The following is a 57,671-nucleotide window of genomic DNA, read 5'->3' as shown; positions in this document are numbered from 1 at the left end:
CAAATCGGCCATAAGTTTTTCACGTTTTACAACCTTATCGCCTTCTAAAACTAGCCTTTCTAAATATTGAAAGGCCAACGAACCCACCAATAAACTTCCCTTCCAATCTTTATAAGTATCAGAGGTGACAAATGCCATGCCACTAGGTGCAATTGAGGGAACCCAATAATGAATAGGTTGCTCCATACCTTCCATCGTAGTTTCGTCGGTAATTGGTGTGCCACTGTAATTGATTCCATAGGTAGTTAAGGGCCATCCATAATTGGCACCTTTTTTTATGATGTTAATTTCGTCTCCACCTCTTGGGCCATGTTCATTGTCCCAAATTTCACCAGTTATAGGATGTTTTATCAGGCCTTGGGGATTGCGGTGGCCATAACTAAAAATAGCTGTTTTGGCACCATCAACATCAACAAACGGATTGTCTTCAGGAATTCGCCCATCATCATATAAACGATAAATTTTTCCGCCGTCTCTAGTTATGTCTTGAGGGTTTATATCCCTATTACCTCGTTCTCCAATTGAGAAGTAAAGATAACCGTCATTGTCAAAGGCAATTCTTGAACCAAAATGTTGACCTTTCGTGGTATTGGGAACAGCCTTATAGAGTTGTTCTATATTTGTTAGGGAGTTATTGTCAAGCTTTGCTCTCATAAGTGCTGTATGTCCTCCTTTTTCTTCACCTTCAGAAGATGCATAGGTTAAATAAATCCATCCATTTTCATTATAATTAGGATGCAGTGCGATATCTAAAAGTCCGCCTTGGCCACGTTGATAAACTTCAGGAATATTACCGATTATCGATTTTTTTCCATTCAAAAAATGTATCAGCTCTCCCCCTTTTTCAGTTATTAAAATACTTTTATCTGGAAGGAAGGTAAACCCCCATGGAATCTGTAGCTCATCGACGAACAGCTCAGCCTTAAAAACAGGACTATTTGGTGTAGTGGCTTTATTTTCAGCATCTTGTGCGCAAGAATAGTTGAGTATTACAACGAATAAAAGACTCAGAACGATACTATTTTTCATATTTGGACGTTAAAAATATATTGAGAGAACTAATGATTATTTAAAGATAAAAAATAAGTATAAAAAATTACAACTAAAGAGCGATATAGATCCCAAATCGAATTGTTCTTTTAAAACATTCTTAACCTATGCTCCCAAAACAACAGCGGTATACGCTGTATGTATTACTTCTGATACTATTATCAGTAGCTTGTACTACGGCAATAGCCAATTCTAAGGTAAGTACCTTATTTGAGGAAGTATCTTTAGTACTTGAAAAGGCTGTTTCAATTACCACTAAAAAACGACCCACTTTAGATAAAAATATTAATGTAGCTCCCAAATTAAATGTGACTGCACCAGCAATGTTTGCGACCATCATTCAAGGAGCGGATAATATTGTTAACTGTGATGATAACGGCTTCACGATAGCTCGTTTTAATCTATGTGGAGATTTTGATGACCGCATCATCAGCTTGTCCGGTGGTTCTTATGCGAATGTATCTTGGCAAATCTTGGGGGGTTCTTGTAGCCCAGATATAAATACAGAGTGTCCTAATACAGGCTCTTGTTATACCCAAGTTTCTGGTGGACAAACTTTTTTGTTGGATGCAAGTACGGTTCCTTCAACCTCTGGTGCAGAGTATCGCGTAATTGCAGACGGACAAACATATTATTTCAAGGTTAAAAAAAGTACAATTACCCAAACCTATGTAAAACAAGATTATATCTGTGGAGTGGATGGTAGAATTCAGATTACCAATTTATCTAGTTCTTATGAGTACAGTATGAATAGCGGAAGTGGTTTTGGAGCTTGGCAAGGCGCTATTTTTTCCAATTTAGCAGCGGGTACTTACAATATAAAGGCTAGACTAAAGAATACGGTTAATACGTGTGAGTATCCATATGAACCCATTACTATTGAACAAAAGGATATTCAAATATCTGCAACTTTTCAAGATGCATTGTGTAGTGGTGATACAGGTAGTATTACGGTAACAGCATCAAATGTACCTGGTCCTTATAAGTATACCTTATTGAATTCAAGTGGAGTGGCTCAGGAGTTTACAGCGTTTGTTTCAGATAATCCATACACATTTTTTGCAGTTGGTTTTGGCACCTACACGGTTCAAGTTGAAACACAACAGTGTACAGGTGATCCATTAAATGGAATTAATCCTCCAAGACAAAATTTAGACACCAGTGGTAACCCTTTGACCATCGGAGCAGGAGCTTCAGCATTAGATGCTTCCACAGAGGTTAACAATAGTTTTGGCTGTTCTGATATATCTAGTGTAGATATTACTCTAAATACAACTGGGGGTTCTGCACCTTATACGTATAGGGTCAATGGAGGTCCGGTTCAACCTTCATTTGGGAATGCCTCAACAGATTCTGGTACTACTACGTATACTGTAACTTCTGATGGTACCTATGATTTTGTGATAACCGATAGTAATGGTTGTAGTATTAATGCTTCTTCTGATGTCGAAACATTATTACCACCAGATGTTACAGTAGCTGGTATTGATGGTAGTTGTAGTAACGGGGGTGCAAAATTAGATTTTACAATTAATAACGGTAGGGGTTATAATATTTCGTACAGAGAAAGCTCTTCTGAATCATGGGTTAGCACACCTCAAATTACGGTGTCAGCAGGGACATATACTAATATAGAAGTACGGTACCAGCAAGGTGGCTTTGAATGTACTTTGGCCTTACCATCGGTTTCAGTAAGCATGGTAGGTTCTTTGACCGGTTCTGCGAATAAAATTTCTGATGTCACCTGTACCATTGGTGGTACGAATGGAGGTCAAATTGATTTCGTCGGTCCATTTTCAGGCGGTTCAGGTAGCGGTTATGTTTTTAGTATTGATGGAGTAAACTTTACCGCTACTACGTCATACATCAATTTATCTGAAGGAATTTATACACCTATTATTCGGGATGCAGGTGGTTGCCGTTTAGAATTGACTCCTATTGAAATTTTTGATGTTGACCCACCAACGAATCTAGATTTTACGCAAAGTAATATAAGTTGTGCAGCAGGAACATCTGATGTCCAATTGACTCCAACCAGTAACGCAGCTATAAATAGATATGAAATTATAAGTCCAAGTTATATTGATAATGGCAATTCTAATACCTTCATTGGTTTGCTTACTTCTCAAGCTTATATTTTTCAAATAACCGATATAAATGGTTGCACATATACGGAAGGATTTAGACCAGTGGTCTTTAGTTCTATTAGGGCGAGGGTAAAGTCTGGCGGAGACTTAAGAGTTTGTAATGGAGCTGCTGATGGAACCGGAACATTTATAATTGATGGTTTTGAAAATAATTATACCTATAGTATTAATGGAAGTTCTACTTCGGCACCACAGAGCGACACCGAGGTAGATTTACCATTATCTGGTGCAGGTACGTATACAATCACAATAACAGATGCAGATACTGGATGTACTGATACAGCGTCGTTCGTTATTGAAGAAGCTCCGGTTTTGGATTTGAGTAGTAGTACGATTACTCCAATGAGTTGTTCGAATGGAAATTTGGGTGCGGTTAGAGCAACAGCAACAGGTGGTTGGGGAGCTTTTAGATATACATTAATACCGCCAACAGGCTCTCAAGTAGGTCCAAAATCTGGAAGAAACTTTAGTAATCTTTCTGCTGCCGGAACCTACACATTGACGGTGGAGGATTCTGAAGGCTGTACAGATACTTTTACATTCGATTTAAATCTTATTGCTCCACCTTCAATTTCTTTGGATGGGCCTACATCTGATTTTTGTTACATTGCTGGAGTTGGTGCAACGGCTACAGTCTCTTCTAGTGCTGGTACGGCAGCATTAGTAACCCATCAGTATAGAATTAATGGGGGAACATTACAGGTTAGTTCTTCATTTTCGGGTCTTGCCCCAGGAAATTATACGATTGAAGTTGTTGATGGAAATGATTGTTCCGATAGCCTTCCTGTTACTATTGAGCCTCAATTAAGAGTTAATACCAGTATAGAGACCGAAATACCTTGTGGGGGAGCGCCAGGTCAAATTAGGGTAAGTGTTAATGGGGGATATACTGCGGGAGCGGGACCAAAACAATATGAGGTTAGTGCAGATGATGGAGTTACGTTTGGTGCACCAATAGCACTTTCTTCGAACAGTTTTTTATTTGATACTGTAATCCCAGGGGATTACGTTTTCAGAATTACCGATAATAACACGACCAGTAGTGGTTGTGTTGCGAATTCTGTGGTTATCAAATTGAATCCACCTCAAAACATTGCTGCGGCTTCTTATGTGGCCAGGCCGGTAAGTTGTAGTTCAACTAATAATGGTGCTGTTACAATAATACCTGATGCAACCAGTGGCGTACCCCCATATCAAGTGAATTTTAACGGAGCAGGTTGGGATACACAAACAGTGTTTTCCAATTTAGCGGTAGGCACTTATTCATATATAGTAAGAGATGCAAGAGGTTGTGAAACAGTTGTCGATACTTTTGATATTATTTTGGATACCACGTCACCTCCAGACGCAACAATTACCGAAGTGCCAGCAGTATGTGGTAGTAGCGGTCCGGTTAGTGGAGGGATAAGTGTTGATGTAGTTTTAGATGGTACTCCTAATTTTGATTTTATAATAGAAAATAACACTGGGGTAGAGGTTACTCGTAGAGAGGGTGTAGACCCTTCTTTGTTTCCTTTACAAATTTTACATTCAGGCTTAGTAACAGGTGATTATACTATAACTACAATTGATTCAAATGGTTGTACTGATATTGATACAGTTACAATTACTTCTAATGAAGTAGTTATTACTCCAATTCCACCTCCAACACCTATAGATTGTGATGTTAATGCGTTTACCTATGCAGTTAGTGTTAGTGGTGGTTCTGGTTCATATCAAATCCGATTAATTGATCAGCCCAGTTTTTACAACCTGAACGATACACCAAGCGCAAATGACCATACTTTTAGTAATACTATAGATGGCATTCAATATGGTATAGCCTATACAGTTGTCGTTTTAGATGTAGTAACAAATTGTACTTATGAGCAAGAAATTCCTCCTATAGATGGTTTTTCTTCATTAGAAGTTACAGCTAATTCAACTCCTGGAGCATGTGATTTAAATAGGAACGGAGAAATAGCTTATGATATAATTGGGTATACAATTGGCGACAATTTAAGAATTGTACTAATCAATAATGAAGATGGTTCAAGCATTATTCTAGAGAATTCTGTAACGACAACTTCCTTACCTTATGCTGGTACGTATTCTGAGTTACCGGGAGAGTATCAAATATTGGTAACCAATTTAACTGACACCTGTACGGATGCTGCATCTGTTATCATTAGTCAAAATTTACCGAGTATAGATATTCTATTAGAGGTGCCTGCAAATTGTAATGCATTGGGACAGATAACTGTTCAAGGACGTGGTGGTTCCGGAGGACCTTATGAATTTGCTTATATGGATAATGGGGTGATACCAACATATCCATCTGATTATACCGATGAAACAACTTTTGTTGCACCTGAAGGTGATTATGACGTATATGTTAGAGATATCTCAGGATGTATTTCATTCAATATTGCCACGGTAATATTATTACAACCAGATTTACCAGTACCTACTTTTACGGTTGTAAATCAATGTGATCCTACGTCTACTGCTTTTGATATTACGGTTAGAGTACCGGGTTCGGTTAACACTCCGAGATTTACTTTGGGTGGAGATGAACAGTTGCCAACATTAGTAGGTGGAAATTGGGAGTATACTTATACTGTCAGCAGTCCAGGTGATTATGTGGTTGATGTAATTGATGCAAATGGTTGCACAAGTCAGGGTACTGCTACTGTATATGACTTTTTATCAGCAACAGGAGATTTTGTGACCGATAGCACCTGTAATGATGCAGATGGTGAAATTCGAATTTTCACTAACGGTGGTAGTGGTGATTTTAGTTATGTCCTTACAGGAACGGATTACAACTCTAATGCTGTAGGACCAAATACTCAGATAAATAATCCTTTATTTACAGGATTAGCTCCGGGGAATTATGAAGTTCTAATTACGGATCTTATTGTAAACGATGGCTTTGGATTTTGTGACGATACCGTTTCAAATATTATATTAAATCAAGCTGCACAACCGGTAATTATATCCGAAGAACCATTTGATATTAGCTGTAGAGATGAAAATGATGGTCACATAGATGTTGTTGTGGGTCCTGCAAATGCTTTGGTGCCATTTACATCACAAGACACACCAATAACCTTTATTTTAAATAACCTAACAACGTCTGCAGAACACGATAGAAATACAACAGGGTCATTCTCAGGGCTGCCTGCAGGTGACTATCAAGTTCAAGTGGTAACGGCTCGTAATTGTGAAGTTTTGTCTGCAGTGCATACTATAGATAATCCAGCAGCTTTTGCTATAACCGCTAGCGCACCAGATTTTACTTGTGAGCCAGGCGCAAATAGATACAGTTCAACAATTATTACTGTTGGTATTATTGACGCTGGTACAATTGGATCAGGATATCAGTATAGCATTACCGGTTTCTCCAATTATCAAACAGGTAATACATTTGAGATAGTAGATACAGGTTCTGCACAAGATATTACGGTTTATGCAATAGATGGTAATGGGTGTCAGACAACATTTGATGTGCCAACGATTAATCCACCTACGGATATAGTGCCAACAATTATCGAAATAGATGCATTAAATTGTAGAGATGACGAACGTGTCCGTATAGAAGTAATAGGCACAACTGATTTTACGGTGAATACGGTATCTGTAACTATAGTTGCCCCAGTAACAAATGCTTCTGGTACTAACTATGTAGATGTATATATTTCAGACGTTGGTGATTATTTATTTGAAATTACAGATAATACAGTTGGTTGTACGTACCCTATGCCTGTACATACGGTAAATGAATCTGAATCACCTACTGTAGTAATAAGTGAAGCAAAGCCAGTAAGTTGTGCCGTGCCAGGGAATGATGGTGCATTGTTTATCACTGTCGGTAATTACAGCGGAACCTTTGATTATATAGTTTATGAAGCTACTGATGTTACAAGAGCGACACCATTGGCAACAGGAAGCTTTGATACGAATAACTATCCAGATATTAGTGGAGATGCGGCGCGTATCGAAAATTTGATTGGGGGTAATTTGATTGTAGACGTAGTATCAACCGGAATACCATTTTGCCCATCAACAAGTAATGTTGCAAATATTAGAACGCCAAATGGTCCGTTACTAGTAAGTGCTATTTCAATTGGTAATGTTGGTTGTACAAATGATACAGGAGAAATTGAGGCCACAGGTACTGGTGGTTGGGATATTTTGCCATATGAATATAGATTGCTATTGAGTATAGATGGAGGTGCTACTTATTCAACAGAGGTAGTTCCATTTTCGAATGTGAATTCGTTTATAGATTTAACCTTCGGATTCTATCAGGTAGAAATAAGGGATTCTGAATTATGTACCAACACTTTTGAGATAGAATTAGAGGAAGTGCCGCAAATTGTTGCTGGTATCAGAGAGCCACAAGGATTGGATTGTCCTAACGGAAACAATGCGGTGTTAGAAGCATATGATACAACTTCGGGAGATGTGTTAACTGCAATTGCAGGAGCAAGCGGTGGTTTTCTTGGAGCCGGTTATAACTATACGTTACTTTATTTGAATAGTAATGATATTACCGATATCGTATCACAAAGTGGATTACAAAACACACCTACGTTTATTGGCGATAGTGGAGGATATATTAGTGCAGGATGGTATGCTATCGAAGTATCATCAAGCTTTGGTTGTTCGTATGTGACAGAAGCTTATTATGTTGACCCACCACCACCAATTCAGCCCTTATTAGTACAAACAAGGGTGCCAGGTTGTGGTGGCGATGGTGAGATGAGGTTAACGGTCGAGAATCCTGATTCTTTATTTAACTATGAGTACTTGCGAGTTGAAAATGATATAATCATTGGAACGTATCAACCTATGACCGGAAATTCAGTTTTAATTTCTGGTGTTGAGGGTATTACCTATCAGTTTGATGTTAGAAAGGTTAACGCTGCGGGAGCATGTCCGCCAGTACGGTCTAATGGTATAACAATGACCAATGCAACAGGCATTACCTTACTACCTAATTTGCCAGATGATATTTCTTGTGCTTCAGAATTGGACGGTAGAATAGAATCTTTTGTAAATGGAGGGGTAGGGCAAGACCTCTTTTATCTTTATGAGGGTGACCCGTTAGATGCCTTCAATCCTGCACCTACCGCTACAGTAGTTCGAGGCCCTCAAGAGAATGGCACATTTGAAGGTCTTCCTGAAGGAACAAGTTATTACATCGCTGTAACTAGCGGAGCTACTTGTATGGATATTGCGGGTCCTTTTGAAATTATAAGACCAGAACCGATAATTTTTGACGCTGTACCAACCAATGTAACGTGTAATGGAGAAGCAGACGGTTCTATTACGGTTTCTGTGAGTAATGGTGGTGGTGGTTTAATTCAGTTTGCCATAGCGCCTAATTTTAATGAATTCTTTAGTGATTCAGATAATCCTGGCACCTATACCTTTGATGAACTTGAAGCAGGTACTTATGAAATATTGATACAAGATGAAAATGGTTGTTTTGAAAAAGATTTCATTACCGTTGAGGAACCTGATCAGGTTCAGGTTATAAATACGAGTACTACTCCAGAGCTATGTATTGGTGCTAATAATGGTTCAGTTGTATTTGATATTATTGGGGGTACACCATTTACTGATATATCAGTGAGTCCTTCCCCTTATTTTGAATATAAAATTGAGATGATTGATCCTGTAGATGAAACAGGTACCTCCATATTTGCACCTTACGTTGGTACTATTATTGAGGATTTACAAGGAGGAGCATCTTATGCAATCTATATTCAAGATGCTAATTTATGCGGAACCACAGAAATATTCACTATTGATATAGGGGTAGATTTAACTGCAGAACCACAGGTTCAGTATGGTTGTGAGGGTATTTTTCCAACAAGTACAACAATTATTAATATGTTGGACAATGGGCTATTTCCTCAACTTATGTTTGCGCTTGACCCTTTAGACCCAACAGATGCAATAAGTGCAAACGCAACAGATGAGTATGTATGGGGTGACTTACCCGCTGGCGAGCATATTGTATATATTTACCATGAAAATGGCTGTACAAATAATGTAGAGTTCACTATAGAAAATTATGAGCCACTAAGTCTCGCTGTCGATAAAACAGGACCTAATGAAATTATGGCTTTAGCAACAGGTGGCTACGGTGAATATGAATACTTCTTTAACGGTGAATCATACGGGCAGGAAACAACATTCACTACCAATGAAAGCGGAATGGTAAACGTTAGAGTGATAGATGCAAAAGGATGCGTTCTAGAGCTAAACGTACCTTTCGAGTTTACGGGTATGTTAGAATTTCCTAACTTCTTTACACCAGATGGAGATAATTTAAATGATGTATGGTCTCCAAAAAATAGAGGTTTATTTGCTGGTGTAGTTGTGAAGATATATGATCGTTATGGTAGAGTGGTAGCTGTATTAAATGAAGTCAACGGTTGGGATGGAACGTATGAAGGTAAGGAAGTTCCAACAGGGGATTACTGGTATGTAGTAAATGCCAATAAGAATGAAATTAGATACGTAGGTCATTTTACATTATATAGATAACTAAAAGATTGCTGTAAAAAGGAGATACAAAATGTATCTCCTTTTTTGTTTTAACACCAGATTTAAGGTATCTTAAAACAGAATTATAAGCTTATAATTCTGGGCTTCATTTTATTTTGACTTTAAAAACAATCCTTTTTAGGTACATTTGATAGACAAATTTTGCTATCGTTGATGAAGTATATTTCATATTTTATTTTATTAGTTATTTTTCAGAGCTGTGCTTCTCAGGGTAAACCTATTCTTATAGATGCTCAGATGGAAACAAGTGTAAAGGAGAAGCTCGCCTATTATTTATATTATCCAGAAGACTACCAAGAGGAGCCAGAAAAAACATTTCCAATATTACTTTTTTTACATGGAGGTGGTGAATCTGGCGATAGCCTTGTTACCGTTAAAAGAAATGGTCCTCCAAAATTAATCGTTCAAGGTAAAAAATTTCCATTTTTGATACTTGCCCCACAAAATCCGAATGCAAAAAAGTGGTGGAATACTAGAGCAGTAAAACAGTTGCTCGATTCTATAGTTGATGGAAATAGAATTGACAAGAGTAGAATTTATCTAACAGGGTTGAGTAGGGGAGGCGGAGCAGCTTGGGAGTTAGCCGTGCAATACCCTGAAACATTTGCAGCAATGGCCGTAGTGTGTGGAATGACGCCTTTACCATATGCGTCATGGATTAATAAAAAAATGCCAATCTGGGTATTTCATGGCGAAAAAGATAAATCAATTCCTATTTCTGAATCTGAAACTATGGTAGCTAAATTAAAGGAAATGGGATATGATGTTATATTTACAAAATATCCTAATGTAGGACATAGTGCGTGGATTAAAGCATATGAAACTGAGGCGCTTTACGAATGGTTTATGAATCAAGAATTGAAATAGTTTTATTTTTTAGCAGGTATGAGTAGTAAGAAGAATTTAAAGTATAGCGTATTTTTAATTCTATGTTTATTGTTACTATATGGAATTTGGTATTTGAAGACTTCTATTGAAGTCTCAGCATATCTTGAGCCTGAAATAGTAGCTACCCACTATAACGGTTCCAATTTTGTGGGATCTCAGACCTGCATGGAATGTCATGCAGATATTTATACTACCCATCTAGAAACTGCTCATTATAATACATCATCTACGGCAGCTAAAGAACACATTAAAGGAAGTTTTCATGCAGGTTCCAACGAATTGAATTTAAAAGGTGTTCGGTTGAAAATGATGGCAGAAAATGATCAGTATTTTCAACTATCAAAAGCGAAGTTTGGCGACACGAGTACAACCAAATCTAAAATAGACATTGTTATTGGCTCTGGGGTTAAAGGCCAAAGCTATCTTAGTTGGAACGATAGTAAATTAGTACAGCTACAAGCATCATACTTTAAACCAACCGGCTCTTGGGTTAATAGTCCAAATTTTCCTGACTATACGCTAAATAGAAAGGTCGATGATAATTGTTTAAAATGTCATGTAACCTTTGCCAAGAATATAAACGAATCTGGAATCGGGAATACTTATGATCGTTCAAAAATGTTGCTTGGAATAGATTGTCAGCGGTGTCATGGGCCTTCTGAGGAGCATGTTAAGTATCACCGTTTAAACCCTAATGTCTTAACTGGTAAATTCGTTGATAACTTTAAAGCATATTCACGACAGCAACGTTTAGATGCATGTGCAGTATGTCATTCTGGCTTACAAAGCCAGCAAATTAAGGGTAATCCATTTTCATTTTTGGCTGGAGATACTTTAGCCTTGTTCTCTAAAACGTATAAGAACAGAACTACCACTACTAAATTAGATGTACACGGGAATCAAATGGGATTACTAAGTGAAAGTGAATGTTTTGTAAACTCCCCAAAAATGGATTGTATTACGTGCCATGATCCTCATAAAAACCAGAGAGGTAATATCAATAGTTTTAATTCAAAATGCTTGAGTTGCCACGATACAAACGACCTAAATACTGTGGTTGAAAACCATAATCATGATAATGAACAGAATTGTGTTTCTTGTCATATGCCTTTAGTGCCTTCTGAAGTCATGAAGCTAAAGCTGGAACGTGAATCAAAAGAAATACCCGTTTATATAAGAACTCATCTTATAGGTATCTATAAATAGTGTTGATTGTACTTTCATGAATATTCCCAATAAAAAAGGGTGGCTAAAATAAAATTTTAACCACCCTTCAAACAACAATACTTTAATAGTACTCTTTAAATTCTAGTAAGCCGGATCTTGTGTCAATGTTGGCTGACCTTCGATTGAAGATCTATCAATCGCCTCAATTGGAATAGGGAAGAATTCATTTTTCCCTTCTACAAAAGATCTACCTTGTAAATAAATTCTTTGCTGTGATTCACTAGCGATATATGCATTAAGTACTTCTGCAGCGATACCCCAACGCTGTAAATCAAAGAATCGATGACCTTCTAAAGCAAATTCAAGACGTGTTTCAAAACGTACTGCTTTTCTAGCTGTTACAGGATCTGTCCAAGCATCTTCATACGTGTTGATATCATAATTTGCTGCAGGTGTGCCCGCTTCAATAGTAAAGTCATTACGATCTTCACCTTGTGTAGCTCTTGGAACAAACCCATCAGGATTTGCAGCTCTTGCTCGTACAAGGTTCACCAATGTTTTGGCTCTTTCTAAATCACCCAATTCAACTTCTGCTTCAGCTAACCATAAGTAAATCATGTCTAATCTCATGATTCTGTAGTTATTGGCAGAAAGGTTACCCCAGCCACCTTGACCAAAAGCTTCTGGTTCAGCAACATGTTTCATAGAGAAGTATGGCCCAGCATAAGAAAGGTCACGTACAAAATCAGTTTGATAAATCTTAAACCCTTTATATAAAATACCTGGACGACCAACTGAATGGTCTAATCTTGGATCCAATGTACCTGTGTACGTAGACAAGGTAGTGGTTTCATCTGTTTCAGATGAAACGTTAGTATCATTGAACGTGTCTAACATAGGTAATCCATCTTCAGTCTTATACGCATTAACCAAATTCTGTGAAGCTTGGTAGAACCCACAACATCCCCAAGGGTCTGTGTAAGGGTGCGCCAAACCAATACCTCTATTAGAAGCATCACCAGATGCACTGCTTATAGCGTATTGAACTTCAAAAATAGATTCCGTATTGTTACGAGTAGCTACTTTGAAATTGTCTTCAAATTTATCCATTAACTGAAATGGCCCATTATTAACAATATCATCTAATATGACCTTAGCCTCACCCATCTTGGCAAGATTAGGACTTCCATTGGTATCAAAGCCTTGATATATTTTTGCTTTACCTAAAAAAGCCTTGGCAGCCCAACTTGTTGGTCTACCTACATCGCCTTGTGCTGCGGGTAAAACAGCTGCTGCTGCTTCTAAATCAGCCTCAATTAACGGCCAAATTTCCCTATCGTTAGGGATTTTTGTGCTCTCTAAATCATTAAGGGCATAATTCTCATCGCTTATATACGTGGGCATTCTCCACATTTTTCTAGCTTCCATATGAAAAAGACCTCTTAAGAATCGTGCCTCTGCAGTAATCTGTGCTCTTCTTTCTTCACTAATATCCTCTACATCTGTTAGCGTAGTCAAAACCAGATTGGTTGCTGCTACACCTTTGTATAGACCTCTCCATTTATCTCTGATATGAATGTTGAACGATTGAAAATCGTACCCTTCAATAAAAGATTGTTCTGGTTGATCACCTGCATCGGTACCTTTTAAGGCATCATCGGAAGCAATGTTAAATACCCAGCTATGGATGTCATTGTGCCAAGTCTGGCCTGTTAGACCACCGCCAGGCACCATGGTATAGGCCCCAATAAGAAGTCCTTCAACCCCATCTGCAGTTTTTACATCCCCTTCGCTAAAACTGCCTTGAGGTTCACGTGTTAAATATTCATCACTACACCCGGTTATAAACACCAGTGCGGTGAGACAGGCTGTGAAAATTAAATTCCTCTTTTTCATGATATATATTTTTTGCATTTAAATTAGTTTAATGTAATGTTAAGACCCATTAAGAAGGTTCTAGAAACTGGTAAGAATCCACCATCATATCCAAGGTTTGTATTGTTTCCTGTTTGAACTTCAGGATTTAAACCTGTGTATTTGGTAAACGTAGCCAAGTTTTGGCCTTGAACATATATAGATGCTCTAGAAATGCCACCAATAGAAGAAAGCAATTCTTCAGGAAAGCTATACGTTAATTGTACATTTTTAAGTCTAAAGAAACTACCGTCTTCAATAAAATACGATGATGGTCTACTACTAATTTGGTCGTTCGCATCCATAATTGGAACTGTTGCGTTCGGGTTAGCAGCTATCCAAGCACTTGGTGCAGCTGTTGGGTTAGTAGGTTGCCATGCGTCATATAAAGCACGTTTAGATCTGTTACCTTGAAAGGTGTTGAAATCTGCAAAATAACGGACATAGTTATAGATGTCATTACCTTGAGAACCATTTCCAAAGATGTTAAGTGCTAAATTCTTGTACGAGAAATCAAGATTGATACCATAGGTAAAATCTGGGTGAGGACTACCAATAACGGTACGATCATCATCATTGATGACACCGTCACCATTAATATCTGCAACTTTCAATTTACCTGGAGCATTGTAATCACCATAGGTTGGCCATGCATCTGCTTCAGCTTGCGAATTGAAAATACCTACCGTTTTGAATCCATAAAACGAAGATAGTGGAGATCCTGCCTGAGTAACCGTTAAGGCTGGTACCCTTCTTGATCCACCAAAAAATCTGGTGTCTGCACTTTCGCTCAATTTATCGACGTTGTTGGTATACTGTGATAGATTAGCATTAACGCTATATCCAAAATCACCTTTTTTATCACTGAAACCTAAATTAAGATCAATACCCTTATTCGTTACACCACCCACATTAAATCGTGGTGCGTCTGCCTGACCTGCAGTATAGGTAACAGGAACTTGAAATAACATGTCTGTAGTAACACGATCCCATACGTCTAGATTGAAATTAACTTTGTTATCAAACATGACTACATCTAAACCAAAGTTGTTCGATGTGGTTGTTTCCCACTTTGCATTAGCGTTACCAAAAGATGCGGTAGAAAAACCAATTGTAGGTGAACCGGTATTACCATCAATCGGGTAACCACCTGTACCAATATCTGAACGGAAGGTTGTAAATGCATTGTAATCACCTATCTGTTGATTACCAGTTGTTCCCCATCCGTATCTTATTTTCAGGTCATTAATCCAAGAAACATCTTTTAAGAAATTCTCATCAGACATTCTCCATCCTAAACTGAATGCAGGAAATAACGCACTACGGGCAGCTGATTGAAATCTTGAAGAGGAATCGTTACGTAGTGTAACCCCAGCAAGGTATTTTCCGTCATAGTTATAATCTATTTTACCGAATTGTGACCAAAGTGTATAATCTTGGTTTACAAAACCATAATTACCTGCTGTCGTAGCGTTACCTAAATCTAGATAACTTAAAATATTTGGAGTGTTAAATGCAAAACGCTGACGACTAGCACCAAAACGTTCTTCAAATTGTTGAATGGATTCAACCCCTACATAGGCAGAAAAATTATGAACCTCATTATATGTTTTAGCATAATTTAATGTATTGGTCCATGTCCATTGGTACTCATATTCTTCTCTTGCAGTTGAACTATTGATAAAGTTTCCTTCTACATATTCTGGTTGAGGACGGCTTAAATCTCTTTGTCTCTGTGCACGAACATCAACACCAAAGCTTGACCTAGCAGTTAAACCTTCAATTATTTCATAATCTGCATACACATTACCCAAAAGTCTCAAACGGAACGTTCTATCATCTTGATCTCTTGATAAACTCGCAAATGGGTTAAAGTTGTTTCCTAAGTTGGCACCTCTACTACCGGCAAAATTTCCAGTTATGTCATAGATAGGTAATAAAGGATGGTGTTTGTAACCTGCGGAGACTACGTTTTGCTCTTCATCATTAGCAAATCTCCCTTTTTGATTATCAAAAGACGCTGTAAAATTTTCGCCAATTGTTAGCTTGTCGTTTAATCCTTTAAACTCCGTATTGGCACGCATAGAAATTCTATCATAACTGGTGAACTTTGTAATATAGTCAGCAGAAAAATAGCCTAAAGAAAAAGCATATCTGGCTTTATCAGTAGCACCAGATGCAGTAATGTTGTGACTTTGAATAGGAGCTGAACGAGTTACCTCTTTCCACCAATCAGTATCTGCTGATCTTGTAATGGCATAAATATTGCCTTCTTCTAAAGCATAAAGGCTTGGGTCTGTACCTGTATCTCCTTGATTTGCTCCACTTGGGAAAACAAAATCAGGTATAGTTACCTCTCCATTAGCGCCAAAGGTATATTGACCGTGACCTGGTGTTTTACCAGCATAAAGGTCAGCTAAATATAAATATTGCCCTAATTCTCTCGAATTTAATGCCTCAACATCATTGTCTGCAGTCTGCGTACCATAATACGTATCATACGTAATTTTTGGGGCGCCCATTTTACCTTTTTTAGTGGTAATGATAATTACACCGTTACCAGCCCTAGATCCATAAATAGAAGCAGCAGAAGCATCTTTAAGAATCTGCATAGACTCTATGTCATTTGGATTTAAATTTGCTTGAGCTTGGGTTGGTACACCATCAATAATATAAAGAGGGTCATTGTTTCCTACGGTACCAAAACCACGAATACGTACGGTAGCTTCCCCACCTGGACGTGCATCGTTAATAATACTGACACCTGCTGCCCTACCTTGTAATTGTTGCGCAAATGTTGTTGCAGGAGTCGCCAAAAGCTCATCTACATCTACAACTGATACTGCACCTGTCAAATCTTTTTTGAGCTGTGAACCATAACCGGTAACCACTACTTCGTCCAATCTACTGGCATCTTCTTGCAGTGTTACATTAATGGAGGTTTGATTGTTAATAGCAACTTCCATCGATTTGTAACCAATGTAGCTAACAACTAAGGTAGCATCACTTGGCGCATCGATAGTGAAATTACCATCAAAATCCGTTTGGGTACCGTTAGTCGTACCTTTCACTAGAACACTAGCTCCAGGTAATGGGCCCATTTCATCTGAAACCATTCCTGTAACGGTTGTCTGAACGATAGTTAGTTTAACATCTGTTAAAGCATTTAATTTTTCATTTGCTACCATGCTTTGGGTGCAAATACAAGCTAAAATCAATAAAAACCCAGTACTAAGGAAAGATAATCTTCCTTTGGATTTTACCGATTTGTAATCTAGTTTTTGATTCATAATAAGTTGTTGTTTAGTTAAATAATTAAATTTTTCATTTTTGAGTTGAAAATGAATAAGTGTTAATATTAGTTAATATTTGTCTTACATGCTAAATATTTCGTGATTTATTTTCGTAATGTTAATTAGCAATTATCATCAACTCATTGAACTGATGTTGTTTACTGAGAAATAAGGGTCTATTCGATGTGATGTATTTGCGTTGATTGTTGTGTACATCCATTGAAATCGATTCTTTACAATTATTTTAACGAATGTTATACGTACTTTGAAATAAATAGTACCATTAAAAATGGAATAGATGAACTTCAGCAAGTTCCGCAGTCATTCCCATTTTGGCAATGACTACGAAAGATTTAAAGTTTAAACTCTACACCATAGAATGTAGTAATTATTGCTACGACGATGCTTTTAGATATTACCTATTATTTTTTTGAAATATTCTGATAGAATCCCTGTTTTGGGATACAATGTAATACGGCCTATTTTCTAAATTACTAGTGATAGTTTTTATGTTTTTAGCATCCCCAGTAACTATAAAACCACTCTCTTGTGGTGAAATAAATTTGAAATTTCCATTCGTGTCATTTTTTAATAGCCCACCGTTAAAGGCATCATATCTGCCAATAAAAATTTCATTACCAAAGTTGTTGCCAACCATTAAAATATCACTGTTTTGATCACTATTGTAATCAAGGGTAATCATCCCATTAATAGGAGCAATTTGAGCTTCCATGGGTAGAGGATTATGCTTAAAAGTACCATTTCCAAGGTTTTCTAAGACACTACTTTTGTCATAATTACCAATTAATGTAGTAGATCCTTGCAGTTCTGCTTCACTAAATAGATTAGAAATGGTTGCTTTAGAATATGATTTAAATGAGTTGTATTTTGCCCTAAATAGAGGGCTTTGACCATTTAAGTCACCCCAGAAATTTACAGGAAAAGACTTATATATTGGGTTTTCAAAACTAGCCTTATAATACGCAAACATCACGGGATCGATGGTGCCGTTATAATCAAAATCTTTAGCTATTACCGTTACGGGTCTTTCTGAAGAAGGTTGATATATATTGTTAGCACCTAAATTACCTACTATAAAATCTATATCACCATCATTATCTATATCTGTTTTAACAATGCTTTCCCACCAACCTAACAGATTTTCAACCCCTGTATTGTCTAATTTTTTAAAACTGGTTACGTTGTTTTTTAAAATAGTTATGGGCATTAATTCACCTGTGATTACCAGATCATCATTACCATCTGAATCAATATCTGCCCACACTGCATCGGTTAACATTCCTAAATTTCGTAATTCTGGAGCAACTGTGTCAGTTACATCTTTTAAAAATCCTTTGTCATTTTTTAGTAAATAGCTTTTTTCTGGTTTTGGATATTGGGAATAAGGAGTTCGACCTCCAATAAATAAGTCTTCATAACCATCATGATCATAGTCGGCTGTGACTACAACAGATCCACTTGCATTGATAGCCGGTAATCGGTCTTTCGCAATAGTGTAATTGCCATGACCATCATTCATAAGTAGCCTGTCTGTATATTGTATGCTTTCTGCTTTAAATTCATTACTTCCTGAAACTAGATACATATCTAAATCACCATCATTCTCTACATCGAAAAATGCAATGCCTTCTTCTTCATACTGTATGTTTTCTTCATCGTCGAATAGAGGTTTCTGAATAAAATTCCCTGTTTTATCCTGAAAAAATAATTGTGGTGAAAAACCGGCAGAACTACCAACGATAAAATCTTCTGTTCCATCACCATTCATGTCCGCTACAGCCATACATGGACCATTTTGGGTAAATTTATGAGGTAGAATTCGTTGTACGTTATAATCAACTATATCCTTTTCTTGATGTAGATGTGCAACTCCAATAGTTCTAGATACTTCCTTAAAAATAGGGATGTTATTCTTTGGCGCTAACGGGAAAATGAGCTCTTGAAAAGCGATATTCGACGCATTAGAATGTTCAAGGGTGATTTTTTGATTGCTTTGAATATTTGTTAGTTTTTGGTACTTACCATCGGGCCAAAGAATCTCTACTGAACTTGCTTGGGTTTTATTACCTAAACCAAAATGAATAATATCTTGAACAGTTGACATATACCCTCTGTAAGTATGATGCTCTTGAAATTGAAAAGTACTATCTGCAAATCGAATTACCACCTTGGCTCCGACGGCTACTGATTTTGTTGCAGATCCAATTAAGTCGATGTTCAAATAGTTATGATTAGTCTCTTTTTGTTTATCAATTGTGTTTCGAAAAATAAGGGCTTCATCATTTATGTTATTTACGATATAATCTAGATCACCATCATTATCTAAATCGGCAAAGGCAGCACCATTAGAAAAAGAAGGTATACCAATGCCCCAAGATGTACTAGCATCTGTAAATGTGTTATTCCGATTATTCTTAAATGCGTAATTCGGTATTTTTATTTTGGGAATTGAATCTAAAATCTGCGCCGGGCTTAAATATCGACTGACATTAAATTTGAAATCTCCGAAATCTAAATCTGTGATATCCCTTGGAAATCCATTGGTTATAAGCACATCTTTGTAGCCATCATTATCCATGTCAGCAAACAGAGGCGACCAACTCCAATCTGTTTTTGCAACTCCAGCCATTAATCCAATCTCACTATAGGGAACGCCATTACCATTCCCTTTTTGAAGCATATTTCTAGTATACTGGTACTCATAATCATATCTTTCATTAAGTATGTATTCTGTATACTTGTGCCCTGACAAGGTGGTTTTTAACCTTTGATTCGTTGCGCCTAGCATGTCTAAGGTTATAATATCTAGAAACCCATCATTATTAAAGTCGGAAATATCATTTCCCATAGAAAACTTACTTTGATGCTTTATGTTTTCTTTGATTTGATTTTTAAATGTTCCGTTCTGATTATTGATATATAGAATGTCATTGGTCAAATAATCGTTGCTGACGTATATATCAGGCCAACCATCATAATTTAAATCTGAAATTGCTAGGCCTAAGCCGTAACCTTCTATCGTAATACCTGCATCTACCGTTACATCTTTAAATGTTCCGTCGCCATTATTTCGATATAATCTATCGTTACTTAGCGCCGATCCGTCGGTAATTTTTGTTCTATAATTTGCAGGGAGGACATGTATATCAACATTATTCAAAACATATAAATCTAAAAGGCCATCTTTATCATAATCAAAAAAGGTTGCGCCCATGCTATTGCCTGGTTCTTCAATGCCGTATTCTTTAGCCCTATTTTTGAACTGAGGTATTTGGTTATCATCCAATCCTTGGTTTATAAAGAGTATATTTTCTTTCTCATCATCTTTTGTCAGCATAGCGGAGCAAACATATATATCTAAATAGCCATCGTTATTAATATCTGCTAAGGCGATTCCTGTATTCCATTTATTCAAAGCCTCAATGCCAGACTCTTTAGAAATATCTTTAAATTTAAAATCACCTAGATTTAGATATAGTTTGTTGGGTACTTGGTTACCGCTAAAAAAAAGATCGGGTTTACCATCATTGTTGAAGTCACCAACAGCAACACCACCTCCATTAAAAATGTATTCACTAGTGAGTATATTAAAACTGTCGGTTTCAATGATTTTATTGTTGAATTCGATTCCTGATTCAGAGGCTGGTACAAGTTGGAAGAGGGTATTATTCTTGTTGTCACAAGAAATAATACTGATAGTTAAAGATAGTAGTACTATAGCTGAAAAAACCCGCATACATTTTAGTTTAATAAGATAACTCGATTAAATGAGTTTAAAAATAAACTAAATAAAGTATACCTAATGCTTGTTTTTTGAACTTCTTACACGTCTTGATGTTCTGCAAGTGACTATAAAATAGTTCAACCTTAAATACGGATGTAAAAAAATTACTTAAAAACTTCTATCTTATCAAATTTTGAAATCTTCGATAGATTTTATCATCTATGTTTGCCATAGATATGTTCAAAAGAAATATAAAGTTAGCTGCTTCTAAAAAATTACTCCTGTTTATATTAAGTCAAATCAAAGAATGTACTCTTCAAAAGCCTGTTGTGCATATACTATACGTATTAATTTGGCTCCGAAGTGGTAATTTTATGGATTTGTGATGCATGTAGATTAGGTGATTAATCAAACGTAAAGAAAGTAATTTTTACTTGAGTTATATGCAAATTATCTATTCATTTAAAAAGTTAGATTCCTAGAAATACCTCCACTTTTGTTAAAGAAATTAATTTCTAAAATTTTATCAGTAACCAAAATGTTTTGGGTCGATTGAGAATTGAAACTATCACCCCAATATACTTCTTGAATTCTTTTTGAGCCATCCGTATAATTAAGAACTGCTTTAACTTCATCAGGTTTGAAATTTACAAGCTTACCAGTTCTTTTTTTGATGTACTCATGGATCTTTAATGAATCATTATTCTGAGAAGCAATTATTAATTCATTTCCGTTGTTCAAATTCACATTGACCAAAGCCTTCGCGTCACCAGGTACATAAAAGTGAGTTTCATTTAGTGATAATGCTGTCATTTTTAAATCACCTTCATTTTTTAGAACTAAACCAAGCAATGCATCTGCCATGCCTTGTTGAACTTCCATCCCAAAATCATTACCCACAACCACAACATCTAATAATTCATCAGCATTAATATCTTGTAATAGTATGCCATAGATAGGAGCATACTGTATTTCCATAGGTAGCGGATGGATTTTAAATTTACCGTTACCTAAATTTTCAACTAAAGACGTTTCCATGTAATTAAAACTAAGTTTGGTGGCATCATCAAGTAGGCCATCGCTAAACATCTCAGGTAGTGTAGCAGAACCAAATGCTCCGAAAGAATTGTATTTTTTTCTTATACCGACATATTGTTTGATAACATCTTGCCACGGATGATAGAGGTATTCTTTTTTAGTACCAATACTATCTCTAAGATAAAATGATAGCAATGGGTCAATTGAGCCATTATTGTCCAAATCTTTTGCATATAAACGAATAGGTTGGTCCTCGGTACCTTGAAAGTTTATATTTCGACCAAAATTGCCAGCTATGTAGTCGGTATCCCCATCATTATCTAAATCACCTGCAGATAAGCTATTCCACCAGCCAAGTTTGTTTTGAATACCAGAGTTATCAGTAACTTCAACTAATTTACCTTCTCTGTTTTCAAAAAAGCGAAGGGGCATCCATTCACCTGCTAAAATCAGATCTGGCCAAAAATCGTTGTTGAAATCAGTCCATAAAGCATCACTTATGAGCCCAGGAAATTCTAAGTTCGGGTTTATCTTCTTGGTTACGTCTACAAATTTTATTGTATCCCCTTCAGATTGATTTTCAAAAATATAGGACCTATCAGAAGAAGGGTAGGAAAATGGTAAAACTCTACTACCCACAAAAAGATCTAAATCTCCATCCTTGTCAAAATCAGCAGCTTTAACACAGGTCGAATTTGTGTTCAAATCAGGAATGGCATCAGAAAAATCAGAGAAATTTCCTTTGCCATCATTAATTAATAGCTTGTCTTTATATAAATTATCACCTGAGGGATATTGAGCGCTTCCCCTAGCCAAATATAAATCTAAATCCCCGTCTCCATCAGCGTCAAATAATAAAGAGCTAGAATCGTCTTCTAGCTTTTCATCACTTTTATACGAGACTATAGTTTTTGTAAATGTACTTTCTGAAGTCTGTAAAAACCAAGCCTCATTTTCACCTCTACTAGCGGCTATAAAAATATCTTCTAAATTATCACCATTAATATCTCCAACAGCAATTGAAGGGCCATATTGAGAGAATTTGTGTGGTAAAGTTCTCTGAAAATTAAAATCAATAAAATCATTATCCTTGCTCAAATAATTTAATCCTAGACTATCTGATGCCTTGCTAAATAAGGGTGTAATAGTATAATTATTTACACTAAGTTTTGAAGGTTGATACGTGTACTTGTTTAGCTTATTTATGATACTATTAGTTTCAATTTGTACATTCCCGTTTGGCCAGATTATTTTTAAACTATCCACTTTTTTTGTTTTTCCAAGACCAATATGAAATGTTTTCTCTGGTTGTGATAAATATCCCCTACCTGAAAGTAATGATTGGCGCTGTTGTTGGTTGTCATAATAGGCTATAATACTACTACCAATTGCCTCGGGGTTGTTTTCCTCTCCTACGAGCTTTATTCTCAGGAAATTTTCATCTGGAGATATTTCATTTAAATGGTTTTCCATTAATAAAACTGGATCATTAATATTATTTATTACTAAATCTAGATCTCCATCATTATCTAAATCGCCATACGCTGCTCCATTAGAAAAAGTGCCAAAATTCAATCCCCAGTCTTTTGTCACATCCACAAAACCTTTTCCTTCCGAATTTTTAAAAATAAAGTTTGGAATCTTAATTTCAGGTATGGCTTCAATTAACCTTTCTTTGCTTACCAATCTACTGGCGGTAATTCTAAAATCACCAAAATCACGATCCGTAACATCTTTCGGGAAACCATTGGTAATAAGTAAATCCTTCCATCCGTCATTATCATAATCTGCAAATAGGGGGGCCCAGCTCCAATCTGTTTCTTGCACCCCAGCATACATGCCAATTTCACCGAAAATTGGTAGTTTGCTCTCTGGATTGATACCTAAATTCTGTTGTAAAGTGTTTCGTGTGTATTGATGCTCATATAAATACTTTCTTGTGAAAATTTCCTTTTGATAACTGCTAGGACCTTGAAATAGTTTTTTTCTTTTATTGTAGTAAGGTTGCATTTCGGTCGTGAAAAGGTCCATACGGCCATTATTATTGACGTCTGTAATATCACTACCCATAGATGAAAGACTAAAATGTTTAAAAATTTCACCAGCCTTATTTGTGAAGGAGCCATTTTGATTGTTAATATAAATTAAATCATTACTTAGAAAGTCATTCGCAACATAAATATCTGGCCATCCATCTTCATTAAAATCATTGATTAAGGTACTATGGCTATACCCATGATATCGAATACCTGCCTGTTCTGAAATGTCAATAAATTTTCGTTGATTTAAACTGTCTATATAAATATTTTCATATAATATGTCTTTACTTTTCGAAGTGCCGTCATCAGTTAAGGGACTAAATTCATTTGGATTTATTCCCTCAATACGGTTCACTCCAATAAATACATCTAAATCACCGTCGTTGTCATAATCAAAAAACTGCGCATGAGAAGAATAGGTCTGGTCGTCTAAACCATATTTTGCAGCTTCTTCTTTGAAAATGGGAATATTTGTTTCGCTATTTCCTTGGTTAATATACAATAGATTTTTTCTAAGTGTACTATCTTTTCTAAAGGTATTACAGATATAGATATCCTGTAATCCATCTAAATTTATGTCAAGAACCGTTATTCCAGAAGACCATTGTAAAGTGTCTGTTTTTCCAATATTTGCTTCTTTGCTAATATCTTTGAACTTTAATTTACCTTCATTGAGAAACAACGTATTGTCCACCTGGTTACCAACAAGGAATATATCTTCTAAACCATCTCCATTTATATCGGCAATGGCAACTCCTGCTCCATTATATACAAATTCATTGTCTAAAATGTTGATGGAATCATTTTCAAACAATTGATTGTTAAAGTTAAGTCCTGATGTACTGGTGTCAACTTTTGAGAATAGTGGTTTAGATTCCGTCTTATTACATCCTGAAAGAATACTTAGTGTTAAAAAAATAGCTATTTGGAATTTTAAATTCTTCATTTTTATTTTGAAATATACTTTTACAAATATGCAAGAACCTAATGGAAGTAACAAAAAAAAAGGCTACCATAATTGGTAGCCTTTTTCTAAAAATGTAATTACTATACTATAATTAGTATCCTGGATTTTGTATTAAAATATCAGATCCAGTAATATCAATTTGTGCTTGTGGTATTGGGAAAAATTCATTTTTACCAGTCGTAAAGCTCGCACCTCCAAATTTGGTAATCAACAATGTTGATTCGTAATCTAAATAAGCATTAAGCTCTTCAGCTGCAACTCCCCATCTTACCAAATCAAAGAAACGATGTCCTTCTTCTCCAAGTTCAAGTTTTCTTTCGAAACGTACTGCATCTCTTGCAAAATCTGCATTAGGAAAAGAAGTATACTCAGATATTACATAGTTAGCAGCATTATCAGCAGAATCATATTCCTTCACCCAATGTTCAGAGTTTGCAGCTCTTCTTCTTACTTGGTTGACATAATCTAAAGCTGTAGACAAAGAACCACCTGGTGCTTCTATTTCAGCTTCTGCGGCCATTAATAAAACGTCAGCAAATCGAATGATTGTATAATTCATTGTTGCATAACCACGTGTCCATGAGCTACCATCAGTAAAGCTATTTTCTTGACTTCTGTAATAAATATATTTCTTTGGAGAATATGGTCCAGCGTAAGGTTGGCTACGAATCCATGCTTTTCCTGGGTGTTCAATCCAATCTAAATAAGGAATTCCTCTTCTACCAATTACATGATCAATTCTAGGATCTAATGGGTCTGCATCTTCTACAAAAGGCTCATCTGCTTCAAGGCCAAAATCATTTTTAACTGCATTTGCAGCGCTATTATAAGATTTGTCTAAAAGAGGTAAACCATCAGCTCCTGTTCTAAATGAATTTGCCATTTCAAAACTAGGTTGAAAGAAACCACAACAGTTACCAGGGCCATCAGGACCTGTGTTGTATGGGTAGTTTAAATCATCAAAAGCATTCGAATTTTGAACACTACCCGTATTATTTGCAGATTCTACATCAAATACAGCTTCTGCATGATTGTCATTTTCCGCATTAAAGATTTGGGCATAATCATCTAACAAAGCATATTTAATACCATTAGAAGTTACTCCATTATCTATAACATCATCAAACCAAGTTTTAGCTTCGCCAAATTTTTGTTGATACAATTTAGCTTTACCCATCAATGCCGCAGCGGCCCACTTATTTACGCGGCCTGCTCCATTTACACCAGGCAAATTATCATAGGCAAACTGTAAGTCAGCCTCAATAATAGCCCAAGCATCACCGTTGTTAGAAAGTGTTGCCAAATCTTCTGAAGCGACAGTTTCATCAAAAACTACGATATTGTTAAAGTGTTTTTTTAAATCGAAATAAAAGTGACCTCTAAGCATTCGAGCTTCACCTGAAAGTCGTGCGGCGTCTGCTGCTGATAATTCAGTTGAAATTGTTATAGCCGTCAACACTTTGTTGGCTCTGCTAATCCCTTCATATCTACCTTTCCAAAGATTGTTGAAGTCATTGTTTGGATCTATTGGGCTAGCTTCATAGCGTTGAATAGGGTTAAGGGAACTATAATCTCCCGCATCCGTTCCTTTATTGGCTTCGCCACCAACAATTGATCCGGTAGCCCAATGGTTAGGGCCTTCAAAACGGTTACCGAACACGCCATTAAGTGCAGAGTACGTACCAATTAATAAACCGTCTATACCGGCTTTGGTGCTTACTTGAGCATCTGCAAGTGAGTCCGTTGGGGCTACTTGCAAAAATTCATCACTACAAGACATCGATGCCAGAAGCAACGCGCCTATAAATAGTGATGGTTTTTTAAATTTAAATGTTTTCATAGTTTACTTTTTCTTAAAGTTACTAATTATTGTATAATTTTTTGATTATTCAGCTATTAAATACCTATTTCTAAGGTGATTGCGTAACTTGGAGTAACAGGGAAGTTACCAACATCGATTCCGAAGTTAGTATCAGGACCAGCTACTTGTGGATCAAGACCACTATAGTCGGTAAGTGTCCAAATGTTGTTAGCAGATAAGCCTACCGAAAATTTACGAAGGCCCATGCTTTCAACTAAGTTTGTGTCAAAACTATATCCAATACGCAACTGTACCAATCTTAAATAACTACCATCTTCTACATACCATGAGTTAGACGCACCACTTGTACTAAGATTAGAAGCACTTTCCCAAATTGGGCTTCCTGCATTATTACCTAATTGTGGAGTCCAAGAATTAAATGCACCCTCGCCTTTGGCAGATCCTTCAAACGTACCAAAGAAATCAGTAAACCATTTCGACTGGTTGAATATTTCGTTACCAACAGAACCATACCAGTACGTTTGGAATTCTATATTTTTATAACGTAAGACTAAGTCTAAACCACCGGTGAAATCAGGAACTGCGCTCCCTATTACCGTTCTATCATCTGGTGTAATGGCTCCATCACCATCAACATCCTCATACCTAAAACGACCTAACCCTTTACCATCTTGTTCTGGTGAGTTAGCAACTTCATCTGCACTATTAAAATATCCTATTACATTATAACCAAAGAAGGTGGAGATAGACTCGCCTACAGAGTTTCTGATAGGAGCAATTCCTCTATATGAGATGTTGTCTCCAAAAGCATCAATACCTGGTGCCAATGCTGTAATTTCGTTTTTAAGTAAAGAATTCGTACTGTGAACTTCGAATGAAAGGTCTTCAGTGAAATTACCTCTACCAACGAGTTCAATATCAATACCTTTATTGCTCATCCCACCAATGTTTACAGATGGTGCTGAAGCATAATTACCAGCTACACCAGGTAATGGTACTTGATACAAAAGGTCTCTAGTGTCCTTTTTCCACAAATCTACAATAAGCTCAAATTTGTTATTGAACATAGAAAGATCTAAACCAATGTTGGTTGTTTCAGAAGTTTCCCATTGTGCATTTGGGTTACCAATTCTACTAGCGGCAAATCCTTCATCTGCACCACTATTTTGTCCATTGATCGGATAAAAAGTATTTCCACGATCAGAAGCAAATAAAGAATACTGGTTATTTGGTGATACGTTAGAATCACTACCCATTTCACCCCATCCAACTCTAACCTTCAAATCAGAGATAACATCTTGGTTTTGCATAAATGGTTCAGCAATAACTCTCCAAGCGGCAGATGCTGCAGGGAACGTACCATATCGTTTATTTTGACCAAAACGGGAAGACCCATCACGACGAAGTACACCGGTTACATAGTATTTTTCGTTAAAATTATAATCCAATTTACCAAATGTAGAGAAGTACGTTGATCCTTTAAACTGATTACTGTTTACATTAGGACTTTGTACAACTGTTAAACTTTGGAAATCTAAATCTGTAGAAAATGGATTAATACCGTTACCGGAAATATTTCTTCCTCTCCCAGTATTCAACGCTTCTATACCACCAAAGGCGGTAATTTTATGTTGACCGAATAATTTCTCATAACTAAATGTGTTGGTGAATGTCCATGAAAAACCATAGCCACTACCTTCACTAAAAGAGTTACTTGCCTCAGGCTCTGAATCACCCAAGTATTTGTAATTATAATCTACAAAATGATAATTTCCATAACTACCTCCAAGGCTAGATCGTAACGTTAGGCCCTCAAGTGGCTTAATCAACGCATACATATTACCAAAACCACCTATGTTATAAGATTTGTCATCACCATTGTTCAGTTTTAATCGTCTAACCGGGTTTCTTGGGTTGTTGAACCCAGCTGCCTTAGTACTGGCATAGCTTCCAAATTCATCCCTAACAGGAATAATTGTAGGCATTCTAAATGCAGACAAAACTTCAGATTCATCATCGGCAACTTCTACACCACCTGCACCACCTGCAATACCAACAGCTGATCTATAAGTAACTTGAAAATTTTCACCGATAGATAACCATGGAGCAATATCCCATTCAGAGTTAAAACGCGCTGCATATCTTGAAAATTCTTGGGCAAGTACAATACCGTCTTGATTTTGCGCAGAAACACCCATGTAAAAGCGGCCATTTTCATTACCACCGTCAAAACCTAAACTAACCCTGCTCTGTGGGGCTATTCTGGTAATTTCTTTATACCAGTTCGTACCGGCTAAGTTGGGGCGTATTAAGAATACATTGTCAGGATCAGCTTCATAAGCTGCTCTTACGGCTGCTAAGTTAACATCACCGGCACTAACACCATTTTGACCATTTGCATGTAAATAGTCTGGTATTGTAGGTGTAGCGTTCGAACCATACTGAGGGTGCGTATATTGAACAGCAGTACTATTTGCAGCTGCATTGTTCTCATACCCTATATGGGTATACTTTGCCATGTCCAAAGGGTTAAGTTGATTAGGCGAACCGGCAACATTTGGATCTACGACACCACTATTGATGTTCAAGGTCATTGAAGTTTTCCTTTTAGATCTAGAACCTTGTTTAGTTGTATAAACAATAACCCCGTTTGCAGCCCTAGCTCCATAAATGGATGCAGCGGCAGCATCTTTAAGTACCGTTGCCGTCTGAACATCGTCTGGGTTTATAAAATCAACATTTCTTGTGGGTACTCCATCTACAACATATAAAGGAGCATTGTTTCCAAACGAGTTGAAACCACGTACCCTAATTTGACTGGTAGTACCTGGTTGTCCATTTGTAAGAACGGTAACACCAGCAACCCTACCTTGTAATTGTTGTTCAATATTACCAGAAGGTACCGCAGCTAAATCTTCAGCGGCCACAATTGAAACTGCAGCTGTTGTTTCACGTTTAGTTTGTACCTGGTATCCTGTAACAACTACTTCATCTAAGGCAGCAGCATCTTCGGCAAGAGTTGCATTGATAACAGATTTTCCGTTAACAGCGATTTCCTGTCTTTCAAAACCAATATAACTAAACATTAAAGTTGCACCCGACTCTACATTTAGAGTGAAATTACCATCAAAATCCGTTTGTGTGCCATTCGTAGTACCTTTTTCCACTACGTTAGCACCCGGTAGTGGTGTGCCTAAATTATCTGTTACTGTACCTGTAACTGTTGATTGTACTGTTTTAGCTTTCACTTCATCTGAAGTACTAGCCATTTCATTTGCCTGCGCCATTTGTGCACCAAGACACATGAGCATCGATAAAAATCCAGTTTTAAAAAAGGAAAACCTTTTTTTGGATTTAATCGACTTGTAATCAAGTTTTTGACTCATAATCGTTGTTGTTTGTTAGTTTAAATTAGTTTAAATGATTTTTGACTTTTCTTATTTGCCAAATGTTAAAAAAATCAAAATCAGGCATAATAATAACAATTTTATATCAAATAGGCATAATTCCTTTGTGATATTTTATGAAGTGCTAAAATCTATCTTAGGGTCTTGGATATTATATAACCTCTTAAATCACCTGTTGATACTGATATATTCGTAATTTTTGAACACTCAAACCCTCAAATTATTAGGTTAATAATTTTAACATCTTAGGTGTAAATTATATAAAAATATCGAATGCTATAACGTTATAGTTAGGTGGAAAATGTCTGAATTTTATTGTTAAATTTTAAGTTTAAATTATGTTAAGAGAATATGGGCATTCAACCTTAATTTTCGAAGATTTGAGTACAGTTTATTAGAATCAAATTCTGGTTTAAATCTGTAGTGCAAAATAAATAGGATTCACCGCCATCTAGTAGGCTAAGTTTCTTTTTAATTTGTTCTACAGAATCAGGGAAATTCCTTTTGGAAATATTTGCCTTTTTCAGGTCAAATTTTTTGATTGACTTTTTTGAATAACCAAGAGTATTTAAAATTTTAAATATTCGACCAGGGAAGGAAATTAGTGTATTAGAGGTGTAAAGGTGAGAATTTGAATGTAACTTATGAAGATTGTAATGGTTTCCTATATATTGAAAAGCACCCGATTTAAGTATTGCTGCATTTGGTTCATAGAGATAGTTTCTGGGTAAGGAATTGGTTGAAATTGCGCTATGCTCATCGTTTGGGTTAAACTGAAAAATTTGACGAGTATCATTTTTGAAGTTAACGGTTTTAATTACAAGCTCTTTGTCATAGTTTTTCTCTAAAATCCATAATAGCTCTTTTACATCATTAGATATTGCTATGATATGAATTTCTTTTACGTTTTTTAATTGCTTTAACCCACTATTTAAATCAAGTAAAGGGCCTGTTTTTAGTAATAAATTTTTTGATTTAGAGAATAGAAAATCAATTTTATTTGTGACATTAGGCTCGCAATCAGACAAATAATAAACTTTCTTATTGTCCTTATCTCTTCTTGAAGGGTCAATGTAAATCCAATCAAATGTGTTAGATGAGTTCTTTAAAAATGATATACCATCTGTACAAACGCATTCAATGTTATTAACGCCTAGTTGCTTAAAATTGTACTTGGCTATAGTTGATAGCGCTTCATTTTGCTCTACATGAATAACATGGTTCATTTTCATGCTAAAAGCAACCGAATCTACGCCTAAGCCGGCTGTAATATCAGCTATAGTGTCGCCGTGCAAAAGCGATGCTTTATAAAAGGCTGTAATCTCCGATGAAGTTTGCGATAGATTGAGTTTGTTGGGTTGATAGATGTTTTTTGTAGCAAACCAAGTTGGTAACTTCTGTTTTGATTTAGCTTTTGATTCTATTTGTTCAACTAATTCTTTTGATGTTACATTAGAGAATGGTGATTTTTTTAATAGGATTTTATGAATGTTTGATGATAAGTTATCATTTATAAATCGCTGTACTTCTTTAGATAAAATTTCAGAATTCACGTAAGCTTTATAGATTTTGGGTCAGCGATTTAACAATTTGATTATCTGATATAAACTCCTTTAAAATAACTTTCAGAGCAGTGTACCCTGGTATAGCTACAATCATTCCAACAACTCCAAATAATAAACCGGCAATAATGATAATTAAGAAAATTTCTAACGGATGTGACTTTACACTATTGGAAAAAATAATGGGTTGTGAAAAAAAATTATCTATCAATTGGCCAAATATGAGGCCTAGTAGTACGTATCCTGTTTTTGGGAGGATTATTTCGCTAAAATCAGAACCTAAATTACTAGTCATCGTTAAAGTTAGCATAATAACTCCACCTATAATTGGGCCAATGTAGGGTATAATATTGAAGAGGGCACAAAGAAATGCTATTACGACAGCATTTTCAATCCCTACAATTAACAATACAATGGTGTAAATAATAAAGAGAATAAATATTTGAAGTAACAAGCCAACGAAATATCTTGATAGGAGACTATTTATTTTTTCTATTGAATTAACTGTTCCTTGCTCTTTTGTTTTTGGAACAAAAATCAGCAGTCCATGTTCAAACAGTTTTCTGTCTTTAAGGAAGAAAAAGGAAATAAAAAGTATTGAAAATAAACCTATGCTCGCTGAACTTAATACAGTTAAAAATGAGTTTAAAATATTTGGAATAAATCCTATGTCAAAACCTTTAAGAATATTTTTTTCCAAGGCTACGTCGTCAATAACATTTTCAACTAAATTAGAGGATAAGCCTAAGTACTTGGTGATTTGATGATAGAGTGTATTTAAACTTTGTTGCAGTTCATCAATATCAAGAAGCGAAAGGTTTTTGCTTTGTTCGGATAATAGCGGAATAAACAGGGCGAAAATGCCAGCTAATACCCCTACCATTAATAGCATGGTAAAAACAACCGCTATAATATTAGGCAGTTTAATCTTTAGCCTTAAAAATCGAACTAAGGGTCTGCCTATCAATGCTACAACCGCTGCTATAGTAACATAGGCAAGTACGGATCTAATGGTAAAAAGAAAATAGAGTAAAAGTAGTATACCAATAATGACACCAATGGCTCTTAAAATACCTTTTGATATTGTTTTTGCAGTCATTCAGCTAGCTTTTAAAAACATAGGTGATAATATTAGCGCCCATTTTAAGCGCTTTTTCTCTTATTTCAGCGGAATCGTTGTGAACGGTTGGATCTTCCCAACCATCTCCTAAATCTGATTCTGAGGTAAATAATAACACAATTCTATTGTTGTGAAAAACTGCGAACGCTTGCGGGCGTAGACCATCATGTTCATGAATTTTCGGCAATCCTTTGGGGAATAAATAACTATTTGAGAATATAGGATGTTCTGCGCCTAGTTCTTCAAGGTTTATAGCTGGAAAAAGCCTATTTATTTCTCTTGTAATATAGGGCTTCATTCCGTAATTATCATCAATATGTAAGAAGCCGCCAGAAACCAGATAATTTCTTAAATTCTCCAATTCTTCCTCTGAGAATACCACATTGCCATGACCAGTCATGTGTAAAAAAGGGTATTGGAATATCGAAGAGCTACCAACTTCTACAGTTTTTGGTTTGCTATTTATAGTCGTGCCAATATTGTTATTGCAAAATTTAATCAAATTTGGTAATGCGGTGGGGTTCGCATACCAATCACCACCACCTTGATATTTTAAGATAGCAATATCTTGCCCTGTTAAGGATAGGGTAGAGAATAAAATACAGACAATAATAGCTGTAACTAAATTTTTCATATTCAAATTTACGAAATTAGGCGATGAGAAATTATAGGTAAATTTTAAAATTAGTTGAGGATTGTTTGATAATACTATCCATTATTAATTGAAGCTACTAGGGTACATGCAACAATTGCAGCTGTTTCTGTTCGCAGTCTGGTTTTACCCATAGACACAGGTAAATATCCTTTACCTAAGGCGCTTTTAATTTCAGATGGTGCAAAATCTCCTTCAGGGCCAATTAAAATAGTCAGGTCTTGGTCGGCTACAATTCTTCTTTTTAGTTCATGACGTTCACTTTCTTCGCAATGGGCTATGAATTGCAAACCTGTTACGGGTTTTTCTAAAAATTCAGTTAGGCTTATGGGTTCATTTATTTTTGGCAGAAATGTTTGAAGAGATTGCTTCATTGCAGACTCAATTACGCGTTGCATACGCTCTAATTTCACGGTTTTGCGTTCTGAACGTTCACAAATTATAGGTGTTATTTCATCGACTCCGATTTCTGTGGCTTTCTCCAAAAACCACTCATACCGATCGTTCATTTTTGTAGGTGCAACAACCAGATGAAGCGAATGTACTTTAGGATACGTTTTTTTTGATGCTATAAGTTCAACCTCACATTTTTTAATATTTTCGCCAATAACCTTCGCTTGAAATAAGAATCCTTTGCCATTGGTAATCCATAACTCATCTCCATTTTTTTTTCTAAGCACTTTTATAATGTGCTTGCTTTCTTTACTGTCAAAAGTAAAAATAGTATCATTTTCCTTTAAATTGGGATTATAGAATAATTGCATACAATCTTAAGTTGAGTCATGAGATTAAATATCTTGCTTTGGCAGTAACATCCTGTTGGGCAAAAATCTCATTTTTATATTTATAGTATCCTACTATACCAATCATTGCGGCATTATCAGTACAATATTCAAATTTCGGAACATATGTATTCCATCCATATTTAGTTTGTGCTTCAAGTAAGGCATTTCTAATTCCTGAATTAGCAGATACTCCACCACCAATAGCAATTTCCTTTATACCGGTAAGTTTAACTGCCTTTTTTAACTTTAGCATTAATATAGTAATAATGGTGTATTGTATGGAGGCACAAATATCTTCTAAGTTGTCTAATATAAAATTCGGATCTTCTTTGGTTTGTTTTTGTATAAAGTAAAGAATGCTAGTTTTTAATCCACTAAAGCTAAAATTCAAGTCTTTAACTTTAGGAATTGGGAAATTAAATCTAAGATGATTGCCATTTGCTGCATGTTTATCGATTAAAGGACCGCCAGGATATGGTAGACCTAATATTTTAGCGCTCTTATCAAAGGCTTCTCCAACAGCATCATCTAAGGTTTGACCAATAATTTTCATATCAAAAAAGTCGTTGACCTGTACAATTTGAGTATGGCCACCACTAATAGTCAACGCTAAAAAAGGAAAGGTAGGGGCTTTCATATTTTCATCGTCGATAAAATGCGCCAAAATATGGGCTTTCATATGGTTTACTTCAATAAGTGGTATATGTAAACCTAATGATAATGATTTAGCAAAAGAGGTGCCAACAAGTAGTGATCCCATTAGACCAGGACCTCGGGTAAATGCTATGGCTGATAATTGTTTTTTATCGATATTTGCTTTGGCTATTGCTTGATCGACTACGGGGACAATATTTTGTTGATGCGCTCTTGATGCCAGTTCAGGCACAACCCCTCCGTATTCCTTATGAATCGCTTGGGTAGCCACAATATTGCTTAGCACTTTATCGTTCATTAAAACGGCAGCAGAAGTATCGTCACAAGAAGATTCAATAGCAAGAATGTAAATTGTTTTGTGGTCCAACATATTTGGAATAAAATTTGATTAACAAAGGTAAAACATATTAGCCCTATCAAAAAACTTAGAAAAATATTGGTCAGAATAGTATTGGTACTTCTACTGATATGTATTTTGAGTACGCTAATATTTTCCTTGCCGGTTGTGCAGACATTGCTGGCGCAGTATGCTACCAAGAAGATTAATAATCAATATGGTACCCATATAAATATAAATCGTTTAAAGGTTTCATTGATTTCTTGGGATACCGCATTGGAAGGTGTTTTTATTGAAGATTATAAACAGGATACACTTTTCTATGTCAATGAGCTGAAAACATCTATTCTTAGTATGGGCAATTTGGCACAAGGTAATTTAGAATTCGGCGATATTTCTGTGCATGAATTGAATTTTAAACTTAAAACATACTATGGCGAACCGAATACCAATTTAGAGGTTTTTGTAGATAAACTTGATGATGGTAGGCCTAGAGCGCCAGGCTCACCTCCATTTACGCTGTCCTCCTCATATGTTGATATTCAAAAAAGTAAATTTAAATATCAAGATGAAAATCTTGAAAAGTCCACTATTCTAAATTTTGATAGCTTAAACCTCAGTGCTGGTAATTTTCAGATTCTTGGTCCTGAAGTTTCAGCCGATATTCAAGACATGTCTTTGTATAGTAATAGGGGGTTGAAGGTGAATAAATTAACGACTCACTTTAAATATACGAAACAGCAAATGCGTTTCGACTCACTAAAAATAAATACGCCCCTTTCTAAATTGGACGGTAATTTAGTGTTTAACTATAATCGAGAAGATTTTCGCGATTTTTTAAATAAAGTGAATGTAGCGGCTAATTTTAAAGAGTCAAAGGTGGCTTTCGATGAAATTAATTTGCTTTATAACGAATTTGGAAATAGTAAGGAGGTTACATTTAGCGCTGATATTAACGGAGTTTTGAATGATCTTAACACCGATAATCTCTTTTTGTTTTCTGATGATACTGGTATTCGAGGTAATTTTAATTTTAAAAATTTATTTAGTAAGCAACAGCCATTCAGTTTAAATGCTGAAATGAAAAACGTAACTAGCAGTTATTATCAATTGAATGCCTTATTGCCTAATTTAATTGGAAACTCTTTACCATCTGCCTTCAGTAAGTTGGGGCAGTTTACAATACGTGGCAATGCATATATTACCAATTCTTCAATAGATGCAAAAGTCAACTTAAATACGGCTATAGGTAGCAGTTATGCAGACATCGTCTTAAGTAACTTTAATAATATAGATAATGCCACCTATAAAGGATTCATATCATTGATAGATTTTGATTTAGGTGATTTTGCGGAAAGTAAAAGCTTAGGTAAAACAACGTTGGATTTCAATGTGGAGGGAAAAGGATTTGTGAAAGAAAAATTGAATACTGAGGTAATAGGGCAGATTTATTCAATTGAATTTAATAAGTATAATTACCAAGATTTAAAGGTGTCCGGTATTGTTAAAGATCAATTGTTTGATGGTTCTTTAATCAGTAATGACAAGAATATTAAATTTAATTTTAAGGGTTTAGCTAATGTTGCAGAGTTTAGAAACAACTTTAACTTTATTGCGTCAGTTGAGTATGCCGATTTAAAGAAATTGAATTTCATCAATGACAGTGTTTCCATTTTTAAGGGAAATGTTAGTATGGATATCAATGGTACTACATTGGATAATATTATTGGGGATATAAAATTTACGAAAACCAGTTATCAAAATATAAACGAAACATACTATTTTGAAGATTTTGCGATTACCTCAAGCTTTAATAATGACAATGAACGTACTATAAGAATTAATTCTCCCGATATTATTACCGGTTTTATGAAGGGGAATTTTCGGGTAAGGGAATTGGGAAAACTTGTTCAGAATTCATTGGGTAGTATTTATACGAATTATAGGCCTTTTCAAATTTCTGATGGGCAGAATTTATCTTTTAATTTTAAAATTTATAATAAAATTGTTGATGTATTTTTTCCAAAAGTAAAGTTTGACCCTAATACTTTTATCAAAGGAAATATAGTTGCTGATGAGGGTGATTTTAAACTCAATTTTGAATCTCCCAGTATAGAAGCTTTTGGCACTGCTGCCGATAATATAGAAATTCGTATAGATAACAAAAATCCTTTATTTAATACATTTGTATCTGTAGGCGAGTTAGATACCCCATATTACAATTTCAAAGACTTTAATTTAATTAATACAACACTAAAAGATACCTTATTTTTCAGGTCAGAATTCAAAGGCGGCACCGATTTTAACGACTCATACAACCTTAATTTTTATCACACATTTAACAAAGAAAACAAGTCGGTTATTGGCTTAAAAACGTCTGATGTTAATTTTAAAGGGAATAAATGGATATTAAATAAGGATGGTGATAGTAAGAATAAAGTTATCTTAAACAGGGCTTTAGATAGTATTACGATTCAAGAAATCGTAATGAACAATGAAGAGAAAGAGCAAATTAGATTGAGAGGACAATTGGCAGATTCCACCTATAAAGATCTTCAATTACAGTTCAAAATTGTCTCTTTAGATAAGATAACTCCAGTTATTGACAGTCTAAAATTACAAGGTGAGGTTAATGGTACGTTGAATGTGTTGCAAAAAGATGGCATCTATTTACCATCTTCGAATCTAAATATTGAAGGCTTTGGCATCAATGATATTCCTCTTGGTGATTTGGCAATTAATATTATTGGCAATAAGGATTTGACAGAGTTTCAAGTGAACTCTCAGTTATCTAAAGATAATCTAGAAAAATTCAGCGTCGTAGGTAGTATTGAAAATAAAGATGAAATTCCTAGAGCGAATTTAATAGCCAATTTTAGCAATTTTAATTTAGAACCTTTTAGTCCGTTGGGTGAGGGTGTAATAGATCATATACGAGGTGATATCGACGGTAGGGTACGCATTGTAGGTAATGTAGATAATCCTAGTTTTAATGGTCTTTTGACCTTGGATAATGCCGGTATCGCTGTGCCTTATTTGAATATAGATTATGGCTTTGCGCCACGTTCTCGCGTAATCCTTTCTGACCAGACATTTAATTTTGAGAATATAGCTTTACAGGATGTAGCAAAGGGTACTAAGGCAAATCTTGATGGAACAATTTCCCATAGCTACTTTGATAATTGGATTTTAGACTTAAATGTAGATACCAAAAATCAGCGATTCTTAATATTAAATACAGAATTTAAAGAAGGAGATTTGTATTATGGCACCGGTTATTTAAATGGCAAAGGTAGAATCTATGGCCCAACAACGGCACTCAATATTACAGTAGATGGATCAACAGCACGAGGAACATCATTGAAAATCCCACTGAGTGATGTTGCCAGTGTAGGAGATTATTCCTTTATCAATTTTATAGAAAGGAATGACAGGAGAAGTATAGAACAACAACGGAAATTGAAAGATTATCAGGGGTTGGAATTAGAATTCAACCTAGATATTACACCAGAAGCTGAAGTTGAAATTGTAACCGATACGAAAACAGGTAGTTCTCTTAAGGGTACGGGTGAAGGAATTATCTTAATACAGATCAATACCAATGGAAAGTTTGAGATGTATGGTGATTTTGTTGTTGTGACAGGGGAGTTTAATTATAAATTCGGGGGTATTATTGATAAGAAATTTAAGGTTGAGCCAGGGGGTACCATTAACTGGGATCAAAAACCGTTAGAAGCGTTATTAAATATGGAAGCGGTGTATTCCCTTAATGCTAATCCCGCCCCTTTATTAGATGATCCAGGGTTTACTAGAAGGATTCCGACAGATGTAATCATACGATTAACAGGCGAACTTGAAAGTCCGGATATTGATTTTAGTATCGATTTTCCAGGTACAAATTCAATAGTGCAATCAGAACTTGAATATCGGCTTCAGGATCCAACGGTTGAGGAGAAGAATGCAATATTTTTATTAGCACAAGGTACATTTGTGAACGCGCAGAGCGGTATTAATCAACAAGCGATAACGGGTAATTTGGTTCAAAGTGCCTCAGGTATTTTAAATTCCATTTTAAGTGGGGGAAATGATAAATTTAACCTTGGCCTTTCTTACGAGCAAGGCATACTTGACAGGTCTGCAGATATTGAGACAGATGATCGAATAGGAGTAACGGTATCAACACAAATATCTGATAGAATATTGTTTAATGGTAAAGTTGGTGTACCGGTTGGTGCTTCAAGTGAAACGTTGGTCGCTGGCGATTTTGAGATTCAGATGTTACTGAATGAAGAAGGTACCTTGAGTGCTAAGTTTTTTAGTAGGCAAAGCGAAATTCAAGCCTATTTATCGGATCAGCAGGGATCAACTCAAGGAGCTGGGTTAACCTATGAGGTCGATTTTAATAATTTCAAGGAACTGTTTCGAAAAATACTGGCCAAGAAACCAGTAAAAAACGAGCCTGTAAAAGTTCAGGAACCTCCTACTGCTTTAATGGGTAATGATAGCTTAATTCGCTTTTATGATAAACTTAAATCAATAAATTGATAAAATACTGTGAAGTTATTGTTAAGAAACGTTCAATTTTAAGACATTTCATAATAAAATATAACTATGAAAACGTTTTCTTAGATTTCTCTTAAATTGCAGCGCTCCTATATTTCATTATTGCATTTAGATTTAGTACTTTCGTTGGCTTAAATTTTTCGATGTCTTCAAAAATTAAAAAAATAGCAGTATTGACTTCAGGTGGCGATTCTCCAGGGATGAACGCAGCGATAAGATCAGTTGTTCGTACCTGTGCCTACATGAAAGTTGACTGTATAGCGATTTACAGGGGGTATCAGGGAATGATTGAGGGAGATTTTAAATCTATGGATGCTCGTAGTGTTAATAATATCATTAACAAAGGTGGCACTATTTTGAAGTCAGCCCGATGTAATGATTTTAGAACACCCGAAGGTAGAAAGATGGCACATGATCAGCTTGTTAAGGCGGGCATAGATGCCTTCGTGGTAATAGGGGGCGATGGCAGCTTTACTGGTGCCATGATCTTCAATAAGGAATATGATTTTCCTGTTATAGGAATTCCAGGTACTATTGATAATGATATTTTTGGAACAACCTTTACATTAGGCTTCGACACCGCTTTAAATACAGTAGTTGAATGTATAGATAAGATTAGAGATACGGCGAGTTCTCATAATAGACTATTTTTTGTAGAAGTTATGGGTAGGGACGTCGGTCATATTGCTTTAAATGCAGGTGTAGGCGCAGGTGCTGAAGAAATCTTGATTCCAGAGGAGAATCTCGGTCTTGATAGGTTATTGGAATCTCTAAAAAGAAGTAAGGAGTCTGGTAAATCTTCGAGTATCGTAATTGTTGCTGAAGGTGATAAATCAGGTAAGAATGTATTTGAGCTTAAAGAATACGTAGAAGAACACTTACCAATTTACGACGTACGTGTTTCTGTTCTTGGCCATATGCAACGAGGTGGTGCGCCTTCTTGTTTTGACCGGGTGTTAGCAAGTAGAATGGGAGTAAAGGCAGTTGAAGCTTTATTAGAGGGTAAAACTAGCTTAATGGTGGGTATTCAAGATAATAAGATAACATTAACCCCAATTGAGAAAGCGATTAAGGGGCATACGAAAATAGATAAGGAACTTATAAGAGTTTCAGAGATAATGACAACATAATTTAAACGTTAAAAATAGAGAACATGTCAAATTTAAAAGTAGGAATAAACGGTTTCGGTAGAATAGGAAGATTGGTCTTCAGAACAACGGTAAAACGTGGAGATGTAGATGTGGTTGCCATAAATGATTTGTTAGATGTTGAGCATTTAGCTTACTTGCTTAAATATGATTCAGTTCACGGTGCTTTTGATGGTACTGTTGATGTGAAGGACGGTCATTTAGTCGTAAATGGTAAAACGGTTCGTATTACTGCAGAAAGAGATCCTAAAAATTGTAAGTGGGATGAAGTAGGGGCAACAACTGTTGCTGAGTGTACTGGAATTTTTACAACGTTAGAAACTGCTCAATATCATATTGATGGTGGTGCTAAAAAAGTAGTTATTTCAGCTCCTTCTAAAGATGCTCCAATGTTTGTAATGGGAGTTAATCATAAAGATGCTAAATCATCTGATACTATTGTTTCAAATGCATCTTGTACAACCAACTGTTTGGCGCCAATGGCCAAAGTATTGAATGATAAATTCGGTATCGAGGAAGCGTTGATGACAACGGTTCATGCTACAACTGCAACTCAAATGACCGTTGATGGTCCTTCAAGAAAAGATTGGAGAGGTGGTAGAAGTGCTATGTTGAACATTATACCTGCATCCACCGGTGCAGCTGTAGCGGTAACAAAAGTAATTCCTGCATTGAAAGGTAAATTAACAGGTATGGCTTTTAGGGTTCCTACTGCAGATGTTTCTGTTGTTGATTTAACTGTTCGTTTAGAAAAAGAGACTTCTTACGAAGAAATCAAAAAAGCGTTTAAAGATGCTTCTGAAGGAGAATTGAAAGGTGTTTTAGGGTATACTGAAGAATTGCTTGTTTCTCAAGATTTTATTGGGGAATCTCATACAAGTATATTTGACGCCGGAGCAGGAATCGAATTGAATTCTAAGTTCTTCAAATTAATTTGCTGGTATGATAACGAAGCAGGTTTCTCCAACAAAATGGTAGACTTGATTCAGCATGTAAATACACTATAATTAACAATTTAGTATAATAAAAATATTTCCTGAAAATGAGGCTTTTTTTCCTTATTTTCAGGATTATTTTTTAAAGACATTCTGTTTATGATTTTAATAGTAGATAGTGGCGCAACCAAGTCAGACTGGATTGCCCTAAATGATAAAGGAGAGCAACTTTTTTTAACGCAGACATTAGGGTTAAGTCCAGAGGTGTTGACTAAAGATGTTATTGAAGATCGCTTGGCCAATAACTTTGAACTTTCTAAGAATCGGGAAAAAGTGTCCCATCTTTATTTTTATGGAGCTGGCTGTGGAACGGATCGTATGAAAACGTTCTTAAAGGCAATTTTTAAGGATTTCTTTCCTAATGCTAAGGCTGATATAAAGGAAGATACGTACGCTGCAATATTTGCTACTACTAAGGTAGGTCATCAAGGTATTGTCTGTATACTTGGTACAGGTTCGAATTGTAGTTACTACGATGGTAATCAATTATTTCAAAAAGTGATTTCATTGGGTTACATACCAATGGATGATGGAAGTGGAAATTATTTTGGACGTAAATTGATTCGAGATTATTACTTCCATAAAATGCCTGCTGACTTAGCACACAAATTTGCAAAGCAGCATGACTTGGATCCAGATGTAATCAAAGAGAACCTATACAAGCAACCTAATCCTAATACCTATCTAGCCACTTTCGCTCGCTTCTTGATAGAGAATAAAGAGCATCCCTATGCAAAAGGTGTTATTGATAAAGGCTTTCAGCAATTCATCAATAACTACGTAATGCAATTTGAACTGGCTACTAAAGTACCCATCAATTTTGTAGGAAGTATTGCCCATTATCTTAGGGACGAGCTAACCTCTGTGTTGCTAAGAAATGATCTTATAGTTGGAGTAATTCGACAAAGACCTATTGAGGGCTTGGTTGAATTTCACCGATCAAATATGTAACAATCTATTTTACGGCGATCATAGCTATTTCAACATTTACAAACTTGGGTAAGTTTGCAACTTCTACGGTTTCTCTAGCGGGCGCAGTTTCAGAATTGAAATAAGAACCATATACTTCATTTACTTGAGCGAACTGGTTCATGTCACTTAAAAATATAGATGATTTCACGACATGTTCAAAGGTCATTTTAGCTTCGGTTAAAATGGCCTTTAAATTTTCCATTGATTGTTCTGTTTCCTTTTTAATGTCACCAGAAATCAATTCTCCTGTGGTTGGATTTATAGGTATTTGACCTGAAATATACAATGTTCCATTACTCAAAATTGCTTGATTATATGGGCCGATTGGGGCTGGAGCATTTTTAGTATTTATTATTTTTTTCATTATAAATTTTAATTTAGTTAATTTCTAATAGGTTGACTTCTATTTTCCCACTTAAGATCTTTAAGAATCGAAGCATCTATTCCAATAAAGAAATACCATCTTTTATACTGTCCAAAAGGAGTCCAGTTAAAACGCATCGAGAAACTTTTTAAATCACGTTGAAAACGTAGTTGGGTTAATGTGAACCCATTATTTTTAAAGTCATAACCAGAAGAGCCACCAATTTTCCATCTTGGGGCTAATTCAATATCCCCAGAAAACATTAGTGAGTGGCTACTAAACTCACTTTGCCTAGCTGAATTGAGGTAACTGGCAGAATAAGCCAATCTCACGTTCCAAGGTATTTTTGTTCCGTAAATGGGGTTTTCGACATCTTGATTTTTATCTTTATTGCGTAAAGGGTTGTCGTTAAAACTATCTGCTTTACCAAATAAATCATCGTCTCTACCACCACTTTGGGCTACATAATCAAAAGGGTCTTCCTCTTCTTCCTCTTCATCATCGTCATTTTTACCAAACATATCACTACTAATAGAATATGAAATATTCGCATTTGCCCTGGTTAAACGAAAAAGACTACCGCCATTATCTGCATTCCATGTGTCAATTCTAGTGCCATTATTATCTATGGCATACGGATCTAGGGCAGCAGAAAAGTTAATCGACATTTTGTTGTCGAGAATATTTGTACCACCATTTATGTTAAGTGGATTTAGTCGTAAGGAATCAGATTCAAAATTATAACCTGTTGAGATATTGAAATTGCTTAATAATGAAACTTTTTTAGGTTCTATTTTTGTAGAATCTTTGTCCCGTACTTTGGCTTCTAAAGTATTGGCTAAAGAAAACCCTAAACTATTTGATTTGCCTAATGAAGGTGCGCCATTTAAGGTTCCTTGAAATCGGCTAAATTGAACTACATCCCCTTCACCATCTATGTATTCATCATAAAATTGGTCGAAAGATGGAGCGTAACCATAGCTGATAGATGGTCGCATTGTATGACGAATTGCTTGTATCTTTTTGTCTTCTCCAAGGTCAAAAGTTCCATAGAGAGTGGTTCCTATACTAGTGCTAAAATTATACTTATTGTAGCGGTCAAAACCGTTAATGGTATCCGTGACTATAGTTTCGTTTTCTGAATCAAAACGTTTGTTATAGGTCTCTAAGGTCCAAACATCTTCATAATTACCACCGACACTAACACTAAAAAATTTAGCTACCTTGAAGTTGGTACTTACGGGAATACGATGTCGTGAGCCAACTTTAGCATTATCAAACATTCTACCGGTTAAAAAGTCATCATCGTTGGTTGTTAGCCTATTCTGTGCATTTACATCATATTGAAAATTGATGTTCTGTATAATGCCCTTTTTTATGCCATCTCTTTTTGCAAATGGAAAAATACGCTCCATACTTGCCTGAAATGTTGGCAGGGTCATGGTAATGTTATCATTAATATTTGCTGTTGCATTCGGTGAGGTTAATTGTGAATGAGTAGCAGTCATGCTCATATTTACCGATGGATAGGCCGGAAATGTCTTTGAGTATGATATAGAAGATGATAGCGTGTTGTTTTGCGTGTTGGGTAAATTTCTTTGTTGCAAAGAGTTCCTATAATATTCACTACTACCTAGGTTAACCGATGCCGAAAACCTAGAATTAGGACTTGATTTTGGATCTTGGGAATGTGAAAATTGAATGTTATAGTTTCTTGATAAACTGTAGTCACTAAAGCCTTTTTGACTTCGAACTTGATTTTCGTATCGTAAATTAACATTACCCCTATATTTATACCGCTTCGTATATATAGATGCGGTCCTAAAAGCATAACTACCGTTTGTATAAAAATCACCCGAAAGGGTTACATCTGCATAATCGCCTAATGGAACATAATAGCCCATATCTTGTAAGAAATAGCCTGTATTAGGGTCGTTACCAAAAGAGGGCATCAAAATACCTGCAGACCTTCCAACGGATAATGGAAAATAAGCAAATGGCATAGCTATCGGCGTAGGCACATCGGCAATATATAGGTTGCTAAAACCGGCAATTACTTTCTTTTTTGGCACAAATTTTGCTTTTCTTACCCTGATGTAATAATCGGGGTTTATAGTATCTGTAGAGGTTGTCAGTTTTCCTTCACTTAAAAAGTAAACTGAGTCATTTTCCTTTTTAGTGATTTCGGCATACACTTTCATGGCATCACTACCCAATTGACCTGCAGCTGCTTGTTGTTCAGTTCGTGAGTTCCAAATTAGTGCTTTTTGAGAATCAAAATTAAATCGAATAGAATCTGGTATGATAATGTTCGTACCTTGTTTAAAATAGGGTAGTTGACTATAATTACCCAAAGAGTCTTTAATTCTACCAGCATAGACCTCATTTTTGATATAATCCATTATGATTATTCCAGCCTTAATTTCGGTATCTTGATAGTATATTTCAGCCTCGTTGTAGAGGTATATTTTATTTTCTTTTTGACTTAATTTGACATAATCCTTTGCTTTGTAGGTGATTTTGTCTAAAAGTAACGGTGGCTTCCGGTTAAGTGAATCTTTAGCCAAAGAATCGGTAGCAGTTGAATCTCTACTATTTAGGGAAGGGAATAGGGGTGCGCTTATTGAATCTTTTTGTACCTTAATATTAAGCGTTGTAATCTTACCTTCTTGTGCATGAGCATAAAAGCATGCAACAAAAATGACAAATAGGAAAAGTAAGTAGTGTTTGTTTGATTGCAAGGCTATATATCCTATTTTTGTAAAGGTTTGGCAGTCCAATGAGCCATTGTTTCAGATGTCAAACTTACATATATTTTTTATTCCCTATGTAGGGTGTTACAATAAATTTAACCATTATCAGGGCTATATAATCCCTAGTACTTATGAAAATAAAATCTATTTGCTTTTCACTTGTTTTGGCAGTGTCATTATTGATTCAATCTTTTTCTAGCCCCAAAGAAGAAATAAAATCAGAAGACCCTTTCATTGTTGTACTGGATGCCGGACATGGTGGACATGACCCAGGAAATTTGGGAAATGGATATTTGGAGAAAAAAATTGCGTTACATATTGTTTTGAAAGTCGGTGAGATTTTATCGAAGAATAAGGATATTAAAGTTATTTATACACGTAAAGATGATACGTTTATTGATTTGTTTGTTAGGGGAGAGGTTGCTAATAAGGCTAATGCTGATTTGTTTGTCTCCGTTCATTGTGATTCACACACTTCAGATGCTCATGGTGCCGGAACTTTTGTGCTTGGATTGCACGCAAATAAGCAAAATTTTGAAATTGCCAAGAAGGAAAACTCCGTTATTTATTTAGAAGATAATTATGAAAACCGATATGCGGATTATGATATCAATTCACCAGAATCTGTAATTGGTCTTACGATTATGCAAGAGGAGTTTTTAGACCAAAGTGTGGCACTGGCTACGATGATTCAAGAAAATTTTTCCAATTCATTAAAAAGAACCGATAGAAAGGTGAAGCAAGCTGGGTTTATTGTTTTGCATCAAACTTTTATGCCTAGTGTCTTGGTAGAAACGGGCTTTTTAACGAATAAAGATGAGGGTGCTTATTTGAATTCAAATAAAGGGCAGGCCGATATGGGAGGTGCTATCGCCAAGGCAATATTGAACTATAAAGAGGGTGTTCAGCCAACTGTTAAAGCGGTTGAAACTATAGTCTCAAAACCAAAAGCAACGGCTGTAACGGAAGAAATTACAGAGAAGGTTGATGGCGAAAAAGATGTAATTACAGTTGGTTCAAATGGTAAAGTTGCAGAAATTAAGAAACAAAAATCTATAACCGACGATAAACCTAAACAGGCTATTACTTCTAAAGAAGTGGTAGCCTCCATTATGTTTAAAATTCAATTAATGGCGAGTAGTAAAAATTTGCAGCTTAATGGGGCTAATTTTAACGGTCTCTCTAGCCTTTCACAAGAGCCTTACAAAAACTTGTATCGATATATGTATGGGGAGACAAGGTCGTATAGAGAAGCGAAAATGATGCAATCCCTTGCAGTCGATAAAGGATATAAAACAGCGTATATTGTAGCATACAGGTTGGGGGAGAGGATTTCTATTAAAGAGGCAATAGATGAGGTTTCTGAATTAACCCCTTAAAGTGTGAATTTTATTCCTAATTTTGAGTGTACCAAAAATATAATTGCTTGAAACTATCTAGAGAATTAAAAACAGGAATTATCGTAATAGGAGGAATTCTATTGTTTATCATGGGATTCAGTTATTTGAAATCTACTCCTATTTTTGACAATAGCAAAACTCTGTATGCCATTTACCCTAATGTCGGCGGACTTCAGTCTGGGACTACGGTTTCAATTAATGGATTTAGCGTCGGTAAAGTGAACAACATAAAATTTTTGGACGAAAAGGGAAATCTATTAGTAACTTTTAACGTTAGTAATGATTTTAAGTTTTCTAAAAATAGTATTGTAGAGCTCTATGATACGGGTATAATAGGAGGTAAGGGATTGCAAATTAGACCTGTTTTTGATGCAACTGGTTTAGCTCAATCTGGTGATACGTTAAGAACCGAGACTAGACCAGGAATTACCGATTTGGCACAACAAAAATTAACACCGTTAGTGCGTAAATTTGAATCTGCTATTTCTGGTGCAGACTCTGTTTTGGTAAATGTAAATTCTGTTTTGGATACGAATACTAAGAAAGAATTAAAAGAGGTTATTGTTGGTTTGAACGATTTAATAGTAAGTCTTAATGGTAGTGCAGCTTCTCTTAATACCATATTAGTGGATAATAAAGATAAATTAAATAATTCTTTTAAGAATTTTGACGTGCTTACTTCAAATTTCGCAAAGCTTTCAGATTCTATAAATGCCGCAGGATTAGGACGAACTTTAGCACGTCTAGAATCTACAATGACCAGTTTGGATAATGTAGCCCAAAAAATCGAAAATGGAGATGGTACGCTAGGGCTACTAATGACAGACAAGGAATTATATACTAATTTAAATAGCACGACTAAGGAATTAGATCTTCTTTTACAAGATTTACGATTAAATCCTAAGCGGTATGTGAACGTTTCAGTTTTCGGTAAAAAACAAAAGGATTATACAGTTCCTGAAGACGATCCAGCTGAGAAAATAGAAGAATAAATTTATGCAGTATCTCCCAAACATCCTCTTTGTTATTCTCCTACTCGTAGGTATAGGTTTTTTTGTGAAGAATATTTCAAAGTTAAAACGAAATATATTCCTTGGTAAGGATGTTTCTGTATCCGACAATAAAGCCCAACGATGGACTAATATGGCTAAGATAGCCTTGGGTCAAACTAAAATGGTTGTTCGCCCTATTGCTGGTGCGCTTCATGTAATTGTTTATGTTGGTTTTGTAATTATAAATATAGAAGTTCTTGAAATAATTCTTGATGGTATTTTCGGTACACACAGATTGTTTTCAGTTTTAGGTCCTGTTTATGATGTACTTATTGCTTCATTCGAAGTATTGGCTTTACTTGTAATTATTGCAGTGATTGCTTTTTGGGCTAGAAGAAACCTTATTCGTTTGAAACGGTTTATTAAACCAGAAATGGAAGGATGGCCTAAGCAAGATGGAAATCTTATTTTATATATTGAATTAGTATTAATGGTTTTGTTCTTGACTATGAACGCCGCCGATTATCAATTGCAGCAAATGGGAGCAGTTCATTATGTGAAAGCAGGTGCTTATCCTATTGGTAGTATAATAGCTCCGTTATTTGAGAATATCTCCATGTCAACTTTAATAGTAGTAGAGCGTACGGCTTGGTGGTTGCATATTGCGGGAATTTTATTTTTCCTCAACTATTTATATTATTCTAAACATTTACATATTCTTCTTGCATTTCCAAATACGTATTATGGGCGTTTAATGCCAAAAGGTCAATTCAAGAATTTGCGATCTGTTACAGATGAAGTTCGTATGATGATGGACCCAGATGCTGACCCGTATGCAGAACCTGCAGAAGACGCTGCGGTACCAGATAAGTTTGGTGCTTCTGATGTTCAAGATTTAAGTTGGGTACAATTATTAAATGCATATACCTGTACCGAATGTGGTCGGTGCACAGATGAATGCCCTGCCAGCCAAACCGGTAAAAAATTATCGCCTCGAAAAATTATGATGGATACCCGTGACCGTTTAGAAGAAGTGGGTAATATTATGGATAAGAATAACGGGGAGTTTAAAGATGACGGAAAACAGTTGTTAAACGATTATATTACTCCAGAAGAATTATGGGCGTGTACTACCTGTAATGCCTGTGTAGAAGCATGTCCGGTAAGTATAGACCCTTTGTCCATTATAATGGATATGAGACAATATTTGGTAATGGAACAATCTGCTGCACCAACAGATTTAAATAATATGATGGGTAATATTGAGAATAATGGAGCACCTTGGCCATTTAACCAAATGGACCGCTTAAACTGGAGTAAAGAATCTTAAAGAATACTATGGCAAATGAACTAAGAGTGCCTACAATGGCAGAATTTTTTGCGTCAGGTACGATGCCTGAAGTTTTATTTTGGGTAGGTTGTGCCGGTAGCTTTGATGATAGGGCAAAAAAAATAACTAAAGCCTTCGTTAAAATTCTGAATAAAGCAAATGTTTCATTTGCAGTCTTAGGTACAGAGGAAAGTTGTACTGGAGACCCGGCCAAACGAGCTGGAAATGAATTTTTGTTTCAGATGCAAGCTGTTACCAATATCGAAGTGCTTAATGGGTATGAGATAAAAAAAATTGTTACGGCATGCCCGCATTGCTTTAACACCATAAAAAATGAATATCCTGGTTTAGGAGGTACTTATGAAGTAGTTCACCATACGCAGTTTTTAAAACAACTGCTTACTGAAGGCCGAATTTCTATGGAAGGTGGTATGTTTAAAGGAAAGCGAATCACGTTTCATGACCCCTGTTATTTAGGAAGAGCAAACGACGTTTATGAAGCTCCACGAGACTTAATTAGAAAATTAGATGCTGAGTTGGTCGAAATGAAAAGCTGTAAACAAAGAGGTCTTTGTTGCGGCGCCGGTGGGGCTCAAATGTTCAAGGAGCCGGAAAAAGGCGACAAGGATATTAATATTGAACGTACCGAACAAGCGCTAGATGCTAAACCCGAGATAATTGCTGCAGGTTGTCCTTTTTGTAATACCATGATGACCGATGGTGTTAAAAATAAAGAAAAGGAAGATAGTATTGCAGTAATGGATATTGCAGAATTGATTGCAACCGCAGAAGATTTATAAAATACACACGACATAGTTTCAATTTGAAAAATAAAATAATTTGCTAGTAGAATTTAACACATTACCCGAAACTGCCAGAGTCTGGATTTATCAATGTAACCGGTCTTTTTCTGAAGATGAATTATTGGAAATCCGTACAGAATTAGATTCATTTATAGAAAATTGGACCGCTCATGGCAATGATTTAAACGCTGGTTATGAAATAAAATATAAAAGGTTTATAGTTATTTCGCTAGACCAAAGTACACAAGATGCTACAGGTTGTTCTATTGATGCTTCTGTTCATTTTATTCAACAATTAGAGAAGAAGTACGACGTAATGTTGCTTGATAAAATGAATGTGTCCTACAAACAAGGTGAATTCGTTGCGTATAAAAGTCTACTTGATTTTAAGGCGATGGCAAAACAAAAAGCCGTTTCAAAAAACACAATCGTCTTTAATAACTTGGTAACCAATAAGGGGGAATATCTTGAACACTGGGAAGTACCTGCTTCCGAAAGTTGGCATGCTCGTTTTCTATAATAGCTTTCCTCCTAGCACTTATTATTTATTGGGTTTTATCGGTGAAATACAATAATTTCATTCTAGTTATCTCCATACATACATTACTATGCGCTTTATTTTACTTTTAATTTTTGGGTTATTAGCTGATTTTAGTGCTATTGCACAAAATCCGTTGGTTACAATAGATAGCCTTGCCCAGCAACGTTGGGTGACTTTGCAATATGACCAAATGTCATTAGATGAAAAATTGGGTCAATTATTTATGGTAAGCGTAGCTTCCAATCAAAATAAACAAGCGACAAACCAGATAAAAAACTTGGTTGTAAAAGAGCATTTAGGTGGTGTAATTTTTTCTAAGGGAGGACCAGTTAGACAGGCGAAATTGAACAATGAATATCAATCGGTCTCAAAAATTCCATTATTGATTGGAATGGATGCGGAATGGGGTCTTTCAATGCGCTTAGATTCTACCTACGCATTTCCATGGAATATGACCTTAGGCGCTATTCAAGATAGTGCTATAATTGAAAAAGTAGGGTATCAAATAGGTAAGCATGCCGCTAGACTTGGGGTGCATATTAATTTTGCTCCAGATTTGGATATTAATACAAATCCAAAAAACCCAATTATCGGTAACCGTTCTTTTGGTGAGAATAGAGATAATGTAGTTGAGAAAGGTATCGCATTTATAAAGGGTATGGAGCGTGCAGGGGTTTTGGCAAATGGAAAACATTTTCCTGGGCATGGGGATACTGCTGTTGATTCCCATCATAATTTACCGGTTATTCCTTTTTCTAAACAACGTCTTGATAGTTTGGAGTTGTATCCATTTAAAAAACTTATCGAAGCGGGATTAAGTAGCATTATGGTTGCTCATTTAGAAGTGCCAGCATTAGAACTTAAAAAGGGACTGCCATCGTCTATTTCAGAGCAGATTATTTCTGGTCTGCTGAAAGAAGAGATGGGTTATGAAGGGTTGATTTTTACAGATGCGCTAAATATGAAAGGTGTATCGACCAAAGGTGTTGATGGTGAAGTTGAATTGGCAGCATTTATGGCAGGAAACGATATGCTTTTAATGCCTGAAAATATTGTAAGCGCCAAGCAAAAATTAATAGGTGCCTATAAAAAAGGAAGATTGACCGAAGGTCGTTTAGCATATTCGGTCAAGAAAATATTAATGGCTAAATACAAAGCGGGTCTAAACAATTATAAGCCTGTAGTGCTTGAAAATTTATATAAAGACCTAAATGGTTTGGATAATGATATTGTATACGAAGAGGCTATAGAGAATGCTATTACTGTATTAAAGAACCAAATGGATTTACTAGCCATTAAGAACTTGGACAATAAGAAAATAGCCTATGTTAAATTTGGGGATGCATCAAACGATGCATTTGTAAAAGGAATTAAAAACTACGCAAATGTAACGGTAGTAGATGCAAATGATATAAATACGCTAAAGATTAAATTAAAGGAATTTAATCTTGTAATTGTAGGGCATCATAAAAGCAATGAAAGCCCTTGGAAGGCCTATAAATTTTCTACAAAAGAGCTGAATTGGTTGCAGGAAATAGCAAATGAAAGAACCTCTAATTTAATACTGTGTGTATTTGCTAAGCCTTATGCTTTGTCAGATATTCAAACGTTTCAAAGTATTGATGCCGTCGTTATGGCTTATCAGAATAGTGATATTGCTCAAGAAAAAACTGCTGAAATACTTTTTGGTGCATTAGGCGCGGCGGGTAAATTACCAGTAAGTGCTACTAAAGAATTTCCAGTTAATACAGGCTTGCACACCACATCACTGAGCAGGTTAGGGTATAGTATACCAGAAAGGGTTGGTTTAAGTTCAAAAGGCTTGCAAAAAGTTGACCATATGGTTGAGGGTGGCTTGGATAGTTTGATGTTTCCTGGTGCACAAATTCTTATCGCTAGAAAAGGAAAGGTGGTCTATCAGAAAAGTTTTGGGAAACCTACATACGACAGTAAGGAGAAGATTACTAATGAATACCTCTATGATTTAGCTTCATTGACTAAAATATTGTCAACATTACCAATGGTCATGAAAATGGAGGAAGAAGGAAAAATCGAACTGAATGACACCTTTGAAGAATTAGTTCCAAATTATTCAGATACTGAAATAAAAAATGTAACCGTTCTAAAAGCTTTATCCCATTATGGGCGTCTGCCTGCATGGATTCCTTTTTATATTAGCACGTTAGACAAGAATAGAAAGCCTTCATCCGAATTTTATCGAAATGCTCCTATACCAGGATTCTCAACAAAAGTTTATGATAACCTTTATTTGGCAGATGCTTATCAAGATTCCATTTACAATAGAATAGGAAGACAGGATTTGAAGTCGAACCGGTATCGTTACAGCGATGTACCTTACTATGTAATGAAGAAAGTGATTGAGGAAAATTATGGTCAATCTTTAGATTATCTGTCTAACAAATTTCTTTATAGTCGCTTAGGAGCCTATCGAACGGGGTATAATCCACTGAGTAGATTTGAGAAAGATGTCATTGTTCCTTCAGAAGAAGATGATTATTACAGATACGGTACCGTACAAGGGTATGTTCATGATATGGGGGCCGCAATGCAAGGCGGAGTAGGAGGGCATGCGGGTCTTTTTAGTAATTCGAATGATATCGCAAAAATTATGCAAATGTATTTGCAAGATGGGTATTATGGTGGAACTAAGTTTTTCGATTCTAGAACGGTTAAGAAATTTAATACCTGTTATTTTTGTGACAAAAATGTTCGGAGAGGCGTTGGCTTTGATAAACCGCAATTAGAACACAGTGGGCCTACCTGCGGTTGTGTGTCGAGAAAAAGTTTTGGACATAGTGGTTTTACGGGTACATATACATGGGCAGACCCAGAAGAAGAGATTGTTTATGTCTTTTTATCCAACAGAACTTATCCATCTGCATCGAATACCCTATTAGTTAAATCTGCGTTAAGGACAAGAATTCAACAAGTGATTTATGACTCAATTTTAAATTAAAAACTAATTTTGTAGTAATGAAAATAGCAATAGTATGTTATCCTACCTTTGGTGGTAGTGGCGTTGTAGCAACAGAATTAGGAATTGCATTGGCAAATAGAGGCCATGAGGTTCACTTTGTAACCTACAAGCAACCCGTTCGCTTAGAATTATTGAGTAATAAAATATTCTTTCATGAAGTTCATGTGCCAGAATATCCACTCTTTCATTATCAGCCTTACGAATTGGCATTATCAAGCAAATTAGTAGATACCATCAAGCTTCATAAAATAGACTTATTACATGTGCATTATGCGATACCACATGCCTATGCAGGGTATATGGCCAAGAAAATGTTGGAGGAAGAGGGTATTTATGTCCCAATGATAACAACGTTACATGGAACCGATATTACCTTGGTTGGTAAGCACCCAGTCTATAAACCGGCGGTAACCTTTAGTATCAACCAATCTGATGTTGTGACGTCTGTATCTGAAAGTTTAAAGAAAGGAACCTTGGAGATTTTTGATATTAAGAAAGATATTGAAGTCATCCCTAATTTTATAGACACCAAAAAGTATAGTACATCATTTACGGACTGTCAGCGTTCTAATATGGCTAGTGAAGATGAGCGCATTATCACCCACATAAGTAACTTTAGAAAAGTAAAGCGAATTCCTGATGTTATAAAAGTGTTCAGTAAAATTCAATTAGAAATACCTTCTAAACTTATTATGGTAGGTGAAGGACCTGAAAAAGAAGGTGCTGAACGTTTATGCGAGGAATTAGGGATAGCGAATAAGGTTATCTTTTTAGGGAATAGTAATGAAATAGATAAAATTTTATGTTTTTCAGATTTGTTTCTTTTGCCATCAGAAACAGAAAGTTTTGGACTTGCGGCTTTAGAAGCTATGATTAATAAAGTTCCGGTGATTTCAAGCAATGCTGGTGGTATTCCTGAGGTTAACAAAGAGGGGGTAAGTGGTTTTCTTAGCGATGTAGGCGATATTGAGGACATGGCATCTAAAGCAATTACTATTCTAAAAAATGATGATGTATTGGAAAGGTTCAAGATGAATGCGCTTAAGGAGGCACATAGATTTGATATACAGAAGGTACTGCCTTTGTATGAGGAAGTTTATGAAAGGGCTTTTAAAGGTCGTTTTAAAAATACTTAAATCTATTATTCCTATAGGCTATATCCATTATACTTTTTTGGCTTCCTGTAAAGGCCAACATCTGAATAACCGCTCTAATGTTGATGCTATGCAATTAATAGTACAAGATAATTATGGTGGAAGTAAAGAAGAAGAATTTTTAGTATTTAAGGACCAAGCTAGCTTAACTGATTTTTTTGAAATATTAATAGAACAAGAAAGTAGTAATTCCTGTTCCCGAAATAGATTTCACAAAAGAATTGGTTATTATATGGAGTCTAGGAGAACATAAAAGTAATCGTCAATAAAAACTTCGGATAGTACGACAGTAGTATTGAAGTAGGTCGCTTTCAAAGCAACTACGAATACGACCACAATTACAAGGCTATTTCAGATATATAAACTTTCTTAAGAGACCAAAAGCATTCACAAAGAGTGAAGATTTATTGATATTTCACAAAAATTCAACCCACTATCGATTTTAAGTGCTATTCAAAGTACTTTTTTATAGTATTCAATCCCTTTCCACTAAGTTTACACTTTAATCCCAAATTTATAAAAATGAAAACTTTTAATTTTCTTATTTTACTCGTATTGATAGGGCTCAGTTTTCCGGCCTTTGCTCAAGATGATCTTCAAATTACCGCCAAGGACAGTATCGTCCAAAGTTCATGGATGATAGGTGTTGGATTCAATGCCGTTGATGATGCTGGAAATGTTTTTGATGGTTTTTTTAATATAACTGATGAATGGAATATGGTTCCCTTTCCTTCAAGGGTCAGTATCGGTCGTTATTTTAAAAATGGGTTAGGAGTTGAAGCCATTGGGACGTATAATACATACCAAAAAGGAAATACTATTGATAATAGGGTGAACTCGGAGAGTATAGATTACTATGGTCTTGATGCAAGAATTACGTATGATTTGAATAAAATAATAGGACAAACAGGTTGGTTTGATCCCTATGTTGGTATTGGAGCCGGTTATACGGATGCTGATAACTTGGGTCGTGGCACCTACAATGCTGTTGTCGGATTCAGGACGTGGTTTTCGGATCGATGGGGCTTGGATTTTAGTTCTTCTGGTAAATGGGCTATGAGTCAATCGGATGGAGCATCCAATCATATTCAACACGCAGCAGGGGTTGTTTATCAATTTGGGATAGAAAAAGGTTTATCTAAAAGAGGTGAAGAAAAGTTAGAACTTTTGGCAGCTATCGAAAAGGAGAAGCAACGTCAAATGGATTCTATTGCAGAGGTTAACAGATTAAAGGACGAAGCACTGCTGGCGGAAAGACTTGAAAAAGAAACTGCATTAGCTGCTGCTGAAAAAGCAAAATTAGACGCCCTTATTAAGAGAAAAGACGATATAAGGTCAAGAATCGATAATTTGGGATATGTGTATTTCGATTTTAATTCTTCCAAAATAAACAAAAAATCTAAAACCATTATAGATTCTTTGGCAATGATGCTGGAGGAAATCCCAACCTTGAAATTAAAAATAACCTCGCATACAGATGCTAGAGGAGCGTCTAAATATAATGATTGGCTCTCCCAACGAAGGGTAGATAATACAAAAGCGTATTTATTGGGCACTGGTACAGCGGCTTCAAAATTATTAACAGAGGCTTATGGAGAACGAAAGTTATTAAATGAGTGTGATGATACTACGTATTGTTCAGAGGAGAAACATGCTTTAAACAGAAGGTCGGAGTTTATAATTACTGATTTTTAGTACATAATTTAATTTTAGTAAAGTCCGTTAGATAAATATGCTTCTAACGGGCTTTTTCTATAATCGGATTTTAAATATGTATACAGTAAGAATTTTATAATTATAATTTGGATTTATCCTACGGTGAACGTGAAAATCGGGGATACTGATTCGTTTCCTATGCTATTTTTCGTAACTATATTCCAATAATAGGTCTTTCCAGGATTCACTGCAATTCCATTAAATCTAGTTTCAACTACATCTGTTTCGAACAAGGTTGGGTCAGTAGATTCACCAAAGTATACATTATACCCAATAATGTCATTATCAAAATCTTCGGATTTCCAAACAAGGTTCACTGTGGTGCTTGTCCGAGATATAGATGCTCCATGTTTTGGACTTGCAACAAAAAAGTGGACAATTAGATAAGAGTTATGCTGCTACATTTTAATTATACATTTCTAGTTCAAATTCTTTAATAGTTTTATACCCCAAAGAGGAGTGTATTCTTCGTCTATTATACCATGTTTCGATCCATTGAAAGTCAGATAGCTCTGCTTCAGATCTAAGGCAGTAATTGTGTTTATATACTCATTCTACTTTCAAACTCTTAAAGAATGATTCAGCTACAGCATTATCCCAACAGTTACCTTTTCTGCTCATACTTTGTTTTACCAATCCATTATAGCTTTTTAGAATATTGGTAAATTTATAACTAGCATATTGAGAACCTCTATCTGAGTGAAAAATGAGTTGTTCTGTAATTACATTAGATTTTATAGCCATATGCCATGCAGAAATAATGGTATCCTGTGTTGTTAAATTATCGCTCA

General features: G+C 35.7%; 31 protein-coding genes and 1 pseudogene (1 of these 32 running past the window's edge). 16 read left to right on the top strand and 16 right to left on the bottom strand.

The genetic code is table 11. The features are described 5' to 3' along the window. Positions 1–1,029, bottom strand: partial view of a PQQ-dependent sugar dehydrogenase gene (locus ES765_RS07250; protein ID WP_138112718.1) — the 5' portion only. 93 nt of this gene lie to the left of the window's left edge; only the first 1,029 of its 1,122 coding nucleotides appear in the window; the start codon lies at positions 1,027–1,029; its stop codon lies off the left edge, out of view. 128 nt (positions 1,030–1,157) lie between these two features. Here ES765_RS07250 and ES765_RS07245 point away from each other — a divergent pair, with 128 nt between their 5' ends. From ES765_RS07245 to ES765_RS07235, 3 genes are all read left to right on the top strand, one after another. Continuing rightward, positions 1,158–9,740 carry a T9SS type B sorting domain-containing protein gene (locus ES765_RS07245; RefSeq protein ID WP_138112716.1) on the top strand — a complete coding sequence of 2,861 codons (8,583 nt, stop codon included), beginning with the start codon at positions 1,158–1,160 and terminating at the stop codon, positions 9,738–9,740. A gap of 174 nt (positions 9,741–9,914) precedes the next feature. Continuing rightward, positions 9,915–10,628 (top strand): prolyl oligopeptidase family serine peptidase, encoded by a 714-nt coding sequence (locus ES765_RS07240; protein WP_138112714.1) that lies wholly within the window; start codon positions 9,915–9,917, stop codon positions 10,626–10,628. Positions 10,629–10,646: 18 nt separating this feature from the next. Beyond that, entirely contained in the window at positions 10,647–11,855 is a 1,209-nt protein-coding gene (locus ES765_RS07235) for a multiheme c-type cytochrome (RefSeq protein ID WP_138112712.1), read from the top strand. A gap of 102 nt (positions 11,856–11,957) precedes the next feature. Here the strand turns inward: ES765_RS07235 and ES765_RS07230 are convergent, their stop codons facing one another. The 11 genes from ES765_RS07230 to tsaD all read right to left on the bottom strand — a co-directional run bounded on the left by ES765_RS07230 (position 11,958) and on the right by tsaD (position 35,184). Next, positions 11,958–13,712 carry a RagB/SusD family nutrient uptake outer membrane protein gene (locus tag ES765_RS07230; protein ID WP_212744218.1) on the bottom strand — a complete coding sequence of 585 codons (1,755 nt, stop codon included), beginning with the start codon at positions 13,710–13,712 and terminating at the stop codon, positions 11,958–11,960. Between the two features lie 23 nt (positions 13,713–13,735). Beyond that, positions 13,736–17,020, bottom strand: a complete 3,285-nt coding sequence (locus ES765_RS07225; RefSeq protein WP_249356269.1) for a SusC/RagA family TonB-linked outer membrane protein — start codon at positions 17,018–17,020, stop codon at positions 13,736–13,738. Between the two features lie 418 nt (positions 17,021–17,438). Beyond that, positions 17,439–20,780: a VCBS repeat-containing protein gene (locus ES765_RS07220; RefSeq protein ID WP_138112708.1), complete on the bottom strand. Its 3,342-nt coding sequence runs from the start codon at positions 20,778–20,780 to the stop codon at positions 17,439–17,441. A 450-nt stretch (positions 20,781–21,230) separates the two neighbouring features. Next, positions 21,231–24,791 (bottom strand): VCBS repeat-containing protein, encoded by a 3,561-nt coding sequence (locus ES765_RS07215; protein ID WP_138112707.1) that lies wholly within the window; start codon positions 24,789–24,791, stop codon positions 21,231–21,233. Between the two features lie 112 nt (positions 24,792–24,903). Continuing rightward, complete coding sequence (locus ES765_RS07210) at positions 24,904–26,652, bottom strand: RagB/SusD family nutrient uptake outer membrane protein (protein WP_138112705.1); 1,749 nt, start codon at positions 26,650–26,652, stop codon at positions 24,904–24,906. Between the two features lie 56 nt (positions 26,653–26,708). After that, complete coding sequence (locus ES765_RS07205; protein ID WP_138112703.1) at positions 26,709–30,020, bottom strand: SusC/RagA family TonB-linked outer membrane protein; 3,312 nt, start codon at positions 30,018–30,020, stop codon at positions 26,709–26,711. Between the two features lie 386 nt (positions 30,021–30,406). After that, on the bottom strand, positions 30,407–31,594 hold the full coding sequence (locus ES765_RS07200; RefSeq protein ID WP_138112700.1) for a THUMP-like domain-containing protein: 1,188 nt from the start codon (positions 31,592–31,594) through the stop codon (positions 30,407–30,409). 7 nt (positions 31,595–31,601) lie between these two features. Continuing rightward, positions 31,602–32,702, bottom strand: coding sequence for an AI-2E family transporter (locus ES765_RS07195; RefSeq protein ID WP_138112698.1), 1,101 nt, complete (start codon positions 32,700–32,702; stop codon positions 31,602–31,604). A gap of 4 nt (positions 32,703–32,706) precedes the next feature. Further along, entirely contained in the window at positions 32,707–33,357 is a 651-nt protein-coding gene (locus ES765_RS07190; RefSeq protein WP_138112696.1) for a DUF4159 domain-containing protein, read from the bottom strand. A gap of 74 nt (positions 33,358–33,431) precedes the next feature. Beyond that, positions 33,432–34,139: a 16S rRNA (uracil(1498)-N(3))-methyltransferase gene (locus ES765_RS07185; protein ID WP_138112695.1), complete on the bottom strand. Its 708-nt coding sequence runs from the start codon at positions 34,137–34,139 to the stop codon at positions 33,432–33,434. Between the two features lie 16 nt (positions 34,140–34,155). Then, a complete protein-coding gene (gene tsaD / locus ES765_RS07180) occupies positions 34,156–35,184 on the bottom strand; it encodes a tRNA (adenosine(37)-N6)-threonylcarbamoyltransferase complex transferase subunit TsaD (RefSeq protein WP_410504406.1) in 1,029 nt (342 codons plus the stop codon). 105 nt (positions 35,185–35,289) lie between these two features. Between tsaD and ES765_RS07175 the strand changes: the two genes are divergently transcribed. From ES765_RS07175 to ES765_RS07160, 4 genes are all read left to right on the top strand, one after another. After that, positions 35,290–39,696, top strand: a complete 4,407-nt coding sequence (locus ES765_RS07175) for a translocation/assembly module TamB domain-containing protein (RefSeq protein WP_249356267.1) — start codon at positions 35,290–35,292, stop codon at positions 39,694–39,696. Positions 39,697–39,857: 161 nt separating this feature from the next. After that, the gene (pfkA, locus tag ES765_RS07170) at positions 39,858–40,844 is read left to right on the top strand and encodes a 6-phosphofructokinase (protein WP_138112693.1); all 987 of its coding nucleotides are present in this window, start codon (positions 39,858–39,860) and stop codon (positions 40,842–40,844) included. 23 nt (positions 40,845–40,867) lie between these two features. Continuing rightward, a complete protein-coding gene (gene gap, locus ES765_RS07165; protein ID WP_138112691.1) occupies positions 40,868–41,869 on the top strand; it encodes a type I glyceraldehyde-3-phosphate dehydrogenase in 1,002 nt (333 codons plus the stop codon). 87 nt (positions 41,870–41,956) lie between these two features. After that, positions 41,957–42,808: an N-acetylglucosamine kinase gene (locus ES765_RS07160; protein ID WP_138112689.1), complete on the top strand. Its 852-nt coding sequence runs from the start codon at positions 41,957–41,959 to the stop codon at positions 42,806–42,808. A 4-nt stretch (positions 42,809–42,812) separates the two neighbouring features. Here ES765_RS07160 and ES765_RS07155 read toward each other — a convergent pair whose 3' ends face one another. Further along, positions 42,813–43,193 carry a RidA family protein gene (locus ES765_RS07155; protein WP_138112687.1) on the bottom strand — a complete coding sequence of 127 codons (381 nt, stop codon included), beginning with the start codon at positions 43,191–43,193 and terminating at the stop codon, positions 42,813–42,815. A 17-nt stretch (positions 43,194–43,210) separates the two neighbouring features. Beyond that, positions 43,211–45,973 carry a putative LPS assembly protein LptD gene (locus tag ES765_RS07150; RefSeq protein ID WP_249356265.1) on the bottom strand — a complete coding sequence of 921 codons (2,763 nt, stop codon included), beginning with the start codon at positions 45,971–45,973 and terminating at the stop codon, positions 43,211–43,213. A 104-nt stretch (positions 45,974–46,077) separates the two neighbouring features. Between ES765_RS07150 and ES765_RS07145 the strand changes: the two genes are divergently transcribed. The 9 genes from ES765_RS07145 to ES765_RS07105 all read left to right on the top strand — a co-directional run bounded on the left by ES765_RS07145 (position 46,078) and on the right by ES765_RS07105 (position 56,859). After that, positions 46,078–47,325 (top strand): N-acetylmuramoyl-L-alanine amidase, encoded by a 1,248-nt coding sequence (locus ES765_RS07145; RefSeq protein ID WP_138112683.1) that lies wholly within the window; start codon positions 46,078–46,080, stop codon positions 47,323–47,325. Positions 47,326–47,372: 47 nt separating this feature from the next. After that, positions 47,373–48,338, top strand: coding sequence for an MlaD family protein (locus ES765_RS07140; RefSeq protein ID WP_138112681.1), 966 nt, complete (start codon positions 47,373–47,375; stop codon positions 48,336–48,338). A 4-nt stretch (positions 48,339–48,342) separates the two neighbouring features. Further along, positions 48,343–49,668, top strand: coding sequence for a (Fe-S)-binding protein (locus ES765_RS07135; RefSeq protein WP_138112679.1), 1,326 nt, complete (start codon positions 48,343–48,345; stop codon positions 49,666–49,668). 8 nt (positions 49,669–49,676) lie between these two features. Continuing rightward, a complete protein-coding gene (locus tag ES765_RS07130) occupies positions 49,677–50,468 on the top strand; it encodes a (Fe-S)-binding protein (protein WP_138112677.1) in 792 nt (263 codons plus the stop codon). A 40-nt stretch (positions 50,469–50,508) separates the two neighbouring features. Continuing rightward, a complete protein-coding gene (locus ES765_RS07125) occupies positions 50,509–50,991 on the top strand; it encodes an ABC transporter ATPase (RefSeq protein ID WP_138112675.1) in 483 nt (160 codons plus the stop codon). Positions 50,992–51,079: 88 nt separating this feature from the next. After that, on the top strand, positions 51,080–53,989 hold the full coding sequence (locus ES765_RS07120; protein ID WP_138112673.1) for a glycoside hydrolase family 3 N-terminal domain-containing protein: 2,910 nt from the start codon (positions 51,080–51,082) through the stop codon (positions 53,987–53,989). Between the two features lie 17 nt (positions 53,990–54,006). After that, positions 54,007–55,146 carry an N-acetyl-alpha-D-glucosaminyl L-malate synthase BshA gene (gene bshA, locus ES765_RS07115; RefSeq protein ID WP_138112671.1) on the top strand — a complete coding sequence of 380 codons (1,140 nt, stop codon included), beginning with the start codon at positions 54,007–54,009 and terminating at the stop codon, positions 55,144–55,146. Continuing rightward, complete coding sequence (locus ES765_RS07110; protein ID WP_138112669.1) at positions 55,109–55,417, top strand: hypothetical protein; 309 nt, start codon at positions 55,109–55,111, stop codon at positions 55,415–55,417. The genes bshA and ES765_RS07110 overlap by 38 nt, the downstream gene beginning before the upstream one ends. 269 nt (positions 55,418–55,686) lie before the next feature. Beyond that, positions 55,687–56,859: an OmpA family protein gene (locus ES765_RS07105; protein ID WP_138112667.1), complete on the top strand. Its 1,173-nt coding sequence runs from the start codon at positions 55,687–55,689 to the stop codon at positions 56,857–56,859. Positions 56,860–56,972: 113 nt separating this feature from the next. On the opposite strand, the gene ES765_RS07100 is transcribed toward ES765_RS07105, so the two are convergent. Together ES765_RS07100 and ES765_RS07095 are read right to left on the bottom strand one after the other, a co-directional pair. After that, entirely contained in the window at positions 56,973–57,218 is a 246-nt protein-coding gene (locus ES765_RS07100; protein ID WP_410504424.1) for a hypothetical protein, read from the bottom strand. 67 nt (positions 57,219–57,285) lie between these two features. Beyond that, positions 57,286–57,671 (bottom strand): annotated as a pseudogene (locus ES765_RS07095) (integrase core domain-containing protein); the annotation flags it as partial.

Source organism: Maribacter sp. ACAM166 (genome assembly GCF_005771495.1).
Classification (GTDB): Bacteria; Bacteroidota; Bacteroidia; order Flavobacteriales; family Flavobacteriaceae; genus Maribacter.
Note: the sequence above shows the minus strand (reverse complement) of the source record. Positions and strands in the feature narration are given on the sequence as shown.

What these genes read in the sequence shown, in the direction of transcription:
- ES765_RS07245 (WP_138112716.1), top strand. Translation starts at nt 1,158, where the DNA reads ATGCTCCCAAAACAACAGCGGTATACGCTGTATGTATTACTTCTGATA.
- ES765_RS07240 (WP_138112714.1), top strand. Translation starts at nt 9,915, where the DNA reads ATGAAGTATATTTCATATTTTATTTTATTAGTTATTTTTCAGAGCTGT.
- ES765_RS07235 (WP_138112712.1), top strand. Translation starts at nt 10,647, where the DNA reads ATGAGTAGTAAGAAGAATTTAAAGTATAGCGTATTTTTAATTCTATGT.
- ES765_RS07230 (WP_212744218.1), bottom strand. Translation starts at nt 13,712, where the DNA reads ATGAAAAAGAGGAATTTAATTTTCACAGCCTGTCTCACCGCACTGGTG.
- ES765_RS07225 (WP_249356269.1), bottom strand. Translation starts at nt 17,020, where the DNA reads ATGAATCAAAAACTAGATTACAAATCGGTAAAATCCAAAGGAAGATTA.
- ES765_RS07220 (WP_138112708.1), bottom strand. Translation starts at nt 20,780, where the DNA reads ATGCGGGTTTTTTCAGCTATAGTACTACTATCTTTAACTATCAGTATT.
- ES765_RS07215 (WP_138112707.1), bottom strand. Translation starts at nt 24,791, where the DNA reads ATGAAGAATTTAAAATTCCAAATAGCTATTTTTTTAACACTAAGTATT.
- ES765_RS07210 (WP_138112705.1), bottom strand. Translation starts at nt 26,652, where the DNA reads ATGAAAACATTTAAATTTAAAAAACCATCACTATTTATAGGCGCGTTG.
- ES765_RS07205 (WP_138112703.1), bottom strand. Translation starts at nt 30,020, where the DNA reads ATGAGTCAAAAACTTGATTACAAGTCGATTAAATCCAAAAAAAGGTTT.
- ES765_RS07195 (WP_138112698.1), bottom strand. Translation starts at nt 32,702, where the DNA reads ATGACTGCAAAAACAATATCAAAAGGTATTTTAAGAGCCATTGGTGTC.
- ES765_RS07190 (WP_138112696.1), bottom strand. Translation starts at nt 33,357, where the DNA reads ATGAAAAATTTAGTTACAGCTATTATTGTCTGTATTTTATTCTCTACC.
- ES765_RS07185 (WP_138112695.1), bottom strand. Translation starts at nt 34,139, where the DNA reads ATGCAATTATTCTATAATCCCAATTTAAAGGAAAATGATACTATTTTT.
- tsaD (WP_410504406.1), bottom strand. Translation starts at nt 35,184, where the DNA reads ATGTTGGACCACAAAACAATTTACATTCTTGCTATTGAATCTTCTTGT.
- pfkA (WP_138112693.1), top strand. Translation starts at nt 39,858, where the DNA reads ATGTCTTCAAAAATTAAAAAAATAGCAGTATTGACTTCAGGTGGCGAT.
- gap (WP_138112691.1), top strand. Translation starts at nt 40,868, where the DNA reads ATGTCAAATTTAAAAGTAGGAATAAACGGTTTCGGTAGAATAGGAAGA.
- ES765_RS07160 (WP_138112689.1), top strand. Translation starts at nt 41,957, where the DNA reads ATGATTTTAATAGTAGATAGTGGCGCAACCAAGTCAGACTGGATTGCC.
- ES765_RS07155 (WP_138112687.1), bottom strand. Translation starts at nt 43,193, where the DNA reads ATGAAAAAAATAATAAATACTAAAAATGCTCCAGCCCCAATCGGCCCA.
- ES765_RS07145 (WP_138112683.1), top strand. Translation starts at nt 46,078, where the DNA reads ATGAAAATAAAATCTATTTGCTTTTCACTTGTTTTGGCAGTGTCATTA.
- ES765_RS07135 (WP_138112679.1), top strand. Translation starts at nt 48,343, where the DNA reads ATGCAGTATCTCCCAAACATCCTCTTTGTTATTCTCCTACTCGTAGGT.
- ES765_RS07130 (WP_138112677.1), top strand. Translation starts at nt 49,677, where the DNA reads ATGGCAAATGAACTAAGAGTGCCTACAATGGCAGAATTTTTTGCGTCA.
- ES765_RS07120 (WP_138112673.1), top strand. Translation starts at nt 51,080, where the DNA reads ATGCGCTTTATTTTACTTTTAATTTTTGGGTTATTAGCTGATTTTAGT.
- bshA (WP_138112671.1), top strand. Translation starts at nt 54,007, where the DNA reads ATGAAAATAGCAATAGTATGTTATCCTACCTTTGGTGGTAGTGGCGTT.
- ES765_RS07110 (WP_138112669.1), top strand. Translation starts at nt 55,109, where the DNA reads ATGAAAGGGCTTTTAAAGGTCGTTTTAAAAATACTTAAATCTATTATT.
- ES765_RS07105 (WP_138112667.1), top strand. Translation starts at nt 55,687, where the DNA reads ATGAAAACTTTTAATTTTCTTATTTTACTCGTATTGATAGGGCTCAGT.